The organism is Emcibacter nanhaiensis, from assembly GCF_006385175.1.
Taxonomy (GTDB): domain Bacteria; phylum Pseudomonadota; class Alphaproteobacteria; order Sphingomonadales; family Emcibacteraceae; genus Emcibacter; species Emcibacter nanhaiensis.
Genome location: NZ_VFIY01000008.1, coordinates 1 through 57671 on the forward strand (window position 1 = coordinate 1; position 57671 = coordinate 57671).

The window sequence follows — 57671 nt, forward strand, 5'->3', positions numbered from 1 at the left end:
CCTTTATCGGCACATATCGCGCGGTTTCGGGGGTGACATAGCTGACATCCCATTCCGGCTCATGCTCCTTGAGCCAGTCCGGCATGTCGTGAATGAAGGTAAAGGCGGCAAAGGCGGCGCCCCATACCCGCGGACGCCAGTTGCCATCAACCTGGTCGCAGTCGGCGCCATACTCCACTTCGCCTCCGGCCGGCGACGGCATATAGAGGAACAGTTCGGAACTGACCCGGTGGCGGCCAAAGCCCCAGCCGTTGTCGCCGTAACCCTTGCGGGTCATATAGTTCTTGCCGGCCATGATCTCGTCCAGGTCCTCGACCCCGAAGTTGACATGGTGGAACCGGAACTTGCCGTCAAAGCCGAACAGCACCTGGTCCGCATCGGCCAGCATGATGTTATGGTGGTTGGTGGAGCGGCCGGCGCGGATATAGATGCCGACCCCCTTCTGGATGTCGCTCATCCTGAAGCCGAGCCGCTGGCTGTAAAAGTCAAAGGCCTCATTCACATCGAGGAAAGTCCACACACAGTGGCTGATGGTTTTCGGGATCGCCCGGCTCAGCCATTTGCGCGGCACATTCATGCGGTTGATGATCCCCGGCGCATTGGTCGGCGCCGGACAGCAGGTATAGGGCAGCGGCTGGAACACCCTGAGGCCGATCGCCTGGCCGAACGAGGTGACAAAATGGGCCGTGCCGGTCTCGTCGATGGTCACCTCGTGGTCCCGGGACAGGTCGGCCACCAGGCCGTCCAGGTCCTGCTGGCGCGGCACCGCCCAGATACATTCCTGGACCCCCGGCCCCATCAGCTCGCTTTTCGGCACCCGGTCATCGCCCAGCGGGTAGACCCGGATCTGCTGGCCGCTGATCACGCTGAACAGCGCATGATCGCTGCCGCTCTCCAGCCTGCTGAGCCCGTAGTCCTCGAAAAACTCAACGCAGGTGTCAAAATCCTCAACGCCGTAAATAATTTCTGCTATCCCGGTAATCGGCACGGTAGATCTCCCTTGTTTCAAAGTTGCTCTGAACCCTGATCACACAACAAACGCCGCCAATCCCATGCCTGGCAGCCTCCTTCTATATTTTGAATAGACTAGGGGAAGATAAAAAGACTTGTAAAATCGTTCTTACTTATCGGACGTATCGGGGAAGCTTATGTCCGTTGTAGCAAAAAGATGGGAACAGGCCGCCACAAGGGCAACCTGCTCCCAGTCACTGCTAGAGACCGCCGAGGGCGATATATTTAATTTCCAGATAATCATCGGCACCATATTTGGAGCCTTCGCGCCCAAGGCCTGACGCCTTGACGCCGCCGAACGGCACCACTTCAGAGGAAATGAAGCCCTCATTCACACCGATAATGCCAAAGTCGAGACCGGAATAGACCTTGACGATGCGACCGATATCCCGGGCATAGAAATAAGCGGCAAGACCATACGGCGTATCATTCGCCATTTCCAGGGCTTCTTCCTCGGTTTCAAACTTGAACAAAGGCGCCACAGGCCCAAAAGTCTCGTCGCGGAAGATCAAAGCATCCCGCGGCACATCGGTCAGAACCGTCGGCTCAAAGAAAGTACCGCCCAGTGCGTGCTGCTTGCCGCCGACCGCAACCTTGGCGCCTTTGGCAACAGCATCGGATATATGCTCTTCCACCTTGTCCACAGCCGCCTGGTCGATCAGCGGACCCTGGACCACATCCGGATCGGTGCCGTTGCCGACCTTGAGCTTGGCAGTTTCCTCGGCCAGCTTTTTGGCGAACTCATCGTAGATGCCGGCCTGCACCAGCACACGGTTGGCAGCGACACAGGCCTGGCCGCAGTTGCGGTATTTGGCCGCCATGGCGCCGGCCACTGCCGCATCAAGGTCCGCATCGTCAAACACGATAAACGGTGCGTTGCCGCCCAGCTCCATGCTGGTTTTCTTGATGGTCGGGGCGCACTGTTCCAGCAGCTTGGCACCAATCTCGGTGGAGCCGGTGAAGGACAGCTTGCGCACGCCCGGGTTCTGGGTCAGCTCGCCGCCGATATGGCGGGCGGAACCGGTCACGATGTTGCACACGCCTTTGGGCAGCCCTGCCCGCTCGGCAAGAACGCCAAGGGCAAAGGCAGAGAAAGGGGTCTGTGATGCCGGCTTAATCACGCCGGTACAGCCCACGGCCCAGCCAGGACCGGCCTTGCGGGTGATCATGGCAGACGGGAAGTTCCACGGCGTAATGGCAGCAAACACACCAATCGGCGCCTTTTCCACCAGAATACGGCGACCGGCCATGTTCGGCGGAATGATGTCGCCGTAAATACGTTTCGCTTCCTCGGAAAACCATTCGATAAAACCGGCGGAATAAATGATTTCGCCTTTGGCTTCCGCCAGGGTCTTGCCCTGCTCGGCGGTCAGGATCATGGCGAGGTCGTCAATATGCTCATGCATCAGGTCATAGAGCTTGCGCAGGATGGCGGAACGTTCCTTGGGCAGGGCTTCCTTCCATTCCTTCAGGGCCACCTCCGCGGCGGCGATGGCGCGGGCGGTTTCCGCCTGCCCGGCTTTCGGCGCATAACCGACCAGTTCGCCGGTCGCCGGGTTACGGATTTCAATGCACTCGCCGCTGTCGGCCTGGACCCATTCGCCATCAATCAGCATAGCCTCGCGGAACAGGTCGGGATCGGACAGGTTGAGGTTCATCTTGGTTTCGTTGGTCATCTCTCACTCCCTTATTCAGGATTGCGGCCGATGAAGAAATCTTCATCGGGATCGGAGGTCGGGTTCAGGCCGGCCAGTTCGAGGCCGCGGCGCAGGGTCACCATGTCTTTCTTGTAGACGCGGGCGGTCGGACCGCGCAGCGGGCCACCGTTGTAGCCCTGCAGCCAGCCGTGATATTTCCACAGCATGCGGTTCAGCAGTCCCTGGCCGCCGAAACCGACGCTGAGCACGGCCTTGCGGGCCGGATCAATGCGGTACCATTCCTCGGTCGCTTCGTCATATTTTCCAGCCTGCAGCATGGCATGCACTTTCGGCAGCCAGTCGCCGAAATAAGCGGAATAGTTGGTGCCGGAAAACGGCAGCGGCATCAGCTGGCCCAATGGCACCAGATCGAATTCCAGCGGCGAGGAAATCACCACTTCCTCATGAAATTCGCGGTGCACTTCCACCTGGGACATGAAGTTCGGGTAGCCGCCTTCGGCCTTGATGGCGACGATATTGGGGCAATCGTCAACCAGACGACGCAGCATCGGCACCGGAATATCGGCCGGATGCAGGCGGGAAAAGCCCCAGGTCGGCACCGGGAACAGCATCACGGCCAGGTTGGTGGCGTCACAGAAGGCCTTGGTATAGTCGTAAACTTCCTCCAGATCCTTGGGGTAGAAGTAGGGCGGGTAGCACAGCAGGACGAATTCAGAACCGGCGTCTTCGGCCACTTTCACCGCTTCGATATTGTCTTCGATGGTGTTGAAGGCCGCATGGTGAATGGTCAGCATCCGGCCCTGGGCCTGGTCGACCATGGTGCGGCAGAACTGACCGTATTCATCCAGGCTGATCGCCACTTCGGAACAGGCCAGGCTGCCGATAAAACCGTGACCAATGGCGGTTTCCACGTCGTGGCGGATCGCTTTTTCATTGAGCGACTTGAAGTCGGACTTCATGGTCGGGATCGTGACGTTGGCCACGCCAACCAGCTTTTCCCTTGCCCAGGTGCGGGCTTCGCTTTTGGTATATTCAGGCATTTTTGTAATCCTACTTGTGAATAGATCAGACGTATTTTGTATCGAAAACGATCGGCAGTTCGGTCGCGCAGCCGGCTTCACGGGCCCGGTCCAGGATCATCCCGGCGACCACCACATCCTGCAGGCCGCCGCCCACCGACTTGAACATCGGGTACTTGGCCGCCGCCATCTTGTCGGCAATCGCCCCGGACAGCAGGTCATTCATGGAGAAGCATTTGCCTTCCACATCCATGCCGGCTTCGGCCGCAGCAATCATGTCGCCGGTTTCCTTGACCACCTCGTGCACCATGTCGCAGACAATGACATCACTCTGCTCCACCACGGAGATATCGATCTCGCGCTGATTGGGCACGGTGGAGCCGATGGAGACAGTGACCGCGCCCTGCTTGATCCAGTCGGCAAACAGGATCGGCTGTTCGCCGTAGGACCGGGCGGCAGACAGCACCACATCCGCATCGGCGACCGCCTCTTCAGGGGTTTCGGCCGGGGTCGTCTTGACACCCAGTTCGCCGCCGATAGTAGCCGCAAACCGTTCCCGGCTCGCCGGGGTCGGGCTGAACACCATGATCTCGTCGAAATCACGGATGGAGGCAAAGGCTCGGGTATGCATCTGGGCTTCCAATCCGCTGCCCAGCACGGCCAGTTTTGAAACCTTTGCCGGGGCCATTTTATCCAGTGCGGCAGCAGAGGTTGCCGCGGTGCGATATCCTGTAACCTTTTCCGCATCGACGAAAGCGGCAATCTTGCTGGTGGTGCGATCATACAGCACGATCACATACTGGACGCCGGGCTTTTCCACTTCCGAGGCCATACCCATCAGTTTGGCGCCGAAATAACGGCCACCCGGCGGTACCGCCGGCAGGGTGCGGAGCCAGGATTTTCCACTGGCCGCGATGGAGCGGGCCGGTGTCGCGGCTTCCTCATGGGGATTGGCATAAACATCCTGCAAAGCGGAAATTGCTGATTTCCAGTCGAAAACCTTTGCCGCAGATTCGGAAGATATAAAGACGGGGGACACGTTGTCGGAACCCATTACACACCTCTCTAAACACTAAAATCATCAATATCCGCCCACTCCGGGTCAAACATTGATTTATCTTATTTCTTTCTTTAATTTGCATCAATTCGTAAATTGATTTATTTATTGCGTCAATGATTAAATTGATTTTTAATATCTTTCAATGCATTAATTGATTTATCAGTGATGCGATAACATCGTGAACACGGGCAGAACCCTATAGTGCGAGTCGAATATGAAACAGACATCCCGAGCCGAGCAGCAGAAAGAGCGCGACCTGGCGAAATTGCGCGCCTATGTGGACCAGGCGCGCCGGGAAGACAAACGGCGCCTGCCGCCGGAGGTCCAGCTGGTCGAAGAACTGGGGATCTCCCGCGCCAAGCTCAGGGGCCTGTTGAAAATTCTGGAAAACGAGGGACTGATCTGGCGCCATGTCGGCAAGGGCACCTTCATCGGGGAACGCTCGCTAACCACAGAACTGACCTCAATGCCGGAAACACTCACCCCGCCCGAGGCCTTTGAAGCGCGACTGGTGATTGAACCGCAGATTGCCGCCCTCGCCGCGCGCCGGGCCACCCCGGTGCAGATCGAGGAAATGCGGCATTGTCTGTCCCAGATGCAAAACCTGGACGATTTCGATCAATGGGCGGTGTGGGACGAACGGCTGCACCGGCTGGTGGCGAAAGCCGCCGGCAACAAGCTGCTGCTGGCGGTCTATGATACTATCCGGGAATGTGCCCCCTCCGGCATGCATAAAATCATCAACCGGGTGTTCTCCTCCAGCACACGCCAGGAAAGCAACCACGAGCACGCGCGCTTCATCGACGCCATTGCCAATCACGATCCGGAAAATGCGGAAAAATATATCAGAGAACACCTGCAGGCGGTGCGCCAGGCCATGTTCGGCGACCTGTAGGACTTTTCCTAATCCTTCTTGGGAACCGGCATAATGCTCCAGACGCCGGTGGCTTCCATGATATCCTTGTCGTTGGATTTGAGGATGCCCCGCAGGAAGGCCGTTCTCCTGCCCTGCCGCAGGATTTCCGTCTCCACCTCGATGAAACAGGGCGCGCGCAGGGGCGCCAGGAAATGACAATCGAGATGGACCGTGGAACAGATGGAGCGATCGGAGGCTTCCCAGATTTTCAGCGACAGGACATGATCCATGATGGACATCATCAGGCCACCATGGACAAATCCCTGGGCATTGCAATGCCGCTCGTCGAGCTCGACGCCATAACGGAAACCACCGTCCTCACGCTTGGTCCAGAAGGCCTCGAACGAGGCCGGGATGCCCTTCATCTCGCGGCGGGTCCAGCCTTCCGGTGCCAGACCCTTTTCCTGTTCTGTGGTCATAGAATGTTCCCCTCCCCGATATCAGCTCACGACCTTGTCGGCGCGCAGCTTTTCGATCTGTTCAGGGGTCAGCCCCAGCACCTCCGCCAGCACATCGTCGGTATCCTGGCCCAGCACCGGCGGCGCCGTCGGCACCGGCTGCTGCTCGCCGGGGAATTTGAACGGGCGATTGACGATCGGGATTTTGCCCAGTGTCTTGTGCTCGGTCTCGACGACCATTTCCCGGGCCACCGCCTGCGGCTGCGACAGCGCATCCGTGATCCCGAGGATCGGCGCGTTGGGCACCTGATGTTCAGTCATCAAATCAACCAGGTCCTGGACATTCCGTTCACTGGTAAATTCGGAAATAATGGCATTGACCTCTTCGCGACTATCGCGGCGTTTTTCCAGCGTGTCATAGCGCGGATCTTCAGCCAGTTCCGGTCGGTCAATTGCCGTGCACACCCTGCCCCAGAAGGCGTTGGTCAGGCAGGCGATAATGATCGAGCCGTCCTTAGCCGGGAACAGCCCGTAAGGCACCAGGTTGGGATGCTGCGAGCCGACCGGCTTGGGATCCTCGCCATTGAAAAAGGCCAGTTGCGCCAGATAACCCAGCATACCCATCAGGCCGTCCAGCAGACTGATGTCGATCAGACGCCCCTTTCCGGTGATGGTGCGTTCATACAGAGCGCCAAGGATCGCAATGGGCCCGTTGATGCCGCCGACCAGGTCGCCGAGCGGAATACCCAGCTTGGTCGGCAAGCCGTCGGGCTCGCCGTTGACGCTAAGCGCCCCGGACAGGGCCTGCAGCACGATATCAAAGGACGGCCGGTCGCAGAGCGGGCCGTTCATGCCGAAACCGGAAATGGAACAATAGATCAGCCGCGGGTTGATGGCGGACAGGGTCTCATAATCCAGGCCAAGCCGTTTCATCACGCCCGGGCGATAATTTTCCACCACAATATCGCATTTGGCGGCCAGGTCCTTGACCAGGGCGACACCGGCTTCGCTTTTCAGGTCGACAACGATGCTTTTTTTACCGCGATTGATGGCAATGTAATAATGACTTTCCCCGTCACGAAACGGCGGGAAGGTCCGGGTTTCGTCACCTGACCCCGGCGGCTCGAGCTTGATGACTTCGGCACCAAGATCAGCAAGCGCCAGCGCCGCCGCCGGTCCCGCCAGAACCCGGGTAAAATCAAGAACGCGTACGCCCTGTAGCGGGCCGGCCCATGATGTTTTCTCATTCTGCTGCATGTTGCACACTCTACCGGGGTTTATATTGGCGGACAACTGATATCAAAGGGAGCGATATCGCCGTCTTCTTCTCTTAATTGGCAAAAAGGGTGGCTCCGCCAGGAACCAACCCAATTCGCACTTTACTGTTTGCTCCAATCCCCCTGTCTGGAAAGCAGTAAAAAGACAGGGGGTACGCGGAGCAACTCACTAAAATTAGCCGCGGCTCGGCAGTTCCACGATGGAGGTACCGGAAGCAGACAGCTCGTCACGGTGCGTAACCGCTTTCTGCTCGATTTCCACCAGATGCTTGCCGTCTTCAACATATTTGCGCTTTACAGTGCCGTCGATGAAGATCACGTCCCCGTCCGGGTTGTGACGACGGATCTGGCAGGACGTCTTGCGCAGGAAGCCTTCATCACTCATCCAGTTGGTGATGTGGTGCGTCAGCCAGGAGGTGCGCTCCGGTCCGTAGTCATAGGCACCGGGGGCGCCAACTTCGAGAGCGAAGGCTTCATCCCAGTGCACACGCTCCGGACAATCGGGCACATTAAAGCGGTTTTTGATGGCCAGACCCGGGTGAGCCTGCTGCATTTTCCAGGCCAGTTTGTTGGCGCGGATATAAAGACCACCCCAACCCTGGGCGTAACAGATAAAGCCGGTTACAGTCATCGGGCCTTTCATCATGCGCGGCAGAGCTTCGCCTTCAGTGACATCTTCCCAGTACCGGGTATTGACGCCACGGATCTCTTCATTGGCATAGAGTTCACCCCATTCGGCGAGCTGTTCGTCGGTGAAGGGCTCGACCTTGCCGCGAACTTCGGTGTATTTGGTGCCACGCTCGCGGGCTTCGTCACGGTCGGTACGGAATACCCAGCTGTCGGCATCAGCAACAAGCTCATCATTCTGGTTATAGAAGTCTACATGATAGATCTGCTGGAAGGCACGACCGGCAAATTTGGTCTGGTGCTCGATCAGGTCTTTCAGGTGCGCTTCAGTGCGGATGACGTCGTTGCGCATAACCGGCTTGTGCCAGTTCCAGTCGGCGCCGGCCCACATGGCGTGCACGCCGGACAGGCCGCCGCAGTAACCGGAAATGATACGGCTGGTGGTGAACAGGAAGCTCGGCAGCGCGATCACATCGCCGTATTTGGTGTTCTGGGCATATTCCGGGTCATTCCACAGCGGGTTGTCATCGCCGATACCATGGGCATAGTGACGGATGGCGTCACGGGAAGCTTCATAGTTCCACGGCTCGATAGTGTTTTCGATCTTCACACCGATGCGCGAACGCAGGTCGGCCAGACCTTCTTCAGTAATTTTGGGGAAACGGTTCTCAGACATGATTATCTACTCCTAAGATATTAATTGCCGGCCGCCGCAGCTTTTGCTGCTTCGCGGTCACGCAGGACCTTGCGGTGAACCTTGCCTGCCGGCGTCTTCGGAAGCTCACTCACAAATTCAACGATACGGGGAAACTCGTGCTGTGCGAGACGGCTCCTCGTAAAATTCTGTAATTCTTCGACAAATTCCGGACTTTCCGGGCGCTTGCTCACCACGAAAGCCTTCACCACCTGGCCGCGGGTTTCATCGGGCACGCCGATCACCGCGACTTCTTCCACATCATCGTGCTTCAGCATGGTGTTTTCGATTTCCACGGCGGACATGGTCCAGCCGGCGGAAATGATCACATCGTCGGCCCGGCCGCAGTGGTAGAGGTATCCCTCATTGTCGACACGGGCCAGGTCCTTGGTGGTCTCCCAATGGTCGCGTTTCCACAACATGAGCTCACCGACCTCTTCCGGATCTGTGGGCGTGCCGTCGGCGCGCTGCACTTCCAGCTTCAGGCCGGGGATCGGCTTGCCGAGGGAGCCCGGCTTGACTTCATAGTCTTCGGCGCCGGGGAAGTTCACCAGCACCACGCCGATTTCGGTGGTGCCGTACATGCTGCAGGCCGGGACATGGAAGGTCTCGTCGATAAATTCCAGAGTCGCCGGATCACAGGGCTCGCCGGTAAAGGACAGTTTCTTGATCGAGAACGTGAAGTCCTTGCCCTTGCCGGAATTCTTCATCATCCGGTAATGGGTCGCGGCCGCGGACATGTTGGTGATCTTGTAATCCTGCAGCGCCTGCATCAGGCGAACGGCATCGAACTTACCGGCAAAGGTACCGGTGGTCACCCCCAGGGCCAGCGGCGCCAGGGTGCCGTGCCACAGCCCATGTCCCCATGCCGGGGAAGACGGGCAGAAGAATTCATCTCCGGGACGAATACCAGTGCCATACAGGGCGGCAAACATCAGAGTCACCAGCGCCTTGTGGGTATGCTTCACCGCCGCCGGCAGTTCACGGGTAGTTCCAGAGGTATACTGGAACACCGCCATGTCGCTGGCTTTGGATTTGGTTTCAAAGGTTGTCGGATATTTGCTGATTTCTTGCAGCAGAGCGTCGTTGGCGACGACCACGCGCAGGCCTTCCACCTGGTGGGCGATCTCCGCCTTCTCTTCATTGGTCACCAGAATGCTCGGCTTGCAGTCATCCACGCGCAGACGCAGGCCGTCGAGGCCGAACAGGGTGAACAGCGGCACACTGATGGCGCCGGACATGATGGCGCCGAACAGGCTGGTATAAAACGGCAGAGACGGTTCCAGCATGAAGGCGATACGATCCCCCGGCTGGATACCATTTTCCACCAGCCAATGGGCAAACTGGGCGGAACGGGCGGCAATTTCATCAAAGCTGATGATTTCGTCGCTGCCGTCGGCGTGGGCGATTCTCACAGCGGTGCGTCCTGAACCGTCCGCATGACGGGTAATACATTCATGCGCGATATTCAGAAAGTCGCGATCGCCATCGAACAGGTCCCAGAGCGCCGCGGAACTGGCATGTTCCTGCGCATCCGCGAAAGAAGTGTAATCGGTGAGTTTGGTCATCAATCCAACCTTGCTGTTGTCTCCGGCAGCGCATGACTCGTGCCGCCCTTTCATGGTCCGGATATATGACACAAAAGATTTTTGTTGTAAATACTGAATTTTATTCTATATATTGAATATCTATCCTGTCAAAATAGAGCAAGACAAAAGTTGACTGTTTTTAAGCACTTGATACTCTTCAGCCGATACTGAACATCAGGCAGGACAGTCGACACAGGAATGTAAAATGACGAAAAAACCGACTTCTTCCGCGTCACAGGAGCGGGAACTGGCCAAGACGGTGAAGGAAAGCAAGGCTCCCGCCATTTCCCGTGCCGCCGCCATTCTGCGCCTGCTCGGCAAGAGCCCGACCCCCCTTGGCCTCCAGGCCATTGCCCGGGAGCTGGGTCTGGTGCCCAGCACCTGCCTTTATGTGTTGCGGGCGCTGGTGGCGGAGGAACTGGTTTCCTTCGATCCCGACACCAAACGCTATTCACTGGAGGCCGGCGTCCTGACCCTTGCCCGCCACTGGCTGCGCCGCAACCAGTTCACTGACCTGGCCCAGCCGGTGCTGGACAGAATCAGCCAGCAATTCGACGTCACCATGCTGGGGGTAAATATCGTCGGCCTGGACCATATGATCGTGGTGGCCACGTCCCAGGCAGGGAATAATTTTCAGCTCAGCGCCCAGATCGGCAGCCGCTTCCCCGCCCTGATCAGCGCCACCGGCCGCTGCATCGCCGCCTTCGGCGATTACCCGGAGGAGGAACTGGCGGAACGGTTCGAAACCCTGCGCTGGGATGATCCGCCAACCTTTGAAGAGTGGAAACAGCAGGTGGAGCAGACCCGCACCCAGGGCTTTGCCGTCGATGCCGGCCACTATATTTCCGGTGTCACTGTTGTCGCGGCCCCGGTCTGGAAGTCCAGCGGCGGACCGAGCCACGCCCTGGTCGCCATCGGTATCGGTAGCGCCCTGCAAAGATCCGGCCTTCCGGAACTGCAGGACGCCATGCTGAACTCCGCCAAAGCCCTGTCCAGTCAGTTAAGCGGTGAAATCTGACCGGCCAGCAGCTACTCCCGTATGGCGGAGAGGCTTTTATTCGTTCTCGTAATTGACGACGAAGTCTTCCGGCACGCCGGGACCCCAGAGATAAAGGGTGTCCTCCGGCGCCGGACCGTCCATATTAGGCTCCCAATACATGCCTTCAGGGATATAGTCGATATCGAAGTTGAACTCGACATAACTGTTCCACGGATCGCGCACATACTGGAAATAGTTGGAGCCAAGCACGTGCCGCCCAAGCCCCCAGCCTTTTCCGGTATATCCACCTTCTTCCATCTGCATGGCGCCGAGACCGATTTCCTCGATCGACCCCACATCCCAGGAGCTATGGTGATAGCCCACGCCGCCGGACGGCGATTCCGCAAAGGCCACCAGGTGATGGTCGCTGCCGTAGATGCCGTGCAGGAAGGCAATCGGCCCGGCTTCGTCGGAAATCCTCAGCCCCAGAACCTCACAGTAAAAATCCAGGGTTTTCTTGATATCCGGGGTAAAGAACAGGGCATGGGCAAAGCGCGAGGGGTGAACCTGTGTGATTTCGCGGCGGAACGGCGCCGCCCGGCCACCGACAGTACAGGGCATCGGTTGCGGGATGCGTTTGGAACTAGGCGATGATTTCGCGGCGACCTGGAGCTCGACCTTCATGCCGTTGGGATCGTGGAACCAGATACTCTCCCCGTTATCTTCATCGGGGGTGATGCCGTATTTCTCAAGACGCCCGCGAAAGACGTCCACATCTTCCTTGAAAATGCCGAAACTTACATAATCAAGCTTCTTGCGCTCTGCGCCACCTTTGATGACGGCCCAGATGTGATCCTGGCCAAAGCAGCCGAGCTTCAGTTCATTGCCGCTGCGTTGAACGTCGAGTCCGAAGGTGGTGTAGAATTTTTCCGCCACGTCCAGATCCGGCACCTGCACCGCAAAATGGTCAAGTGAATGAACACCCGGTCCCGTGGAAGCTTTGCTCATGTCTGTCATATCGTCTCTCCCGTGCTTTGGCCGTGTGGCCAGTCTGTGCCTGCTCCCCACAGGCAACAAGATTGTTCAATCAGAGTGCCGCGGACTCCAGCGCCGTCGACGCCCAGGCCCGCATGCGCCACTTGCCGTGAGGCCGCTCCCAGACCGCCAGATAGCGGTTATGCAGCTTGCGGTTCTCGCCGGCCACATCCACATCAATCTTCACCGTGCCCTGGGCAATGGCCACATTGCCGTAGCAGGAAACGTCAATGCTTTCCCGGTCGATGCTGTTGTAGCTGATCTCGCCGGAGGTCTGGCTGGCGAGGAACTCGTCCTTGCTCTGGGTATAACCGTTGGTATGGGTATAGGTCAGTTCCGGGGAGTAGAAAGTCTCAATCTTGGCTCGCTCACCTTCCATCATCACCGCGTATCTTTCATCGTCGGCGGCAATAACTTCCGCGGCGCATTCATCGCCACCGAAAGACGGGATCACACTCGGGCTTTTGTCTGCCAGCGGATATTCGGCCAGCGCGCTGACCTCCTGGTCGCCGCGGCCATCGTCCACCAGCTCCTGCATGTTGCGGCCGACAAAGCTGTGGATCGGCAGCTCGTAACCGTTTGCTTCGGCATTGGCCAGGACCATCTTCAGGTCCTTGTAGCCCATCACCACCGGACCGGCGTTGGTGTATTCCTTGGATTTCAGGCCCGCCGCCCGGGACTGATAGTGGCGCGAGCCGACAATGCTGTTGTTGACCGCATCAACCAGCACCTCGCGGGACATGCCCCACTGCTCGCCGAAGCGAATGGCTTCGCCCAGGGTATTGGTCGCACTCATCACCAGCATATTGATGACCAGCTTGATCACCCGGGCGGCCTCCCCCTCGCCGACATAGTCGCGGCTCATGGACATATGCTCCAGGACCGGCAGGGCCCTGCCGTAATCTTCCTTGTTGCCGGAGGCAAAAACCGACAGGGTTCCGGCTTCGGCCAGATAGACGGTGCCGGACACCGGGGCCCGCAGGTAGCTGCATCCCTTGTCCTCAATCATTTTGGCAAAGCGCTCAGAGTCCTCGGGCGAGATGGTGCTGGTATCGACCACCAGTGCGCCGGGTTTGATGTTGGCCAGAATACCGTCTTCGCCGGTCAAGGCTGACTCGATCACTTCCCCATTGTACAGCATGGTAATAATGATGTCGGCGTCCCTGACAGCATCGGCAATGGTAGATACCGCTTTTACACCCTGCTCTGCAGCAAGCTGGCGACGCTCCGGAGAAATATCATAGCCGGCAACCTCGTAGCCGCCCTTGGCAATATGGGCGGCAATTGGCAACCCCATTGATCCCAGGCCAATACTTGCAACACGATATTGTGCGTCTCCCATTTTCGCTTACCTCTTCTTTTCAAGCATCTAGAAATGAACGTAATGCAGGGGAAAGGCTCCCCTGCATGATTAGTTTTCAACCTTATTTCTTCGGCGTGGTATAGGCGTCGATATATCCGGCGAAATGTTCATAGAAATTCTTGCGCGGATATTTCCGTTCCTCGCCCTCTGCCGCCAGGCCCGGCAGCGGGTCATTAAAGGCCTCGTCGCCCGGATCAAAGAACAGCGGCATGGAGACGCGCTCGGTCGGCGGCTCGGTCACCCGGTGCGGGGTTGCCATGAAGCGGCCGTTGGACAGCTGGTTCAGCCATTCACCGCCATTGACGATGATGGCGCCCGGCACACATTCCACATCGATCCAGTCCATCCGGGGCGTACGCACCTGAAGACCGGGGATCGGGGACATGGGCAGCAGGGTGATAAAGCTGTGGTCGCTGTGGGCGGTATTAGCCAGTTCGCCTTCGGCATTGGGGCTGCCGGCATAATAGTTCAGGCGGCCGTACCACTCGCTGTCGGCGAAATCTTCATCCAGGAAATCCGGACTCTGGCCCAGCGCGACGGAATAAACCTTCAACAGTTTGAAGGCCAGATCGACCATGGCGTTGTGATAGCGGTTGATTTTAGCCTTGAAGTCCGGCAGCAGCTTCGGATCCGGCCATTTGTTCATGGCGCGATGTTTGATTCCCTTGACCACCTTGGGATCATCCGGTTCCCGGTCACGCAGCACGGCCCAGCCGGCCAAGGTGGATTTCCACTCCTTTTCGGCCTCATATCCGGGACGAACGTTGGTCACCGAGTTTGCCGGCCAATAGCCCTGGATATGCTCGCCATGGAAATATTTCTGCAGCTCGTCCTGGGGCAGATGGAACGCTTCTTTGACCTGCTGTTCCGCCTCATCGATAAAGGACTGATCAACACCATGATTGACAATGGCGGAAAAGCCCAGTGATGACTGGATAGCCCTAACGTTGGCTGCCAGCTGTTCCAGGGCGCCGTCCTTGCCGGCCAAATAATCCCCGACATCCAGCAGCGGAAGTTCGGTGCAAACCTCGATAGCATGCGCCACTTCCGGAGTGGGGTCGGGCAATTTAATTCCGTTGAAATTTGACATGGATACCTCTCCTAAATTCACTCTCATACACCTCAGCTTTTGCGGGCGCGCCTGTATCAGGCGTTCAGCGTGCGAGGCAATTGATCTCCTGCTTCATTCAACCAATTGAACGCCAAAAAATCGAGGAGATCAAATCATCAATACTGATCAAAAACATAACCCCTATTAATGACTATTTACCCTTTAAAAACAGAAACTTATGCCCTGACAGCGCAAGCCGTCAAACATGCCTGTATCAGGAGGTATTGACCTCCGTTATATGCTCCGGGCGGCCGAAACCGCCCAGGCAGGTTATTTCATTGCAACCTTGTGAACCTGGTCGCCAAGACCGGTGATGCCACAGGTTATCTCGTCACCATCCGCCAGGTAGGTTTCCGGCTTCATGCCCAGACCGACCCCGGCCGGAGTTCCAGTGATAATCAGATCGCCGGGCAGCAGGGTCTGATAGGTGCTCAGATGCGCAATAAGCTCGGCAATGGTGAAGACCATTTCGGCCGTGGTGCCGCGCTGGCGGGACTCACCATTCACATCCAGCCACAGATCGAGGGCCTGCGGATCGGCCACTTCATCGCTGGTCACGAACGTGGGACCAACCGGCGTAAAATTGTCATAGCTCTTGCCTTTGCCCAAGGTGCCGCCCTTGTCAAACTGCCAGTGGCGTTCGGACACATCGACAACCGTGCAATAGCCGGCGACATAGTCCAGCGCTTCTTCCACGGCGACATGTTTGGCTTCTTTGCTGATCAGGAAGCCGAGCTCGATTTCCCAGTCCAGTTTTTCGGCACTGGCCGGAACCTCGATCAGGTCGGTACAGCCGGACAGGGAACTGACAGACTTGTAAAAGACCAGCGGATCCACCGGCACGGGATAATTCGCTTCTTCTGCATGGTCTTTATAGTTAAGGCCGATGGCAATCACCTGGCGAATACCGGACACCGGCACGCCGAGCCGCGGGTTACCGCTGACAAGGGGAAGTTTTTCCGGATCGATTGCCGCCAGAGCAGACAGCCACTCTTCGGTGAACATGTCGCAGCCAATGTCAGACAGCAGCGGCGAAAGCGCCCTGATATTGCCATCAGCGTCGATCAGGCCCGGCAGTTCCTCATTTCTTGATCCGTAACGAACAAACTTCATCTCTTAACCCTCAATAACGTTTCAACCCCCACATCGTTAACTTTCCCCCACCGCTTCGTCAACAAAAATATCGATATTTTTATCCTTCTTTTTCAGCGAGGAAAACCGGCCAACTCTTTTGCACTGCAAAACAATACGCATCCTTAAATTATTTTTATATGCTTTATTTCAATTACTTAATAGATATTCTATTCCAAAAATAAGTCAGCTTGAGCAAAAACACCAAGGGCCATTCTGAAGCAAGGGCAAAATATTATTTGAAAGAACTGAAAAAATATCGATATATTGAGGTGAGTAGAAAAAACCACTTTAGCCCCTGAATCGGCATTTACCCGAACAGGATAAAAGGCTAAACCTTTGGTGGGAGCAGTCATACAGCGGAGAGAGCATGAGCGCGTTGATGGAAAAAACTGAACTGGGGGAAAGCAAAAGCCTGACCGGGCGGACCTATGAAGAACTGCGGTCCGATATTCTGCGCGGCCGCATTGCACCTGACAAGAAGCTTCGCCTCAAGGACCTGCAGGAAAGATTCAGCACCAGCCTGAGCGTTGTGCGCGAAGCCCTGGCGCGCCTGAGTTCCGAGGGCCTGGTCCGCGCCCTGGACCAGCGCGGCTTTGTCACCGCCAGCCTTACCCTCGCCGACCTGAAGGACCTGTTGCAAACCCGGCGCCAGATTGAAAGCATTGCCATCAAGCAGGCCATCGAACTGGGCACCCCGCAATGGGAAGCCGACGTCAGTGCGGCCTATGCCGCGCTTGCCACCCTCGACCAGAAGCATGGGGAAAAAAATTATCTCAGCGAAGACTGGATCAGGGCCCATGAAGCCTTTCACCAGCGCCTGATCGAAGGATGCCAGTCCAAGACCCTGACCGCTATTTGCACGGGGCTCTCGGAACGCATTCAGCGCTATCGATATCTGTCCGTCTCGCTTGCCCCGCATCGCGACGCCCCCGGCGAACATAAAGAAATTCTTCAGGCCGTGCTGGCCCGCGACGTTGCACTGGCGCAGGCCGTTCTCGACAAACATTACGCCAGAACCGAGCAAATTCTGACCGATGCCTGGTCGAGTGTCGAAAGCCAGAACAACAGCCGGGACGATTAGGAAATCCGGCCAGGAACGACAGGTTTATCTACCTCCTTTTGAATTGGGAGCTTTCTGCTAATGAATATTTTCAGTTTACTCACCCTGGGAACAAGCCGTTACAAAAACGAGGGCGCCATTTTCCACGGCACCAGACAGGTCTGCAGCTGGGCCGAACTCAGCGACCGCAGCCTGAGACTCGCCGCCCACATGCATGACAACACCCCCCCCGGCGGCCGGGTGGCCGTGGTGGCAAAAAACTGTCCGCAATATATCGAAATCATGTTTGCCAGCTGGGCCGCGGGCCGGGTGGTCGTCCCCATCAATGCAAAACTGCACAGCCGCGAGATTAACGACATTATCTCCGACGCGGAAGCCGCCCTGGTCTTTGCAACCCCGGCGGAGGCGGCAAAGCTGGAAGGCGTGGACTGCCCGGTGACCATTATTGGCTCGCCAGAGTATGAAGAGATGTTCGCAGGTGATCCAACCCCTCCGGCAGAGGTTGCCCCGGACGACCTGGCCTGGCTGTTCTTCACCAGCGGCACCACCGGCCGCTCAAAGGGCGCCATGCTGTCGCATCGTAACCTCATGGCCATGACAATTTCCCATCTGGCCGATTTCGAAGCCCTGACGGAGAATGACGGCATTATTCATTCCGCCCCCATGTCGCACGGCTCCGGGCTCTATATCCTCCCCTATGTGGCGCGGGCGGCACGGCAGATTGTGCCGGAGTCCGGCGGCTTCGAACCGGAAGAAGTGCTGGACCTGTGCGAACATCATCGCAATATCGGCATGTTCCTGGCCCCGACCATGGTGCAGCGCCTGCGCCTGACGCTGGAAAAAACCGGACGCCATCCGGAAGGCCTGCGCAATATCGTCTATGGCGGCGGCCCCATGTATCTGGAGGAAATCCGCCAGTCACTCGACGTTTTCGGACCGGTATTCTGCCAGTTATACGGCCAGGGCGAAGCGCCCATGACCATCACCGGGCTGCGCCCCGGCGATTTTGCCGATGGCGACGATGCGGTGCTTTCTTCCGTCGGTTGGCCGCGCTCCGGCATGGAAGTGGCCATTTTTGACAACAATGACCAGCCCCTGCCCCCGGGCGAGACCGGCGAGATCGTCTGCCGCGGCGACGTGGTCATGTCCGGCTACTGGAACAATCCGACCGCCACCGAATCCACCCTGGCCGGCGGCTGGCTGCATACCGGCGACCTGGGCTCCCTGGATGAAGACGGCAAGCTGACCCTGCGCGGCCGCTCCAAGGAAGTGATTATTTCCGGCGGCACCAATATCTATCCCCGCGAGGTGGAGGAGGTGCTGCTCACCTGCCCCGGGGTCAGTGAAGCCTGTGTGGTCGGGGAAAAGGATCCGGACTGGGGTGAAAATGTGGTCGCCTTTATCACCTGGCAGGAAAATGCCACACCGGATGAAAAGCTGCTTGAAACTCATTGCCTGGAAAATATGGCCCGGTTCAAACGGCCGAAACGCTATATCTTCCTTGATGACTTCCCCAAGAGCGCCAACGGCAAGGTCCTGAAGCGGGAGCTGGAAAACCTTCTGTAAAACCCCCGAACCGGCTCCCCTGAATCACAGGGCATGCTGATTTTGGGTGATCGCCTGGCTGACCATGCCAAAATGTTTGCGGCTGATGGGGAGTTTCCTGCCCACATGGGTGGAGAAGATAATCGATCCGGCTTCACCCTGGCGTTTATAGCCCACCACCTTGGCCAGATTGACCAGATGGCTGCGGTGGACCTTGATGAAGCCATGTTCCCGAAGGACCTCTTCCAGGGCAGAGAGGCGCCGGTCACAGAAGTTCTCCTCAATCTCCCCCTGTTCGTTCAGATGACCAATCTGGGTATAATGCCCGGCGGCAGAAATATAGAAAATGCTGGAAGATTTGATAAAGCGGATCTCACCGTTTTTAGAGATCTGGATACTGCTTTCCTCTTCCTGCAGCGAAGACTCCGGTCCCGCCCCTTCGGATCCGTTTGCCGCCGTCGGTGAAGCACTGACGGCACCAAACAGGGGATAGAGATTCGAGCCCCCCTGTCCCGCCTGCAAATCAACCGCGAAGTTCAGGCCGTTGACCTTGGGTCCCTTGGCGATATCCTTATCATCGAAGCGGACTTTGACCACATCGGGCGTCAGCCCGCCCCGCCAGGCATCCGACAGGGAGTAGGCCAGTTCAAGACCTAGACGTTTTTTGCGGCGGTATTTGTTGTCCTTGGCGCTGGGCAGGGAAAGCAGCAGGAAAGCATCAAGCAACAGGAAGGTGACCAGAGCGATGATGCCCGCCAGGAAAGTATTGTCAATGGCCGACACCTCAAGCACGTCACCACTGTCCAGATAATCAAACGTGGTGCCGAACATGGCCACATAATGCATCGCTGAAATGGCGATCCCCAGGATAATCGAAGCGACGATATGGTTCCGGCCCTTCATGGTCACCGACGTTAAAACCCACAAGGCGATCCAGGAGGCAACGACGCTGATGGCAAAGGCGCCGGCGATGCCGACGGTACTATAGGACACCCGGCAGACAATGCGCAGCGCGTCCATCCCGATATAATGCATGGTGGAAATGCCCAGCCCCATCAGCAATGCCCCCGCCGGCCGGCCATATTTGGTCAGCACCCCGGAGGTCGCGGCATAGAGAGCCAGTCCGGTAAGCACCACCGCCACCAGAGACGACAAAAGCGTGGGCAGAAAGGCGTAACTGACCGGGATCGGCAACTGGATCGCCAGCAAGCCGATAAAATGCATGGACCAGATCCCCACGCCCAGAGCAAGTGACCCGAGGGCGATCCGGGTTTTATAGGCAATATGCCGGGTGGCCCGGGCCTTGGCCAGGATAATAATGGCCGTGTAGGTGCCGAGCATGGCGGCGCCTATGGAGAGAAGTACCAAAATAGGATCATAATGAACGATCATTATGAAATGTCATCCCTCTTTTACAGCATCCATGCCCTGATGGAATGCATTGAGAATTTCTGTTGCTACCCCCTGAAAGAAAATACCTTCCGGCCTCTTTTCCCTATTTATGTTTTCCTGTCCATGGTTCCCGGGACAGATTTTTTGTATATCTGAAAAATAATCCTAATCCGGAACCTTTTCAATCACTTTTGTATATTCAGATAAGCCGGCTTCAGGAAAACTAACGTGAGACTCGCCTTTGTACCCTGCCGACACTCCTGCAGTCTCGTAACGTTTTTCGTGGAAATAATTCGCCACTGGTGAAAATAAACCGTCCTTCACGCACAGTCGGGAGGAAACGTTTGCAAGGCCCTGAATTCTGTTGTTAGCCTTCTTGAATAGAGGGAGTGCGCGCATTTACGGGATTGGAGAATGCGCACATTTTTTCATGTTTTCCACAAGAATAATCTATCGACCAGCTTCGAACGAAAGGCGGAAAAATATGATTCCTGGGAGCTTTGAATATCTATGTCCAACATCCAAGGGCGATGCCCTGAAGATGCTGGCCGACGGCGGTGAGAACACCCGTCCCCTGGCAGGGGGCCACAGCCTCATCCCGATGATGAAACTGCGCATGGCCAGTCCGGAAAAGCTTGTTGACCTGAGCAAGATCAGCGAGCTGAAGGGTATCTCCGTGGGGAAAAAGGAAATCACCATCGGGGCCATGACCACCCAGCATGAACTCATCGGCGATGAGGATCTGCATCGCGCCTGCCCGATCATGCGGGAAGCAGCCCTGCTGATCGCCGACCCCCAGGTGCGTTACTGCGGCACCTTGGGCGGCAACATCGGCAACGGCGACCCGGGCAACGACATGCCCGGCCTGATGCAGTGCCTCGACGCCACCTATGTGGTCGAAAGCAGCGGCGGCTCCAGAAATATCAAGGCCCGGGACTTTTACCAGGGCGCCTATTTCACGGCCCTTGACACCGGTGAAATCATCACCGGCGTGAAAATTCCCATGCCGGCTGAAAATCACGGCTATGCCTACACCAAGCTGAAACGGAAAGTCGGCGATTACGCCACCGCCGCAGCAGCGGTCATTGTGGAAATAGCCAAGGGCCAGGTCCGGGCGGCATCCATTGCCCTGACCAACGTGGCCGATACGCCGCTGTATGCAGAGGACGCGGTAAAGGCGATTGTCGGCACGTCCCTGGACGCCACTGATATCGACAAGGCCGTGGCGGCGGCCGAGGCCATTACCAGTCCGGTTTCCGACGGACGGGGTTCGGCGGAATATCGGACGAAAATGGCCGGTGTAATGGTGCGACGGGCGCTGGAGAGCGCCAAGGATCGTGCAGGTGAAGCTAAAAGCGGAGGTATATTGGGATGGCTAAAAGGGTAGTCAATTTAACCATCAACGGCGAGCCACAGGAACTGCTTGTCGAGGATCGGGAACTTTTAATTCATACATTGCGCGAGCAGCTGTTGCTGACCGGGGCGCACATCGGCTGTGACACCACCCACTGCGGGGCCTGTACCGTCGATCTTGACGGCCGTTCCGTCAAAAGCTGCACCATGTTCACGGTCCAGGCGGACGGCGCCGACATCACCACGGTTGAAGGCATGGCCCAGCCGGACGGTACCCTGCATGCCCTGCAGGAAGCCTTCCGCCAGAACCATGGTCTGCAATGCGGCTTCTGCACCCCGGGCATGATCATGCGGGCCCATCGCCTGCTGCAGGAAAACCCGGATCCCACCGAGGAAGAAATCCGCTGGGGCATTTCCGGCAACATCTGCCGCTGCACCGGATACCAGAATATTGTCAAGGCGATCCAGAGCGCGGCAAACACACTGAACCAGAGGGAGGCGGCAGAATGAATGATCAAACTCCAGTTTCCGCACAGGAAAGAGAAGAAAAACTTGAAGGCATCGGCTGTAAAAGAAAACGCGTCGAAGACGTCCGTTTCACCCAGGGCAAAGGCAACTACGTGGACGATGTCAAGCTGCCCGGCATGCTGTTCGGGGATTTCTATCGTAGTCCCTACGCCCATGCCCGCATCAAAAACATCAACAAAGACTCCGCCCTCGCCGTCCCCGGCGTGGTGGCGGTGGTTACTGCAGAAGACCTTATTCCGCTGAACCTCCATTATATGCCGACCCTGGCGGGCGACGTGCAGGCGGTGCTGGCCCACGAAAAAGTGCTGTTCCAGAATCAGGAAGTGGCCTTCATCATCGCCAAGGACCGCTATGCGGCCGCCGACGGGGTCGAGGCCCTTGAAGTGGAATATGAAGAGCTGGAGCCGCTGGTCGACCCCTTCAAGTCCATGGAGCCCGACGCGCCGCTGCTACGTGAGGACATCAAGGACAAGAAGGAAGGCGCCCACGGTCCCCGGGTTCATCACAATCATATCTTCACCTGGACCGCCGGCGACAAGGACGCCACCGAAGACGCCTTCTCCAAGGCCGATGTGGTGGTCAAGGAATATCTGGCCCATCCCCGGGTCCATCCCTGTCCGCTGGAAACCTGCTGTTCTGTGGCCAATATGGACAAGATCACCGGCCAGCTGACCCTGTGGGGCACCTTCCAGGCGCCCCATGTGGTCCGTACTGTGGCCTCGCTGATTGCCAATATCCCGGAACATAAAATCCGGGTCATTGCCCCGGATATCGGCGGCGGCTTCGGCAATAAAGTCGGGGTCTATCCCGGCTACGTCATGTCCGTGGTCGGCACCATCGTTGCCGGCGCGCCGGTCAAATGGGTGGAGGACCGGATCGAAAACCTGACCACCACCGCCTTCGCCCGTGACTATCACATCACTGCCGAACTGGCGGCGACCAAGGACGGCAAGATCCTCGGCATGCGCTCGCACGTGCTGGCTGACCACGGGGCCTTTGACGCCTGCGCCGACCCGACCAAATTCCCGGCCGGCCTGTATCATGTCTGTACCGGCTCCTATGACATTCCCTCCGCCTTTATCCAGGTGGACGGGGTCTATACCAACAAGGCACCGGGCGGGGTGGCCTATCGCTGTTCGTTCCGGGTGACCGAGGCGGTCTATACCATCGAGCGGATCATCGACGTGCTGGCCCAGAAACTGGACATGGACCCGGCCGATATCCGCAAGAAAAACTTCGTCCAGCCGGAACAGTTCCCCTATACCTCGGCCACAGGCTGGGAGTATGACAGCGGCGACTATCCCACCGCTATGGCCAAGGCCATGGACGCCGTGGGCTATGACCAGCTGCGCCAGGAACAGGCCCAGAAGCTTGCGGACTTCAAAGCCGGCAAGTCCCGGCAACTGATGGGCATCGGCATTTCCTTCTTTACGGAAATTGTCGGCGCCGGACCGTCCAAGAACTGCGACATTCTCGGCATCGGTATGTTCGACAGCTGTGAAATCCGTGTTCATCCGACCGGCGCGGCCATCGCCCGGCTCGGCACCAAGTCCCAGGGACAGGGCCATGAAACCACTTATGCCCAGATCCTGGCGACCGAGACCGGCATCCCGTCTGACATGATCACCATCGAGGAGGGCGACACCGACACCGCGCCTTACGGGCTCGGCACCTACGGCTCCCGCTCCACCCCGGTAGCGGGGGCCGCTTGTGCCCGGGCCGGCCGCAAGATCAAGCAGAAAGCGCAGCTGATCGCCTCACACCTTCTGGAAGTCCATCATGACGATCTGGAATGGAATGTGGACGGCTTCCAGGTCAAGGGCAATCCGGAAAAACGCAAGTCCATGAAGGAGCTTGCCTGGGCCGCCTACAATAATGTGCCGGAAGGCATGGAGATGGGGCTGGAGGCCGTGGATTACTATGATCCGCCGAACTTCACCTATCCTTACGGCGCCTATTTCTGCGTGGTCGACATTGATGTGGACACCGGCGAAAGTAAAATCCGGCGCTTCTACGCCCTGGATGACTGCGGCACCCGGATCAACCCGATGATTATCGAGGGCCAGATCCACGGCGGCCTCACTGAAGCCTTCGCCGTCGCCATGGGCCAGCTGATCCATTATGACGAGTATGGTAACGTCCAGGGCGGCAGTCTGATGGACTTCTTCCTGCCGACAGCAGTGGAGACTCCCCATTGGGAAACCGACTATACCGAAGTGCCGAGCCCGCATCATCCGATCGGCGCCAAGGGCGTTGGTGAAAGCCCCCATGTGGGCGGCGTGCCGGCCTTCTCCAATGCGGTCAACGACGCCTTCAAGAAACTGGGCGGGGTGCATACCCATATGCCGCATACATCGGCCAATATCTGGGCCTATGCCCAGAGCCTCGGGCTCTGAGCCATCCCGGGCCGCACGTCCGGTAAAACAATCCGAGAAAGGGCAAAATGGAAATTTTGTCCTTTCTCCTTGCCATGACCAAACATTGGAAAGCTTTTGATGAGTAGCGTTCAGGAATACCGACAATATCTGGAACAGGGCTCCTATGTGGCCGAGGATGTCCTGGCCACTGCCCTGTATATGGCGGAGAAGCTGTCCCGTCCGCTGCTGCTGGAAGGCGAAGCCGGGGTCGGCAAGACCTTTGTCGCCAGCGCCCTGGCCGAGGCCATGGGCCGCAAGCTGATCCGCCTGCAATGCTATGAAGGGCTGGACGCCACCCAGGCCATCTATGAGTGGAACTACCAGCGCCAGATCCTGACCATCGCCAAGAAGGCCAACGAGCATACCCCTATTGCCGACAAGGACCTGTTTTCTGAAGATTTCCTGTTGAAACGTCCGCTGCTGCAGGCCATCACCCAGGACATCTCCCCGATCCTGTTGATCGACGAGATCGACCGGGCCGATGAGGAGTTCGAGGCCTTCCTGCTGGAACTGCTGGCCGAATACCAGATTTCCATTCCCGAATATGGCGTCGTCAAGGCCAAGACCATTCCCCTGGTGATCCTGACCTCCAACGGCACCCGGGAACTGTCCGACGCGCTGCGGCGGCGTTGCCTCTATCATTACATCGACTATCCCGATGCCGGCACCGAACTCCGGATCGTGCGCAAAAGAATGCCCGACTGTCCGGAGAGCCTTGCGAGCCAGATCGTGAACTTCATTCAGACCCTGCGCAAGGAAGACCTCAAGAAAACCCCGGGCATCGCCGAAACCCTGGACTGGACCGCCGCCCTTGTCGGCCTGAATGTCCGCGACCTGGGCGATGACGTGGAACTGATCCATAATACCCTGTTGTGTGTCCTGAAAACCCGGGAGGATATTGACGCCCTGCCGGTTGAAATCGTCTCCAAACTGATTGCCAAATCCGCATGACAGAAACGGCCACCCCAAACATAACAAGTGATATCCCCGGCTTCGAAGCCCGCCTGGTGCAGTTTTCCCGGCTGCTGCGGGACAACGGTTATACCATCGGCCGCCGGGATGTGGCGGATCTCTGCTCGGTACTGTCCCTGGAAGATACCCTTCGGCAGCGGCGCTTCCGCCAGGCCCTGCAGGTGGTCTTTTGCTCCACCCCTTCGGAAATCGGCCGCTTCGACGAATTGTTCGACGCCTACTGGAACGAACGGGTGGGCCGGAAACGCACCGTCTATCGCCAGAAGTCGGCCGCCCGGGAAGCCGTCGTTTCCAAGGAACAGGAACAAGGCCCCGGCGCCTCCGGCGGCGGACTGGCCCATTATTTCGAATGGAAGCAGCAACAGGACGAAACATCCGGCGAAGAAGAACAGCAAAGCACCGGCAACGTCCAGGGCGGTGCCTCAGAAAAAGGCTCAGGCGCCCGGGCCGATTTCGGCAAAATCAGCGATCCCGAGGAGTTCGAGCGGCTGATGGCCCTGGCGGAACGGCTGGCCCGGCAGATGCGCTACCGGATCGCCCGGCGCTACCGCAAGTTCAACAAAGGCGTGGTGATCGACCTGCGCCGCACCCTGCGCCACATGATCGAAACCGGCGGTTTCCCGGTCAAGATCAGAAAGAAGCTGAAAAAACGGCCACCTGTTTCGCTGCTGACTTTTGTCGATGTGTCGGGCTCCATGGACGCTTATTCACTGTTTTTTGCCCGTTTCGTCCATGCCCTGACCGGCGGGTTCCTCAGGGCCGAGGCCTTCCTGTTCCACACCCGGCTGGTGCATATCACCCAGACCCTGAAAGAAGCCGATCCGGTCAAGATGATGGAAAAGCTGGCCCTGATCAGCCAGGGCTGGTCCGGCGGCACCCGGATTGGTGACGCGCTGGCCACCTTCAACCGCAACTACGCGCAGAAATATACTGGCAAGCGAACCGTCGCCATCATCATGAGCGACGGTTATGACACCGGTGCGCCGGAAAAGCTGGAAGCTGAGCTGAAACGGCTCCGCACTCGCTGCTACAAAATCATCTGGCTCAATCCCATGCTGGGTCGCGAGAGTTATGAGCCTTCCACCAACGCCATGCAGAAAGCGCTGGGCCAAATCGATGTCTTTGCCCCCGCGCATAACCTCAGATCTCTTCTGCTGCTGGAGAAATACCTTGCCGCCGCTTAGTGAACTGGAAACCTCCCTGCTGGGGGCAAGAAATGCGGTTGCCGCTTTCCAGGAGCGCTGGGACGGCAAAACTCCCTATGTGGTCGCCACCATTATCCGGGTCCATGGTGCGGCCGCTGCCAAGCCCGGCGACAAGGCGATCATCACCGGTGACGGCGAGATTATCGGCACCATCGGCGGCGGCTGCCTGAGGGGCGCGGTCAAGAAGGCGGCACAACACGCCATCGAGAGCGGCGAGCCCCAGTTCATCCGCACCATGCCCAAGGAACGCATGGATGAGGTCGAGGAAGAAGAAGGCCTCGAGACCTTTCCCAGCAGCTGCCCGAGCAAAGGCGAAGTGGAGGTATTCCTCGAACCGGTCAAACCCAAACCGACCCTGGTGGTATTCGGCGAAACGGAACTTGCCCATTCCCTCGTGGTCTTTGGCCGGGCGCTGGGCTTCCGCTCCCTGCACGGGGAAAGTGGCGGCAACTCGGCGGCCACGGAAAACTTCACCCTTGACGATCTCGCCGCCGGCAACAAACCTGCCCCGGACTATATTGTCGTCGCCACCCAGGGCGTCAAAGACAAGGCTGCGCTGGAGGCCGCCGTGAAAAGCTGTTGCCCCCATGTGTTTTTTGTGGCCAGTATGAAAAAAGCCGCTTTCTGGAAAGAACGGCTTGTGGAAAGCGGGATCTCGGATCAGGATCTGGACCGGCTGATCTCACCGGCCGGGTTGCATATCGGCGCCCGGGGGCCGGCGGAGATTGCCGTCTCCATCCTGGCCCAGGTCATCCAGATCAAGAATGAGAAGAAACCGAGTGACGACAGCTAGTCCTGACATAGAAATCGTCGTGCTTGCCGCAGGACTGTCCCGGCGCATGGGCGAAGCCAACAAGCTGCTGCTCGAAATTGACGGCGAGCCGCTGGTCCGCCGGGCCGTGCGCCGCTACCGGGCCTGCGCCGAGCGGGTCATCGTCGTCCTCGGCCATGAAGCGGACCGGGTGCGTGAAGCCCTCAGCGGCCTCGACGTGCGCTGTGTGGTCAACCCGGACTATCAGGAAGGACGGCAGTCCACCGCCCGGGCCGGTTTCCAGGCGGCGGCTATGGACGGGGAAGCGGTCATGCTTGCCCTCGCCGACCAGCCGCTGCTGGAGGAAGCAGACATTGCCCTGCTGATCGACGGATTTATGCATAGCGGTAGAGATAAAATCTTCATCCCCTATTTCCAAGGCGCCAGAGGCAACCCGGTGATATTTCCGGCGTCCCTGGCACGGGATATCAAGGCTGACAGGCAGGTGCCGGGATGCCGGAAATTCATCGATGCCCACCCCGAACTGGTGCACCGGTTCGAGGTTCCCAACAACCATTTCATGACCGACATCGACACGCCGGAAGAGGCGCAACTTTTCGGGGCAATGCCCCAATGAACATTTAAAGAAACAGGAAGACATCAATGAAAATTACAGGTGAAAACGAAATTCCCGCCACCAAGGCAGAAGTCTGGGAGGCCATCAACGATCCGGAGATCCTGGCCAAATGCATTCCCGGCTGCGAAAGCATGGAACGGATCGGCGAGAACAGTTTTAAAGCCAAGGTGACCAACCGCATCGGCCCGGTGACCGCCAGCTTTGAGGGCCAGGTGGAACTCAGCGACCTCAACCCGCCACACAGCTATACCCTGAGCGGCGCCGGCAGCGCCGGCTCCATGGGCAATGCCAAGGGGGCGGCCAAGGTCACCCTGACCGAGACGGAGGTTGGCACCAAGCTCAGCTATGATGTGGATGCGGAAGTGACCGGCAAGATCGCCCAACTGGGCGGACGCCTGATCCAGAGCACCGCAAATATGCTGGCCGGGCAGTTCTTCAAGAAGCTGGCCCAGGTCATCAGCGTGGAAACCGGTGCCGAGCTGCCGCCTGAAGAAGGTCCGGGTGTGGTGAAGTGGGTTGTGATCGGCGGCGTGGTGATTGCCGTTGCGGTCGTCGCCTATGTGCTGCTGTCCTGACTGGGCGAACTTCTCTACCAAGGAAATGGCGGGCCGGGCCCGCCATTTTTATTTGCCGGTCCTGTCCAGGATAACCTTGCTGTAGCCCTCGATGATTTCCGCCAGGGTCGAGATCGCCACCATGGACGCATCCCGGAGCGAGGACACCAGCCCGATGGGACCGTGGATGCGGGCGATATCGCTGTCGTCGACTCCTGCTTCCTCCAGCTGGTCACAGCGGATGGCGTGGGCCTTGCGGCTGCCGAGGGCGCCGATGTAAAAGGCTTTGCCGCCGAGGGCGGATTTCAGCAGCTCGGTTTCCCAGCTGTGGTCATGGAACATCAGCACAAAGGCGGTATAGATATCGTCGTGGTTTTCCGGCGGCCGGGAGGGACTGTTCAGCAACTCGGTGGTCCCAGCCCCGAGCGCCCGCGCCTGACGCAGACAGTTTTCGTCCGGCGACTGGACAATGACCTCAAAGCCGGAGGCACAGGCCAGCCGGGTCAGGGCCAGCACCTCTGCGCCGATGCCGGCAATGCGCAGCTGCAGTTTGGGCAGGCAGCTGACCACGAACGTCTCCCCGTCCCGCCAGCGGGACATATCAGAGCGAGTATCGCTGAGCTTCAGGCCTCCATCCACGCCCACCTCCAGCGCACATTCCCGGCGATCCGACAGGCGCTCGATGGCCTGGCGGAGGACCTCCAGGTCCGGGTTGGGAGTGATCAGCAGGTCGATGGCGCCGCCACACGGCAGCTTGATATCCACATAGGGAGAGCCCTGACCGTACCTGACCTGGGCCGGGGTGTTCGTGTCCATGGCCTGCTGCGCCTGAAACACCAGATTGCCGTCGACACAGCCGTTGGAGACATAGCCGGCGACGGTGCCGTCTTCCAGCACCCCCATCAGGGCACCGGGAGCACGCACCGACCCGCCGACGGTCTCGGTCACCGTCACCAGGGCGGTCTTTTCCCCTCTCCCTGCCGCCTCCAGAAGAAAAGACAGCACATCAAGGGGGTGATCATAGTTGTGAAAAAGACTGGTCATGGGCAAGCTGGGATTAATTTACTGACTTCCTGTTCGATACTGCATGGATGCAGTTTAGGGCATCCAGCTGCATTTGAACATTCCCGGCCTGCCCAAATGGTAAGTTTATATCGTCATTCGGGAGAAAATTCCGCCTTTGAAGAAGGTGACCCCGGGCAACCGCTGAAGAACAGGGCCCCGGCGGTCCGCGGACTGGTGGAGGACTGTCGGATAATTTTACAACTTTTGATCTGCGATTCCGGCACCGTTTCGAAGGTTCCGCCCCAGTTATTTCAATGACTTATAACCTATTGAAATATAATTGAAAAATCACTGAAACACCCTTGTAACATTGAGCTGTCGGCAGACTTTACAGTTTTTGTGACAAGCCCTCCAAAATACATCATAACCTTTTGTTTTATATAAGAAATATCATTCTGGCGCAGATATTGCTTTGCCGTTGCAGGATTCCCGCGGTGCGCAACCTGCGGGAATAAAGAACCAATCGGGCTTAAAGAGCCGGGCAGGCATCCAGACTTGTCCGGCAGGGATTTAGTAAAAGAACAGGACTACCAATGAAAAATATTTTAGCGTTCAGCTTTCTTGCGGCAGTGTTTTTGACAACCGCGACCGCACAGGCCGATGTGATTATCGGCAATTCCTCAGATGAAATCCTCATCGGCACAAACGGCAACGACATTATTGATGGGCGCGGCGGCGCAGACCTGATCAAGGGCCGCGGCGGCGATGATGATATCTTCGGCGGCAACGGCCAGGATGAAATCCGCGCCGGCGCAGGCGAGGATCGTGTCGCCGGCGGCGGCGGCGCCGACTACCTCTATGGCAATAACGGCAATGACATCCTCTTTGGCGAAAACGGCGCAGACCGCCTGTTTGGCGGCAATGACAATGATTATCTTGTCGGCGGCGCCGGCAACGACCGCCTGTACGGCCAGAACGGCGACGACCTGATGGTACTCGGTGACGGCAGGGACCGGGCCAGCGGCGGTACCGGATCTGACGTTTTCTTCATGGACATCCTCGACTCAAAAACCGACATCCTGATCGACTTTGAAACCGGAGATTACCTGGACCTCACCACCCTGCTGCTGGGGTATGACACCGACGTTTCCGAGATGGAAGACTATGTATCCTTTATCCAGGACGGCAACGACACCCTGGTGCAGGTTGACCGGGACGGTCTCTCTGACGGCTATAGCTTTGTTGACGCCCTGATCCTCCGGGATGTTATCGCCTGGCGTATCGATCTTATCAACCTGGAAGACATGGAGTGGGCCGGGGAAGAATATGTGGATTTCGGCCCCGTCCTGTTTGTGGATGTACCGGCCCCGGGCGCCCTGTCGCTGGGCCTGCTCGGCCTGGCCAGCATGGGCCTTGTTCGTTCCCGCCGCAAGTAACGGTTCACAGCGGACTTGACCAATACCGGGAAGGGTGTCCCCACCACCCTTCCCTTCGCATTTCTGTCATACCGATGTCACATAGCCGCTCTAGTTTGAAACCTTAAGATCTCAACGGGTCCGGGCAGGACCTGCAGCGGTTCAGTGGAAATGTCCCAGTCATTGTCAGAACAGTCAATACAGCATGGTGTAGCGGACCAGCCGGAGGATTTTGTCAGCTTTCTGGTGCGGCAGGACGTGCTTGATGAGACCGGCGCAACACGCATCCGCCGTGCGGCTGAGGAAAGCGGCGGTCGTCCGGCGCATATCCTGGTCAGCCTCGGCCTGATGAACGACGAACAATGCTGCCGCACCCTGGCCGACTTCACCGGCTGTTCCCTGCTGAGCGGCGCGGACCTGGAACAACGGGACCCGGAGTTGCTGACCGGGGGCCCCCTGCCCGTCAAATTCCTGCGGGAAAACCTGGTCCTGCCCCTGCGGGATCAGGAAGACGGTTTTGCGCTGGCGCTCACCGACCCGACCGACAAGTTCCTGATCCACGCCATTGACCTGGCCGTGGGCAAGCCCCTCGCCCTCCTTATCGCCACCCGGGCGCAGCTGGAGCGCAGCCTGGCGGACCACGATACGGCTGAGACTTCCGCGCCGGACAGCACGACCGAAGGCGTCGAGCAGGAGGACCTTGGCCGCCTCAGGGAACTGGCCAGCGAGGCGCCGGTCATCAGGCTGGTCAGCAGGTTGCTGGACCGGGCGGTAGAGCTTAAAGCCACCGACATCCACCTGGAATCCTCTGAACGGGACCTGACTGTCCGGTTCCGGCTCGACGGCCAGCTGAAAGTGATCGAGAAAATCGACCGTGGCCCGCGCGCCGCGGTGCTGTCCCGCATCAAGCTGCTGGCCCATATGAATATTGCCGAAAACCGCCTGCCCCAGGACGGTCGCATCCGCACCACCATCCGCGGCCGCAATATCGACCTGCGCGTCGCCACCCTGCCGGCCATTCACGGGGAAACCATCGTCATCCGGATCCTCGACCAGCAGGCTGTTGAACTGGATTTTGCGGCACTCGGTTTTTCCGACCGGGATAGCGCCGCCCTGATGGAGATCCTGCACCGGCCCAACGGCATTTTCCTGGTCACCGGCCCGACCAGTTCCGGGAAAACCACGACACTCTACGCCGCGCTGAAATCCATCAATCAGCCGGAGCGCAAAATCATTACCGTGGAAGACCCGGTGGAATATGAACTGCCGGGCATCGTCCAGACCCAGGTCAAGCCGGAGATCGGCCTCAGCTTCGCCCGGGTGCTGCGCGCCACATTGCGCCATAATCCCAATGTGCTGCTGATCGGCGAAATCCGCGACCTGGAAACGGCAAGTATCGCCGTCGAAGCGGCCCTGACCGGCCATCTGGTGCTGGCCACCCTGCATACCAACAGCGCCGCCGCCAGCATCTCCCGGCTGCTGGATATGGGCGTCGACGATTACCTGCTGGCCTCCACCCTGGCCGGGGCCTCGGCCCAGCGCCTGGTGCGCTGCCTGTGTCCGGACTGCCGCACGGAAGTGCAGGTGGACGGGGACGTCCTGCGCCGCCATCTGGCCGGACAGGAACAGATCCTCGACGGCCATGTCACCGACGGCAAGGTGACCCTGTGGCAGCCCGCGGGCTGCCCGGTCTGCGATCACACGGGCTACAGGGGTCGCACCATCATCCACGAACTGATGCCGGTTGATGAACAATTGCGTCAGCAGGTATATGGGCACCGGGACAGTGCCGACATCGAGAAAAGCCTGCTGTCCGACGGCTGGGTCAACATGCGGGGCAGCGGCATCAAAAAAGCGCTCGGCGGCCGGACCTCGCTCGAAGAGGTGCTGCGCATGACCTCCGGCTCGTATTAGGGTACTGGCCAATGGTTCAGTTCAGCTATCATGCCCTGTCCGCAGATGGAAAAAGTCATAAAGGCGAACTTGACGCCCGCGACCGCATGGACGCCCTGCGCCAGTTGCGCCGGGAAGGCCTGTCCCCGGTCAGCCTGAGCGGCGACGAGGGTGCGATCCGACGGTTGCTGGCCATGGAAGTGGGCGGCAGCAAGGCCGTCACCGCTGAGGACCGGGCGGAAATGATGGAACAGCTCGCCCTGCTGCTGGGTGCCGGCATGACCATGGAACAAAGCCTCGCCCTGCTGATCGACACCCTGCGCACCGACCGGCAAAGACAACTGATGCAGGCGGCGCTGGACAAGCTCCGGGCCGGGGAAAAGCTCACCGACTGCCTGGCTGAACCCGAATTCGGTTTTTCCCGCATCGACCTCAACCTGATCCGGGCCGGGGAACTGAGCGCGACCCTGCCCGCCGTCCTTAACCGGCTGGCGGAACACCACCGCAAGACGCTGGAGCTGAAAAGCCAGCTGATCTCCGCCCTCACCTATCCGACGGTCCTGGTGATTGCCGCTATCGGTGTTGTGCTGCTGATGGTCACTGTGGTGCTGCCGCGGTTTGAACCGATCTTCGCCAATGCCGGGGAAAAACTGCCGCTGCTGACCCGCATCCTGTGGGATGTCAGTCAGGCCGCGCTCGACTATGGCCCGCTGATCCTGCTGTTGCTGGCACTGCCGGTCCTTTATCTGCTGCTGATGCTGCGCAGCGCGGACGGACGCGCCAGAATTGACGCCCTGATGCTGAAAGTCGGGCCGCTGCGCCGTCTTGTGGTCGACCTGGGCACCGTTCGGTTCGCCCGCGCGCTTTCCATCCTGACCGAGGGTGGCGTCTCCCTGCAGCAGGCACTGGCGCTGGCGACCCGGGGCAGCGGCAACCGGGCGATGGATGACAAACTCAGGGAAGCCGGTCAGGAAGTGGAACAGGGACGCCCGCTGTGGCAGGCGCTGGAGGGGACCGGGCTGCTGCCCCGCCTCAGCCTGCAGTTCATGCGCATCGGCGAGGAAACAAACCAGCTTCCCCATATGCTGACCCGGCTTGCCGACATCATCGAACGCCGGATGGAAAAGAAACTCAACCGGCTGACTAGCCTGCTCACCCCCGTTGTCACCCTCATCATGGGGATCGTGGTCGGGCTCGTGATCTGGTCCATCATGTCCGCCGTTCTTGGTATCAACGAACTTGTATGAAGTAAGAAACATGGGCAACAAACGGAAATATCAACAAAGAGCCGGTGACGAAGGCTATACCCTGCTGGAACTTCTGGTGGTGCTGGCGATCCTGGCGCTGCTGGCCACTTTCGCCGCACCGGCGGTATTGAAATACCTCGGCTCCGCCAAGGAAGATGTGGCCGGTGTACAGCTGGAAAACCTGGCCGCTGCGCTTAATCTCTACCGCCTGGAAGTCGGCGATTACCCCAGCACCGATGACGGGCTCCAGGCCCTGCTCACCGCGCCGAAAGACGCCGCCAGCTGGAATGGCCCCTATCTGGAAAAGGAAAGCGGCATCATCGATCCCTGGGGCACGCCCTATGTCTATAAAAAACCCGGAACGGACCGTGCCTACGACCTGATGAGCTATGGCGCCGACAAGGTGGCAGGCGGAGAAAACGAGAATGCGGACATCGTGGCCCGCAAATAACCCTCACGCAGGCGATCAGGGCTATACGCTGCTGGAGATTCTGGTGGTGATCGCCATCCTGGCGCTGCTGGCGGGCCTTGCCGGGCCGCGCCTGTTCAGCGGCAACGCGCGCACCGAGCTCACGCGCCTGGTACAGGAAAGCCGCCAGCTGGTGCTGGATACCGGCCTCAGGGCCCGGCAGACGGCCCGACCCCAGGCTCTGGTCCTGGACCTGACCGACAAGCGCCTCGCCAATGAGCGGGACAGCCTGTCCCTCGCCGGCCTGGATCGGCTGGACATGGTCACTGCCCGTGAACTCGGGGAACAAAAGGACCAGGGACAGATCCTGTTTTATCCCGACGGCAGTTCCACCGGCGGTGAAATCCGCTTAGGGAAAGGGCCCTTTTCCGAGGTCCTGAAAATCGACTGGCTGACCGGACAGGTGACCCGTGCCCCGGCGTCCTGATCCTGAACGGGGCTTTACCCTGCTCGAGACCCTGGTGGCACTCGCCATCCTGTCGCTGGTGATGGTGGCGGCCTTCGGCGGCATATCCGACAGCCTGAACCGGACCGTCAGGCAACAGCAGGAACTGGACCGGCTGGCACAGGCGGAAAACCTCATGACCCGGATCATGGCGGGAGAAAAGGTTTCTGAGACCGGCGACCTGCGCCTCAGCGTCCGGGATATCAGTCCCGAGGGCTTGACGGAAAAAGGATTTATCCTTGAACACATCCGGATCCTGGATAAGACCGGGGACCGGGTACTTCTGTCCAGCCAGTGGCTGCACCGGCGGGAGGAGGAACAATGAGCCCCCGTCCCGACGACAAGTCAGCCGGCTTCACCCTGCTGGAAATCCTGATCAGCATCGCGCTGTTGTCCCTGATCATGCTGATGATCACCGGCATTATCGGCTTCAGCCAGAAATCCCTGCAGGCGACAGAGCAAAGCAGCCTGGAGCTCCACGCTGACATTGCCGTGAAACGCTTGCTGAAAAGGCTTGTGGAACAGGCGGCCCCGGCTTTTGAAACGACTGCCGACGAGGGCCAGCGGCTCGCCTTTTCCGGCACCTCAAAACGCCTGGATTTCCTGGTGCGCTCCCCGATTGACGCCCTGCCGCCGGGGCTGTACCGGGCGCGTCTGGCCCTTGAGGAAGGAACACTGCACCTGTCCCTTGCCACCATGAACGGGAAAAACCTGGTCGAGCATAAACAGCTCGAACTCGGGCCGCGTATCCTCGGCATTTCCTATTATCAGCAGAACGGCGACCGGGGGCGCTGGAGCAACCAGTGGTCTTTCCCGTCGCACGGTCCCGACCTGATCCGAATCGCCTGCGAAAATCCCGACGATGGTGATCAAACTGAAACAATTGGCTTGTATATAAGGCCGTTATTGCTGCCGAAAGCCCAAGAAAACGAGAATGAAACCGACACCTATTGAACCACAGGTCACAAGACTTTTTGACGGCCCGCTCACGGCGCCTGTGCTGGGCTGTTTCTGGCGGGGCGGACTTTTGCGTCAGGCAGGCTGGAATGTGGAAAAGGCCCTGGACTGGTGGTTCGAGGCCCTGGAAAATTTGATCCCGGGGAGCTGGTTGTCTGGTCCCGGCAACAATGCGGCCAACCTCCTCAGGCTGGAGGACAGCCAGACACTGGATTTTACTTTTTCCCTGCCGGCCAGCAGCTATCGTCATCTCGAAGACCTGGTAAAGCTGGAAATCGAGGAACGCACCCCTTTCCGGCCAGAGCAGGTGCTCGGCGGCTACAAAGTCAGCCCGGCGGCTCAGGCCGGACAACTGTCCTGCCGGGTCGTGATCCTGCCGGTGCGGCAACTTGACGGCGCCGCCCTGGAAGGCGTTGACGGCCTGTGCCTGTCGACGGAAATGGTCCTTCCACTAACCGCAAACGACACTCCCTGGTCCCGCCAGCACAAGAGCAGGTCACGGCGGCGGCTTGTCCTTGCCGGTCTCACATCTTCGTTCCTGCTGCTTGCGTCCTATGTGCCTCTGCTGCTTTCCGGCCGGCAGCTTGAACAGGCCCGGGCGGAGTTGGGCCAAATCCAGGAATCCGCCACCCAGGCCGCCAACCTGCAGCAGGACCTGAACCGGCTGGCGCAAAAACAGACCGCCGCCCTCAACCTGCGGGACGGAAGCCCGTCAAGGCTTCGGGCGCTGGCGGAAATCGGCCGGGCGCTGGACGGCAGCATGGAAATCGAAACCATCGAAGTGCGGGACAATCTGCTGCTACTTGGTGGCAACAGCATTCGCGCGGCCGAGACGATTGAGAAACTGAAACAGCTGGACCTGATCCGCGGAATAGAGTTTGACAGCCAGGTCACCCTGGAAGTGGACGGTCGCGAAGCCTTTACCCTTAGGGCCATCATCAACGGGGAGACAGACAATGACAACTGATCCCCGCTCACTTGCCGGCCGGCTGCTGGCCGTCCTGATCCTTGCCGTTCTGGTGTGGCTGGCCTATACCCTCCTGTTTGCCCCCGGGGTGTCCGGCACAGCGCAGAATATCAGCGCCCTGACACAGACCCGCGGACTGGTAGAGAAGTATACTCGCCTTGCCGGACGGAAAGACGAGATTGTCGCCCGACTGGCGGAACTGGAGCAAAATACTGACTGGCAGAACACCTACCTGCAGGGGGAAAGCCATGCCCTCGCCGGGGCGGAACTGCAGCGTTACATCCAGTCGCTGTTGGAAGATCACGGCGCCGACCTGAAAATGATGCGCCTGCAAAGCCAGAACCCGGACAAATCGGAACGGGTCGACCTGCAGGTCAGCGTCGAGCTGAACTATGAGATGCTGACAGCTATTCTGCTTGATATTGAAACAGCGGAAATCGCCCTTGTTGTGGATCAACTGACAGTGCGGGAAAAGGCGCCGAGTGCCCGGCCGGGGGCAGACAACAGCCGTAATCTGGCCACTAAATTTGTCGTTTCCGGCCTGGCGGATATCGGGGAGGACGCGCCATGACCAAATGGACAGAGTCCTGGAATATTTTTGACACTGTTCTGGCCTTTTGCGCGGGCGCCAGCCTTGTTGTCTTTGTTCTCTCCCTTGTCACTCTCTACCATACCGACCGGGAGAGCCCCGCCAACATGTCATCCCGGTCCATTTCCCAACCTATCCAGGAAACGGACAAACAGGCCCTTTATGTTTTCGCCCGCCAGGCAAACGCCTTCCCGCTTTATGACAGCGAGGACGAACCCCGGCAAACGCAGGACAAAAACGTCATAGCAGAACCCGCTGAAGGGCAACCCCGCCTGATGGGTATCATCCGGTCCGGTAAAACAGTCTGGGTTATCCTGGAGAGCGAAGACGGGGAAAGCCGGGAAGTGGCGGTTGGCGATAGTTTCGCGGGCTGGACCGTCAGAAGTGCTGCCGCCAACTCGGTCGAACTGGAAAAAAATGGGCGGACCCTGACCCTGTCCCTGCAGACCGAATCAGTGTCGCAAGAGACGGAAAAAGCCACATTCTCATCAGTACGAAAACCGGCAAAAAACACCTCAAATCCGGGAAAAATGGCCAATGAGGAACCGGAACCGCTCAAGATCGGAAAATATACGATCCCGCAGGTAGATGACTGAGCGCTTGTAAAACCGCTGTCACAATAGGCGGCCAATTATTCTTGGTTTGGAATCTCATCAGAATAAGGTGCGCAGGGTTATGTTTCAGGTCGCAAAAAATATCATTGTTCAACCCCTCCTCGGGCTTACCGTCATATTGATTTTGCAAGGCTGTTCCCTGTACGGCAACAGTGAAAGCCCGACGTCCGCGACATTGAACCGACTGGATACCCTGCCGATGGAAACAGAAGTTTCCGACAACGGTCCCGCTGACATTTCCCCGGAAGGTGAAGCGGGTCCCAATGGAGGCTTCGAAAAGAGAGGCACGGGCCAGGTTGTGGCAAGCGCCCTGCCCTCCGTAAAACAGTGGCAGGCCTCCGGCGACGGAGTTGACCTGAACTTCCAGAATGCGGATATCCGCGCCGTCGCCGATGTGATTTTCGGCAAAATTCTGAAAGCCGCCTACAGCGTTGATCCCGCCATTGACGGCCGCATTTCCCTGCAGACCGGCGAGAGCCTGCCACGGCCGGCCCTGCTGATGGCCTTTGAAAGCGCTCTGGATACGGTGGGCGGCCGCCTGGTATTCGACGGTGTAACCTATCATATCAAATCTGCCGCCGCGGACGACTTCCCGGGCGGGCATCTGGTGGGACTGTCATCCAAGGACATCAAAGCCGGCTACGGCCTCCATATCCTGCCGCTGAAGCATGTCTCTGCCGACCGGATTATGGACATCATCGAACCCTTTGTGCCCGTTCGCGCCAAGGTCACCGTCGAGCCGGAACGCAACCTGCTGGTCATCGCCGGCACCGGTCCGGAGCGGATGAGCCTGATCGACATGATTTCGGTCTTTGACGTCGACTGGATGCAGGGCATGTCCTACGGCCTGTATCCGCTGGAAGCCGCCAATGCCACCGACGTGATCAGGGAACTGGAAACCCTGTTTGCCACCGCCAGCGGCGATACGGCCCCCAACGCAGTGCAGTTCCTGCCGGTCGAGCGCATGAATGCCATCATGGTCATCGCCGTTAATCCGGACCTGCTGGAACGCAGCCGCGAGTGGATCACCGAACTGGACCACGGCGGCCAGAGCAGCGGCAACCGGCTCTATGTCTACAAGGTCCAGAACGGCCGGGCCCGCGACCTGGCGACTGTCCTGGGCGGCATTTTCGGCGCCGAGCAACACACCCTTGGCAACAATAGCACCGTCGCCCCCGGCCTCACCCCCAAACGCCTGTCCTCCGGCACAGACAATCGGAACCAGGACACCAGCGAGCACGCCGGCAGAACCAGCTCTGCCATGAGCACCCTTGGCGAGGCCCGAAACTCGCAGCAGGAAGCCCAGGTCAGTTTTGTCGCCGACAACCTGCGCATCATTGCCGACGACCGCAACAACGCGCTGCTGATCATGGCCTCGCAACAGGACTACCGGCTGATCAAATCATCCCTCAAGCAACTGGATATCGAACCGCTGCAAGTGATGATCGAGGCGACCGTCGCCGAGGTGAAGCTCAACAATGACCTGCGTTACGGCCTGCAGTGGTTTTTCCAGGAAGGGGATTTCGACCTGACCCTGTCCGATGCTGATACCGGCACGGTTGCCAGTTCCTTTCCCGGGTTTTCTGCCGTGTTTGATGACCCGGATGCGAGGGCGGTACTCAATGCACTGGACAGCGTCACAGACGTGGAAATCGTCTCCTCGCCGCAGCTAATGGTGCTCAACAACCAGACCGCGATCCTGCAGGTCGGCGACGAGGTGCCGGTGCCGGTCCAGTCCGCCACCAGCACGGAGAACTCCAATCCCCTGATTGTCAACAGCATCGACTATCGGGACACCGGTGTGATCCTGCGCGTCACCCCGCGGGTCAACAGCTCCGGCATGGTGCTGATCGATGTGGAGCAGGAAGTCTCCAATGTGGTCGAAACCCTGACCTCCGGCATCGATGCCCCGACCATCCAGCAACGTTATCTGGCCAGCACCATCGCCGTTAAAAGCGGCGCCACCATCGCCCTTGGTGGCCTGATCCAGCATCAGATCAGCGAGGAGGAAAGCGGTGTGCCGGTGATCAGCAAAATCCCGCTGATGGGAAATCTGTTCAAGACCACCGGTTACGCCAACAAGCGCACCGAACTTCTGGTGCTGATTACACCCCGGGTCATCGGCTCCACCAGGGAAGCCCAGGAAGTCACCAAGGAACTCCGGGAACGGCTGAGCCGTATCGCCCCGGCTGCCAAATCCGATGACTGACCGCCGGGATGCCGAGGCCGGCTTCGCGCTCATCACCGTCCTCTGGGCGGTGATCCTGATTTCCGTCTTCGTTATCCTGATCCTGCGCAGCGGCACCGGCGACAGCCTGGCCCTGACCCATGACCAGGAGGACCGACAGGCACGCGCCCTCGCCCTTGGCGAAGCAAACCATATCATGGCGCAGATGATCGCCGGGGAAGAGATACCGATCGCGCAGGAAGTTGCACTCCCCCGGAAATCTGGAAAGCCAATTCACCTGACCGCGCTATTTCCGGAAGTTTCAAAGCTGGACGTCAACCGGGCGGATGCAACATTGATCCGGGCCGTACTGGAAGAAAGCGGCATGGGCCAGATTGACGCGCGGGAGACAGCAGAGCGCATTGTAAATTACCGCGCCACGGTCGCCCCGTTCCAGGATATCCGGGAACTGGAAAGCCTGGGATTTGTTTCTGCCGCCACATTCCGGATCCTCGCCCCGGCCCTGACCCGCTACGGCGGAACGGTGATTGATGCTCGTTATTTGCCGGACCTGCTTCAGCGCAGCCTCCGGCGCCTGAAGCCTTCTGACCGCCAGGCCTTTTTCCACGCAGCGGAGGCGAAAGACAAGGGGCTGACGGCGGGGAATTACCGGCTTGACCAGACCATCACAATGTCCGCAGGACGGGAATTTGATTACCACACCATCATCCGTTTCCGGCCCGGCTTTGCCACCCCAGCCGAGATCATCGAACACCGGCCCGGCAACCGCTCTCCCGACGGCATCAGCTGAAAAAGCTGATCAGCACGTAACGCTGCCCCCTGGTTACGGGCAGAACCCGGTGGGCGAGACCGCAGGAAAAAACCACGGCACCCCCGCGGGGCGGCACCACCGGCGTCGATGAATATTCCGGAAACACCAGGCCACCGCCTTCATAGTCACCGGTGTTCAGGTTTACGGTCAGGGCAAATTTGCGCTGCCGTGCATCCGGTGTCGAATTGTCCCGGTGAACTGCAAAATGGCCCTCATCTTCGTTGCTGTAACAGGCCAGCTTGAACTTTTCCACCTGGGAGGGGGTGAAATGATACACCTGCCTGAGTTCGGGTCCCAACCGCCGGGAAATCAGCATCATGAGACGTTCCGTCAGTGTGCTGTCATGCACATGAACATCCCGGCGCCGTTTAAGATCCGGCCGGTACTCAAGTGCCACGCCATCCCCGGCAGCGCCGTGGGAGCCGGACAGTTCCGCGCTGCCCTGCTGAAAATAGCTGATCAGGCTCCGGCATTCATCCGGCGAAAAAAGGCCTGGCACCTGCAACACCGGCGGTACAACATTGCTGCGATCCGCAAGTGCGGGTAAGGGTCCGGTGCCGCGCCAGGCAACCCGGAGGGTACTGTCCGTCAGAATCATCTCCGGCTTTTCCAGTCCCGCGGCAGTATCCAGGCCGGTAAAATGCCGGATCAGGGCGCCGTCCGTATCCACCAGCACAATCCAGCCGTCCTGCCCCTGGGTCCCGGGCGAAACCGACAACAGGATCGGCACCAGGCCCTGTTGTTCAGCACGGGCCCGGCACTCCGCCATGACCTCACCGTCCTGCCAACCTGCCGGCGCCAGCAGGATCAGCGCCCCCTGCCCACAACAGAGATCGTAAAACAGCCGCGCGCTCCCGGACGTATCCAGGCGGGCAAAATTGGGGATGCGTTCCCCGGTGATCATGCCCGGCCCAACTTGGTCTGATAGCAGGTTACTCACTACACGTCTCCCATAACGAAAGAAGGGGCCAGAATGGCCCCTTCCCTTTGCAATTTAATGACGGTCGGTCTTAGCGGCCAACCGGCTTGTTGTCCTTGCGACGAACACCGATCAGGGTCGGACGGGGCTCGGAAGAACCACCGTTCGGGAAGTTGGAGTTCGGCGTACCCAGAACACCGCGGTCACCCGGGTGCTGGATGTTCAGGAGCAGGGTGCGGTTGTCCGGAGTAAATTCACAGCCGCAAACTTCTGAGTCGTTCGGGCCGCTCATGAACTGACGCAGGTAACCACGGTTCGGACCTTCGGTCGGAACAGCGAATGTACCGTTGTGAACGCCGGTCGGCTGGGAACCGTCAGTCACGATCCACAGATTGCCCTGTTTGTCGAAGCTGATGTTGTCCGGAGCGCCGATCGGGCTAACCAGGTCACCGTGAGCAAAACCGGCATAGTAGGTGTCGTCACGGTCCAGGGCTTCTTCGCTGCCCAGATCCACATCGTTCAGGTCTTCGTCCTGGGTCAGGAAGCGACCAGCGGAAGACTGGGGATCACCGGCCAGCAGGAAAATTTCCCAGGTGAAGCTGGTGGCTGTGTTGTCGTCACCATCTTCGGAGATTTCGATGATATGGCCCCAGCTGTTGGCCGGACGCGGGTTGGCGATGTCCGGGAACTGCTGTACGTCACGGCCGTCACGCTCAGCAATAGAGTCACCGGAGGTACGTTTAGTGTTGTTGGTACAAGCGACATAGACCTTGCGGGTCACCGGGTTGGCTTCCACATCTTCCGGACGGTCCATCGGGGTAGCGCCCAGCAGGTCACCGGCGCGACGGGCGTTGATCAGAACTTCAGCCTGGTTGTCGAACTGCGGAATGTCAGTGCCTTCAACCTTGGCGGTCTGCAGCACTTCCTGGCTGTCATAGTCCACTGCCATCCACTCACCGGTGCCGTCTTCGTTGAACTTGGCCACATAGAGTGTACCTTTGTTCAGCAGGTTTTTGTTGCGGCGACGGTTTTTGTTGATTTTGCGCTCGGAAACGAATTTATAAACATATTCGAAGCGGGCGTCGTCACCCATGTAAACCACACAATGTTTGTTGGCGGCTTCGATGGTTGTGGCACATTCGTGCTTGAAGCGACCCAGGGCGGTCAGTTTGCGCGGCGCAGCGCCCGGATCATAGGGGTCAACTTCACAAACCCAACCGAAACGGAACGGCTCGTGCGGCTCTTTAGCAACGTCGAAGCGATCATCGAAAGCTTCGAAGCCGAGGTAGCTGCTGCCGGATGCCGGCTGCAGGCGACGGTGCATGTCAAGCAGCTTGATGTCTTTCGGATCGGTTGAACCGGACAGAGCGGCTTCCAGACCGGCGAAGTTGGAGAAGACACCGTCGGTGTTTTCTTCAGCAGACAGGTAAGTGCCCCAGGGCGTGCCGCCGGCAGCACAGTTGTTGTAGGTCCCTTTGACACGGGTACCAGCCGGGTTGGCGGAAGTCTGCAGATACTCATTCTTGCGGGCCGGACCGGTCAGCGCAAACGGTGTGTTCATGGTGATACGGCGGTTAAAGCCGGAGGATTTAACAACCTGCCATTTGCCGTGCTTGCGCTCGATTTCGGCAACGGTCATGCCGATGGCATTGCGGGCCCATTTGTCGGCTGTCGGATAAGCCATGAAATAGTCGGCAGTGCTGCCGTAGGAACCGCGGTCCGGATACACCAGGTTGTCGTTGATATATTCGTGGTTCACACAGATCACGGCATTGTTTTTACCATTGGAGTCCGGTGTCGGCAAGGCAAAGAACTCAACCGCGTCGTTGTTGTAGCCAAACTGCTCGGCCTGGTCCTTGGCGCCTTTGTTGGTCAGGTGCTTGCCAGCCACCAGGTCAGCGTCGGACAGGTCGGAAACAAACGGGCTCAGGGACTGGCCGAACTGCAGGATGGAGTACCACTCGTAACCTTCCGGAACAACGGCAGTGTCTTCGGTGGAACCTTCGATCGGGGTGAAGGTCAGGCTGTCGGCCGGAGCAGCAGCAGCTTTGGTCGCCATCATGGGGGAAGCAACCATAGCGGAAACGGAAGCAGCAGCGGCAGAACCTTTCATAAAGCTGCGGCGCTTGATCCGCTTGGCCATCAGCACGCCGATCGGCTCGGAAGCGTTACCACGGTTTTCCAGCGGCATATCCACTGAAGCATCCATATCGTGTGCTTTGCTTTCCAGCTCAGCGGCAATTTCATTGACTTCATGTTCAACGGTCTCCGTACCGTTAACATCTTTGACAATCTTGTCCATGTCCAACATCTCTCTGTTAAAGTTGAAGTTAAGAAAATAATCAAACCCACCCATCCCCTTTGAAAGACGAGGATCAATGCTTGACTGCCGAAGAAACTAGAGATGAATTGTGAAACTAGGATCGAAACAAAATTAACGTTTTTTTAACTATTTGTTATCGAGCAAACGGGATTGCCGGAGCAGGCCGCCCCGGTCCCGAAAGAAGCTGATTTCCAGCCGTGAAATTGTATAAAATTGTATCAGTTTGGAGACAGTTCTGTTACAGGCGGGTCACATAGAACATCGGTAAGGCCCTAATATAACTAGACCTTATTATTTGTCTTAGACTGATTCTGATCTGCAATATCAATTTTGCCCTGGGCCAGGTTTTTTGCCGCCATGGCCTGCTCGCGCACCTTCCTGATTTCGGCCATTTCATCCTGGCTGATCAGTTCTTCAACCTGGTCGGTTACAGTTTCCTTGAGGTCCCGGACATGGCCCCAGAACCGCCCCATCGCGCGGAGCGCCTTGGGCAAATCGCGGGGACCGATGACAACAATGGCAATCACCGCCACCACCATCATTTCCATGGCACCGATATCAAACATCCGGGAAACCCTCTATGCCAGTTCTGATCAGGCGCCGGTCTTGCTGCCGGAAGAGGAGGTTTCCCCTTCCGCCAGTCGGGAAGAGTTGTCTTCGACCGAATTCATTTCTTTTTTGAAGGAGGTAATACCCCGCGCGACGTCACCCATCAGGTCGGAAATCCGACCGCGGCCGAACAACAGGACACCAAGGGCGACAACAATGGCAATCTGCCAGATACCAATCGACATTTTCTGATCCACTCCAGAAGAATAATATGATCAGCTTTCCTAGCAGGCCTATATGACAGTTCAACGACGGCGGTCGGAAAACGGGAATTTATTGCTGGAAAAAGATTTAGGAATGGGGCCTCTGGTCCACACCACAGACGTTATATTTTACAGATAGTTAAAGGCAGTAGTGCGCAATTTTTGCGCACAACCTTCATGCATGTGACCTGAGAACAGGGATGAAAAGAAAGAGTTCTGTATCGATATTGGTTAAAATAAAGAACAAACACTTAAAAGACAGCGGGCCGGAATATCCTCCGGCCCGCTCTCCAGTTTTATACTGGCTTTTATTCTAGAAATCACGACGAACGGAGACGCCCCACCAGCGGGGTTTGCCGTACAGCATTTCATTACAGCCGCACAGATTTGCCAGGTCAAATCCGATGGTCGCATAGCTTTCATCAAAGACGTTGCTGACAAAGGCGGATACCGTCCAGTCCATGTCGACACTGGTCCAGTCTGCCCGCACATTGGTGATGACATAGCTGTCCAGTTTCTGGGAGTCGAAGTTCCGGATATTGTGATAGATTTCATCCACAAAGGTGGCATCTGCCTGAACTGAAACATGGCCACCGAAGACTTCCGGTTCAAACTCATAGCGGATCAGGCCGGTGGCCTGGAAATCCGGGGTAAACGCCGGCTTCACGTCCCTGAACACACCCGGCGCAATTTCCAGGTTCTCCACCTCGGCATCCACATAACTGGCGCTCAGCATGATATCGAGACCGGAAGCCGGGTTGATAAACAGTTCCAGCTCCATCCCTTTGATCATCGCATCCGCATTTTCGGTCACACTGGACACGTTGGAAAATACAGAAGCCTGATAATCTTCATAGTCATAATAGTAGGCCGCACCGTTCAGTCGTGCCTTGCCATCCATAAAGGTTGCCTTGAAACCGATCTCATAGGACGTCAGGATTTCCTCGCCGTAGCCGATCGCATCATCGGACAGCGGCGTGGAACCGTCAGGCAGCTTGGCATTGAAGCTTCCCGCCTTTACCCCGCGGTTGATGCCGGCATAAACCAGCAGATCATCAGTCGGGCGCCAGTCCAGCTGAACCTTCCCGGCCCAGAAAGTATCGCCTGCACTTTCTGCATAATCAGACCGCAACGGCACGATCAGCGTATTCGTATCAATGGCCAGGTTATCCGCATTGGCGTAGAGCCCCTGGGAGAAGGCATAATCCTTTTCCTCGCGGATCACGCGGGCCCCCGCGGTGAAGGTCAGCGTGTCGGTCAGGTCATATTCGATCTGGCCGAAGGCAGAATAGGAATTGGTGGTCAGGTCGATCAGGTTGACCAGATCCGCCCCGACACCCGCCCCCAGGAAGGCCGGGCTCATGACAGAGGACGGCATAACCAGGAAGCCATTCTGTGTTGAGTTGTCGATATAGAGATAGTACAGACCGGTGATCCAGCGGAACCGGTCGCTATCCCCTTCCAGCCTGATTTCCTGGGTAAAGGTATCTTCGTCGGCGCCGGAGGCATAAACAAACTGATCCGCCGGTCCGGCATCAACGTCGTTGGTAGCAAACTTGTCGAAATGCTTGTAATCGGAAATGGCAATCAGGGTCATGTTTCCGATATCCCAGGTCAGTTTCGCCGTTGTTCCGTAGGTAGTAAACTGGTTGATATCGCTGAAAGCGAAGTCCTTGGAAGTCCGCCAGCCGCTGCCGTCCGGATCGATATAGCCAAAGAAATCACCGCCCGGCACCGGACGAAGCGTGGCCACACCGCTGCCGTCAACTTCCGCATTGACGCCGCCGGGACCGATGGCCTCGCGCACTTCGTCTGCATCGGAATAATAACTGTTGATCACCCGGCCCTGGGCATCGACTTCGGCTATGGTGGCAACATTCTGATAAGGCGCCTCGGAAAGATTGGAATCCGCCGCAAAACCACTGATCAGAAGTTCCGCTTCATCATTGATCTTGAACAGCAACTGGGCCCGACCGGCCAGGGTATCGTCGTTATACAGGTCCTGGCCGCCACCCGGCACGGGACCACCGATATTGACTGCGCCGTCCGGGAACTCGTTCTTGAGGAAGGCGTCGTTATAGCTGTAGAAAACAGAAACCCGGCCCAGCACTTTATCAGACAGGGCGCCACCGATGGCAGCCTCCGCCTTGACCTGGTTGAAACGGCCATAGGTCAGGTCGACAAAACCTTCGGTTTCCTCGGTCGGCTTGCGGGTAATATAATGCACCACACCGCCGGTGGCGTTACGGCCGAACAGTGTACTCTGCGGCCCCTTGATCACCTCCACCCGATCAACATCAAAGGTGGAAAAGGTCTGCCCCTGCATCATGGCGATGTAACCCTCGTCCACATAGACGGCAACCGGAGATTCCACGGAGTCGGTAAAATCATTCTGGGTCACGCCGCGAATGGTAAACTGGGACATCTGACCGCCGATGCTGCCGGAAACATAAACCCCGGGCGTGATACGGGCCACATCCACGCTCTGGGTCATGCCCAGCGCCCTCATCTGGTCCCCGGACAGGGCCGTCACGGCAAGCCCTACGTCCTGGATCATCTGTTCCCTTTTCTGAGACGTCACAACGATCTCTTCAAAGACCGAAACATTGCCGTTCTCGGCTGCCGCCTCTTCCTCCGCCTGGACAATCGTGCCCGCAAGCAACGGTGTACTTACCGCGGTGGCAAGCAAAAGACTTTTTAACCCTGTGTATTTTGTCCTGATTATATACATACTTAAAATCCTCCATTTTGGCATGTTTGCCGGTTTGGTTTGACTGTTGCTGAATATTTTTGTCTTTCCAGGTATCTCCTTCAGCCTAGAGACCTGTTTCTGAACGCTTGCGGGTGCAGGTATCGATCACCGCATAGAGTATTTTTTGAGCGCAGGGCATAAGGTCCGGCACATAGGTGGCCCCCATGCCGCCAAGCCCTTCGGCTATTTCTTCCGGGGAGCCCTCTGCCGGCCAGGGCCAGCCCATACGTGCTGTGGGAATGCCCATGCGCCGCAGGGCAGCGCCGTCTGTCTGACCGCCGAGCAAATCCGGGTCACGATAATTTTCACCCTCAATATGTTCCCAGCCGCGACGGGCAGACTGGATAATCCAGTTGTCGGGATCAGTGGTGCCACCCGGTGTAGAGCCATACATTTCCCACTCCACTTCGAGATCGGGATGTTTCGCCTGAATATCCCGCATGAAGCTGGCTACCTGCGCCTTGACTTCGCCCGGGCTGGTACGTGGATTGATGCGAACGTCGAAATAGATTTCCGTAGCGGCAGAGGGAAAGGCCGGACGCTCGGGCCAGCCGGCACGCACTGCCGAAATCCAGCCGTCGGGCCGGATTACGCCGGAAGTGTTGCGTTCGGTATATTCCTGGAGCCAGTCCTCGAGTTCGAGAATGAAACCGGCGGCCGGAACAATGGAACTCCTGAAGTCCGGCAGGCCGCGCGGCACACCGGCATACCCCAGAGTGCCCCAGACCGTGACCTTGAACCAGCCCATGCCCGGCTCCTCATGATATACCCAGTTCCAGGGTTTCATGATAATGGCGTAATCCGGCGCCATGCCGCGGTTAATCAGATGCTCCACGCCGTTTGACATCCCGGCATTATCGCGCCAGGGAATGGTGACCGGCATGCCGCCGTCGGCAAAGCCCAGATTGATATCGCCGACCAAAGGAACGTCCGCATCGATCAGGGCATTGACCACCTCGGTCAGGGTCGCCACCATGGCCTTGGGGTTGGAAGAACCGAGCCCGTAAACCCAGTCATCAACCATTTTCGCCTGCGGTTTCAGGTCCACATACTGTTTCGGACCGGCCCAGGGATAATCGCTTTCATCTCCTTCGAGATGGGTATCGATCGGTGCGTAAAGCAGCAGGGTCGCGCCGTCGCCGGTGCCCCGCAATTCGCCCAGCGTGTTGCCTGAGATGTCATTCATGGGATGGTAGGCGGCCTTCATGCCCATATTGCTCATATAGGACGTCATAAACTGGCTGGCGTCGGCTGTAGCCCCGGTCGGACTGTGAATATCGGTCAGGTCAAACAGAAGCTTCTTCAGGCGATCCTGGTCCAGCTTTTCACATGCCTGGTCGTACCAGCGCTTCTGTTCTTGCGTGAAAGGTATCTGTGTTGTCGGTTCCATAGCGTTCTCCCTGATGATCGCTTTACAGTTTGCTTTGCCAGCGGCCGGCCACATTGACCATCCAGTGACCGAAGCCGAGAATTTCCCTGTCCTGCCCCTGCCGGCCGATAATCTGCAGGCCGATCGGAAGCCCCTTCTCCCCTTCCTTCACAGGGAATCCGAGACAGGGCGTACCAAGCGCAGTCCACATCCGGTTAAAGACGGGATCTCCGGTGCTATCGATGCCATAGGGGGCAATCCCCGGTGCGGAAGGGGTCAGCAGAAAATCACATTCGCCGAACAGACTATCCTGTTCGTTCACGCAGACTTTCTGGATATCCAGTGCCTCGAGATATTTTTCGGCCGGCAGATCGCGCCCCGCGGCAATGAATTGCTTGAGGACATCGCTGATCCTGTCAGCATGCTTTTCCACAACGGGACCGAGGCAAATCCAGGCTTCCCGCATGTGAATCAGGCGCTGGGCTTCCCCGAGACGATCGAACAGCTCACTGCCCTCTACCCCCATCAGCTCGGCGCCGGCGTCCCGCAGAACATCCGCGGTTTCAAAAAATAGTTTCTGGGTTTCCGGGCTGGCCTGGTTCCAGGCCCCTGACCGGTAGAGCCCGATCCTCGGCGGTTCAGACGTCGGCTCGATATCCTTTGTCTCGCTCCCGAGAACACTGTCGAGCAGTTCCAGGTCTTCCACCGCCCGACCAAAACCGCCAAGCGTGTCCAGATGATGGGCGGTATCGACCATACCACCGGTGTCATAGCGCTTGCGGGTCGGCTTGAAACCGATCACCCCGCAGAAAGACGCCGGCCGGATAACCGACCCCGCCGTCTGGGTGCCAAGTGTCAGGGGGACATGAAAGTCCGCCACCGCCGCGGCAGATCCGCTGGAGGATCCCCCCGGCGTATGATCCGGATTATGGGGATTGCGGGTCGGCCCCGGACGATAGGTGGCGAATTCGGCAGTGACAGTCTTGCCGAGAATTATGGCCCCGGCTTCCTTCAGCAGCCGGACACATTCGGCGTCTTCCCTTGGCTGGAAACCGTCGAAAGCATCACTGCCGTAGTCGGTCGGCATATCCGCCGTATCAATCACATCCTTGATCCCGACCGGGACGCCGTGCAACGGACCGCTGGCAGCAGAACGGTCTCTTTCCCGCGCTTCGGCCAGAGCCTGTTCCGCGGCCACATAGGCCCAGGCCCGCACTGTCCCTTCCCGCGCTTCAATACGTTCAAGACAAGAGGTAACCAGGGCTTCCGAGGTGAGTTCCCCCCGGGCGATGGCCCGGGCGGCTTTTGTCGCAGAAAGTCTGAAGAGGTCACTCATCCGCAAACTCACTCCTCTTCCGGTGAATGATGCCCCCAGAGACGCGGCGAGTCATAGCTGCGCACGCTCCAGTTTTCATCAATGAGCAGACCGCCATAACCATATTCGATCCCGAAACCGGACGGTGTCACGATGTAGAAGGACTGGACATGGTCATTGGTGTGACGGCCCATTTCCATGATCAGCGGCAGTTGCATTTCGCGCGCCACATCATAGGCATAACCGATATCATTGACGGATTTTGCCTCGATCATGACATGGTTGAATTCGCCGCCCTTGAAGTCACCGAACGGCTTCATGATGGCCAGGGAATGATGGCGGGCATTGCAATGATAGAAGGTGGCGTCCTTGTCGTCCCAGATGATGTAGTCCGAGAGTTTAAAGCCCAGCACCCGCTCGTAGAACTTCTTGCTTTCCTCATAGTCCCTGACCACATAGACCACATGGCCAAGACCGAGGTCGCCGGTCTTGTAGCCGTCAATCCCGCGGGTCGGTTTGAAGGGATACATTTCCCGTTGCGGGGCATAGAAAAGTTCCGATGGCGTGCCGCTGGCCGGATCGATAAACTGGTAAAGCTCGATGACCTTGCGCTCTTCCTTCAGAGCGTCCGTTCCTTTGGTGACTTCCACGCCGTAATCGCGTAGCCGGCCGACCAGGTCTTCCAGGTCCGCCAGGGATTTAGTTTCCCAGCCCACGGCTGCAATGGAGTCCTCAGCCGCAGGATAGAGAGTAAAGCGATGATGATAGTCGTCAATCCTGAGATCCACCGCCTCGCTGTCGGCTCTCTGCAGGACTTCCATGCTGAAAATTCCCGTGGCGATCTCCAGCCATTCCTTCATATTGGTTACATTCAGGGCCAGATAGCCCAGTCCACTGACGCTCATTGTCTTGTCTCCTTTAGCATTTCCACCACTTGTTATTTTTGCCGTGCCGGCGACTACTCGCTGGGCACAAATTTTTCCGCATGTATATTTTCCGGTTTCAGTCCCGCGTCGAGCAGGAAGGACTGGGCGGCTTCGATCATGCCCGGCGGCCCGCAAAGGTAGGCGACCGCATTCTCATCGATTGCATCACTGGCAAGACTTGAAACAGGATTTCCAACAAGGATTCCCTCTTCCGCCTCCCCTTTATCGACGGAGATCCGGTTTTGCAGGGTCGGCATCCACTGTTGCCTGAGATCAAGTTCTTCGACATAGAAAAGGCCGTCCCGGTCCACGCAGCCAAAGCTGAGCAGGATATTCGGCTTTTTGCCGCTACGGACCCGGATCACATCCAGCATGGACATCATCGGGGCAAGCCCGGTCCCGCCGGCGATCATGATGTGTGGCGCCTTGACGCCGTCCCGCAGGAAGAAGGACCCGAAGGCGCCTTCGATTTCCAGCACATCATCCACCCGGGCCCGGTCCCGCAGGTAGGACGACATGACGCCGTCTTCCAGCACACGGATCAGCAGTTCAATTTTCGGCAGGTCCGCCGGCGTACTGGCAAAGGAATAGCTGCGAAACTGTTCGGTTCCCGGAACCTTGACCTGAATGAACTGCCCCGGGATAAAATCAATCCAGTCCCCGTCGGCCAGTTCCATGCTCAGTTTCACCACATCACGGGACACCCATTCGATAGCATCGATAAAAGCGTTGGCCCGGACCGGCTGGTTGCTTCCGGCCGTACTGTCATAATCCAGTTCAAGCGTACAGTCGCTTTGCGGTGTGGTAATACAGATCAGACGCTGGCCTTCCTGCTGTTCGCTCTTCAGCAGGGAAGCCGCGACATCCCTGCGCATTTCAGCACTGCCCTCAACAAGTTTTGCCTGGCAGGCCGCGCAGCTTCCGCTCCTGCACTGATAGAGAAGCGGAACCTCCTGATCGAGCGCCACATCGAGAATATTCTCATCCTCGGCCACCTCGATCCGGCGGCTTTCCCCGTCGGAAAAATTCAGCGTTACGGAATGTTTTACGCCTGACATACCCTTTGTACCTTTTGGTTTTTCTTCAATTACCCTGAGAAGAAAAAAGGCCCTGCCTTGCGGCAGGACCTCTCCTCTTTATTCTTCGATTTTTTCCACGAAATAGCCCAGCTTCTTGCCTTCCGCCAGACGACGCATGCGGATGCTGGACGCCTTGACAGACCCGTCCACGCCCCTGCCCGGTTTGGCAATGCCGCGATTATGGCGCGACGCCACCTTGCGCCAGGTGATCGGCGATACATCGGTGTCGACAAGCTGTTCGTCGTCCCAGCCGGTGCCGTCCGCGTAGAAATCCTGCATGGCTTCACGGGCATATAGATCGCAGTCGTTGAATCCTTCCAGGCAAAGCGGTTTATAGAAAACGTCAAAGCGATACTGGAACGCTTTGCGCTCTTCCTCGGTGTTGCAGACCTTGACCAGGACTTCCCAATACTCATAGGTGTCGTCGGTGATCGGCACATACCATTCCAGCTGAACCACATGTTCTTCCGGCCAGTTTTCCACCATCAACACACCGGGAAGCACCACGGAAGTGCGGTAGAAGCGGCTGTTCAGGCCTTCAACTTTGAGATCGACCTTCTTGTTCTCGAGAATGGGTTCCCAGCGGTCGGTAAACAGCCACTGCATCAAGCCCTTGGGCTTGTCTTCCTCTTCCATGGTGGTGATACAGTCGTCACTGGCGGGGCGGATCCCCAACGGCAGTACCCAGTCCTTGGCATGGATAATGGAATTATCCTTGTGCACCAAGATATGGGCGTTATCAAAACCGTTTTCGCAGGCGATGCGCCAGTTGGCTTCACCGGTCCGGTGCATGCCGAGACAAACGGCATTGTCATCCAGCAGGCTGGGTGAAGCCGGCCACAGCGGATGGGGAAACTCTTCGCTGCTCTCCGGGAACCGGATCGGCAGGTCTTCCGAAAGCGGCGGCACATCTTCCAGCGGATAGTCATCTTCACGAACAAAGACAAAAATCATCCCGCCGACTTCTTCCACCGGATAGGAGGTGATACCGGTGGTGCCGATCAGCTTGTCATCAGGGTTGCCGACGATAGTGCTGAGATCGCCGTCGTCAAGATTGAAAGTAAAACCGTGGTACCAGCAGGAGATGGTGTTTTTGGTCAGGCACATGGGTTTGGAAGAAAGCCGCACGCCCCGGTGAATACACTGGTCTTTCAGGGCGTAAACCTTGCCGTCCACGCGACGCAGCACAATCGGAATACCGCAGATGGTGATCCCTTCAACCTCTTCTTCTTTCAGCTCCTCGCTGAACAGGGCCGGATACCAGTGGTTGACAAAACCCCACTCCGCATCCTTGTAAGGCTGATACTGGCTCTGCGTGCGGGCGTCATTCTTCCTCGCCTCGCTGATGCCGTGCTTGCCACCTTCTCCCGAACGGCGCCGCACCGGTTTTACTTCATTCATTTACAGTCTCCTCGTCTATACAAAATATTCTGGTTCAGGAGGCCAGAAAGGCGTTCACCACCTCGTCATGTTCCTCCGGTCGTTCCCACTGCGGCCAGTGGGCACACCCTTCCATGATGTGTTTCTGTGAATTGGGGATCAGTTCCGCAAGACGGTCCGCGGCATCAACGCCATGAATGGGATTCTTGTCGCTCCACAGGACCAGGGCCGGACATTCGATTTTCGGAAAATCTTCTTCCGTGAAATAGAATTCGGCAATGTTCGGCGCGAACAGATAGTCATAATATTTCAGCAGTGCGTCGCGGGTTTCCGGAATCGACCAGAGTGCATAGCGCAACTGCACCAGTTCATCGGTCACGCCGCCCAGAGGCATCAGCCATTCCAGCCGCTTGCGCAACAGTTCAGGGGTGGGGTTCATCAGAGCGTTGACTGACGTTTCCCGCAGAGCGTCCAGGTCATGGTCGCCTTCGTGAACCTTGCTGGGGTCGAAGCTCATTCCCCAGGCCGTATTCAGAATAACCTTTTCGGTGCGATCAGGATGGTTGATGGCCATATCCATGGCGATCCAGCCACCCAGGGATTCTCCTTCGACAGACGCTTTTTCAATGCCGAGATGATCCATCAGGTTGAGAAGCTGATCGGTGAACTGGCTGAGCCAGTGATCCTTATCATTCGGCCCGGCCTTGGAAAAATCCGGCCGGGAGGACATGCCATGCCAGATGAAATCAATGGCATAGGGATGACTTGATTTGGACAGGGCCACCATGTTGCGGGAATAGGTTTCCGCATGGCCGCCACCGCCGTGCAGCAGGAACAGCGGCTGTTTGTCGTTAACCACCTCAATGGTCCGTGTGCGGTATTTACCCGTGTCGTAGAAACGCGTTTCGGTGCCCAGAAGGTCTACGTGAATTGAGTTCATCTTAATCCTCTAAATTTTGCTTTTTCTGATCAGTCAATGTCGACTGCCATACCCGTAACTAATCGGTAATAGATTTAAAATAGAATTTCAATTGATTTTTTATTGAAAATCTATAAATCTATTCTACACAATCGATGAGGCGTTGATTTCTTTAGGTTTTCAGCGCCTTTCACCAAAGAAACAATGCCCGCACGGAGCGGGCAAATATCAGGGACAGGTCCAGAATGACTCAAAAATTAATCAGAATCGGGCAGATCGTGCCCAGCTCGAACACCACCATGGAAACGGAAATACCGGCGATTTTTCGGGCCCGGGAATCGATCGAACCGGAACGGTTCAGCTTTCATTCCAGCCGCATGCGTATGCTGAAAGTCACCAAGGAAGAACTGGAGGAAATGGACAACCAGTCGCTGCGTTGCGCGGCAGAACTGGCAGACGCGCGTATGGACGTGATGGGATACGCTTGCCTGGTCGCGATCATGAGCCGCGGCAACGGCTATCACAATACGGCAGAAAAGAACCTGATTGCCGCCAGCAGGGAAAATAACTGTGACGCGTCTATTGTCACCAGCGCCGGCGCACTGTGTGAAGCCCTCCATGATCTTGGCGCCCGCAAGGTGGCCCTGATTGCCCCCTATATGCGCCCCCTCACCAATCTGGTGATTGAGTATCTGGCCGCCGAAGGGATCGAGACCCTGGACAGCATCAGTCTGGAAATTGACGACAATCTTGAAGTTGGCGCCCGGGATCCGCTTGCCCTTGTGGATATTTTCCAGGACCTGAAAACCGATGGCGCCGACGCTGTCGTGTTGTCCGCCTGCGTTCAGATGCCGTCGCTGGCCGCCGTAGACAGGGTCCAGGCCATGACCGACCTGCCGGTCGTTACCTCCAGTATCTCCACGGCCTACGTGATGATGAAACGGCTTGGCCTCAAGACCGTCGCCCCCGGCGCCGGCAAACTGCTTTCTGCTTGACTTAAACTGGCCCCCGCACGTCTTACCTTCCCTGGTGCGGGGGTCCCTTTTTTCAAAGCGTGTGATCAATCGCCAGTTTGCCAAAGACATGATTCCTGCCGGCCAGCAGGGCATGGGCATCGGATATTTCCCCGAGGGCAAAAACCCGGTGAATATGGGGGCGAAATTTTCCTGCTTCTACAAGATCTGCAAGCCCCTTCAGCTTACGCCGTTCGCGCAGTGAGAACTGGAATTTTACAGTGAGGTTCTTGCGATAGGCCCTGTCCAGGTTGCCGGTCGGCGGCGCGATGGAGATCATGGTGCCGAAATCCCCCACAGCGGGAATGGATTTTTCAAGAAGCCCCCGCCCGACCGTGTCATAGACAACATCCACACCTTCCGGGCATAACTCCTCTACGGCCCGGACAAATTCCTCGCTGTCATAGGCGATCACCCTGCGCACGCCGATTTCCCGCAGGTGGCCGGTCATGCTGCTGTGGCAGGTGGCGAAGACTTTGGCACCGCGTGCCAGGGCGATCTGGACGGCAAGCGCCCCCACACCTCCGGTCCCGCCGTGAATGAGAACCGCATCACCGTCCCTCACCGGGTACAGACAGCTGAGCGCATCCCACGCCGTCCCGCCCGCCAGCGGCAGCGCGGCAGCCTCGACAAAGGACAGTCCCTCAGGCATGTGCCAGATGACCCTCTCGTCCACCAGATGCTCGTCGGCGTGGGTTCCTGAGGGAGAATTGAAATCAGCCGCATAGAAAACCCTGTCGCCGACAGCAAAATCGGCGACGTCCGGACCGGTTTCGATGACTTCTCCGGCCGCGTCAAACCCGGGCACGGCCGGCGGCCGGATACCCACATCCAGGGATCCGGCGCGGATCTTCATATCGATAGGATTGACCGACGACGCCCGGACCGCCACCTTGACCTGCCGCCCCGTCGGGGCAGGTAAAGGCTCTATCTCCACAGGTTTCAGGACCTCCGGACCGCCAAAAGCGTCATATCTGACAGCGCGCACCCCGCTATCCCGCGAACAGGTCCCGATGGATCTGACGCAGCTCGTTTTTCTGCACCTTGCCCATGGTGTTGCGGGGAAGTTCCTCCATAAAGAAGGTCTTTTTGGGTTGCTTGAAGCGGGCCAGCTTGCCCTTCAGGGCGTCAATGATATCCTCTTCCGAAATCTTTCCGTCCGGTCCACGCACCACAATGGCCACGACCGCTTCACCGAAATCATTGTGCGGCACGCCAATGACAGCTGATTCCTTCACGCCGGCCAGGTCATCAATAACCGCCTCGATCTCCTTGGGGTAGACGTTATAGCCGCCGGAAATGATCAGGTCCTTGCTGCGCCCGACAATGGTCACCCTGCCGTCTTCAGACCTGGTGGCCAGATCACCGGTGCGGAAATAGCCGTCATCCGTGAATTCCTCGGCTGTCTTTTCCGGCATTTTCCAGTAGCCTTTGAACACATTGGGACCGGTAATTTCCAGATTTCCCACTTCACCGGCCGGCAACATTTGACCTTCATCATCCACCACCCGGACGCTGACACCCGGCAGGGCCATCCCCACAGTCCCGGCGACACGGGCATCATTTTCATAGGGATTGGAGGTAATCATGATAGCCTCAGTCATGCCATAACGTTCCAGGATTCTTTTCCCGGTACGTTGCTCAAATTCCGTGAAGGTCTCCGCCTGCAGCGGCGCCGACCCGGAAATAAACAGGCGCATGCCCTGGGCAAGCTCCGGCGTGAAACGCGGGTCTCCCAGCAGCCGTGTGTAGAAGGTGGGAACGCCCATGAATACCGTCGCCTTCGGTAAATTCTCCAGCACCAGATCCAGGTCGAATTTTGCCAGGAAGATCATCGGCGACCCGTTCAGCAGTGCCAGATGGCAGCCGACAAACAGACCGTGGGCGTGAAAAATCGGCAACGCATGCAGCAACACATCCCCCGGCTCCCACTGCCAGACCTGATGCAAAGCCTGCACATTGCTGGACAGGTTCTTGTG

General features: G+C 58.0%; 52 protein-coding genes (1 of these 52 running past the window's edge). 25 read left to right on the plus strand and 27 right to left on the minus strand.

Annotated features, from left to right (window positions below; translation table 11 throughout):
- The 4 genes from FIV46_RS08720 to FIV46_RS08735 all read right to left on the minus strand — a co-directional run.
- On the minus strand, positions 1-1009 hold a 1009-nt coding region (locus tag FIV46_RS08720; RefSeq protein WP_219846035.1), incomplete at its 3' end, for a VOC family protein.
- Between the two features lie 202 nt (positions 1010-1211).
- Complete coding sequence (locus FIV46_RS08725; RefSeq protein WP_139940539.1) at positions 1212-2687, minus strand: NAD-dependent succinate-semialdehyde dehydrogenase; 1476 nt, start codon at positions 2685-2687, stop codon at positions 1212-1214.
- A gap of 11 nt (positions 2688-2698) precedes the next feature.
- On the minus strand, positions 2699-3709 hold the full coding sequence (locus tag FIV46_RS08730) for a dihydrodipicolinate synthase family protein (RefSeq protein ID WP_139940540.1): 1011 nt from the start codon (positions 3707-3709) through the stop codon (positions 2699-2701).
- A 25-nt stretch (positions 3710-3734) separates the two neighbouring features.
- Complete coding sequence (locus tag FIV46_RS08735) at positions 3735-4742, minus strand: ornithine cyclodeaminase family protein (RefSeq protein ID WP_139940541.1); 1008 nt, start codon at positions 4740-4742, stop codon at positions 3735-3737.
- Positions 4743-4962: 220 nt separating this feature from the next.
- Between FIV46_RS08735 and FIV46_RS08740 the strand changes: the two genes are divergently transcribed.
- Entirely contained in the window at positions 4963-5643 is a 681-nt protein-coding gene (locus FIV46_RS08740) for a FadR/GntR family transcriptional regulator (RefSeq protein WP_139940542.1), read from the plus strand.
- Between the two features lie 8 nt (positions 5644-5651).
- On the opposite strand, the gene FIV46_RS08745 is transcribed toward FIV46_RS08740, so the two are convergent.
- The 4 genes from FIV46_RS08745 to FIV46_RS08760 all read right to left on the minus strand — a co-directional run bounded on the left by FIV46_RS08745 (position 5652) and on the right by FIV46_RS08760 (position 10228).
- Complete coding sequence (locus FIV46_RS08745) at positions 5652-6083, minus strand: PaaI family thioesterase (RefSeq protein ID WP_139940543.1); 432 nt, start codon at positions 6081-6083, stop codon at positions 5652-5654.
- 21 nt (positions 6084-6104) lie between these two features.
- Positions 6105-7319 (minus strand): CaiB/BaiF CoA transferase family protein, encoded by a 1215-nt coding sequence (locus FIV46_RS08750; RefSeq protein ID WP_139940544.1) that lies wholly within the window; start codon positions 7317-7319, stop codon positions 6105-6107.
- Positions 7320-7514: 195 nt separating this feature from the next.
- Complete coding sequence (locus FIV46_RS08755; RefSeq protein ID WP_139940545.1) at positions 7515-8642, minus strand: FAS1-like dehydratase domain-containing protein; 1128 nt, start codon at positions 8640-8642, stop codon at positions 7515-7517.
- 20 nt (positions 8643-8662) lie between these two features.
- A complete protein-coding gene (locus FIV46_RS08760) occupies positions 8663-10228 on the minus strand; it encodes an acetate--CoA ligase (RefSeq protein WP_139940546.1) in 1566 nt (521 codons plus the stop codon).
- A 226-nt stretch (positions 10229-10454) separates the two neighbouring features.
- On the opposite strand from FIV46_RS08760, the gene FIV46_RS08765 reads away from it, so the two are divergent.
- Positions 10455-11267, plus strand: coding sequence for an IclR family transcriptional regulator (locus FIV46_RS08765; protein WP_139940547.1), 813 nt, complete (start codon positions 10455-10457; stop codon positions 11265-11267).
- 36 nt (positions 11268-11303) lie between these two features.
- Here the strand turns inward: FIV46_RS08765 and FIV46_RS08770 are convergent, their stop codons facing one another.
- The 4 genes from FIV46_RS08770 to FIV46_RS08785 all read right to left on the minus strand — a co-directional run bounded on the left by FIV46_RS08770 (position 11304) and on the right by FIV46_RS08785 (position 15850).
- Positions 11304-12245, minus strand: a complete 942-nt coding sequence (locus tag FIV46_RS08770) for a VOC family protein (protein ID WP_139940548.1) — start codon at positions 12243-12245, stop codon at positions 11304-11306.
- Between the two features lie 70 nt (positions 12246-12315).
- Positions 12316-13605 (minus strand): NAD(P)-binding domain-containing protein, encoded by a 1290-nt coding sequence (locus tag FIV46_RS08775; RefSeq protein ID WP_139940549.1) that lies wholly within the window; start codon positions 13603-13605, stop codon positions 12316-12318.
- Positions 13606-13687: 82 nt separating this feature from the next.
- Complete coding sequence (locus FIV46_RS08780) at positions 13688-14716, minus strand: isopenicillin N synthase family dioxygenase (RefSeq protein WP_181163138.1); 1029 nt, start codon at positions 14714-14716, stop codon at positions 13688-13690.
- Between the two features lie 291 nt (positions 14717-15007).
- The gene (locus FIV46_RS08785) at positions 15008-15850 is read right to left on the minus strand and encodes a fumarylacetoacetate hydrolase family protein (RefSeq protein WP_139940551.1); all 843 of its coding nucleotides are present in this window, start codon (positions 15848-15850) and stop codon (positions 15008-15010) included.
- A 388-nt stretch (positions 15851-16238) separates the two neighbouring features.
- On the opposite strand from FIV46_RS08785, the gene FIV46_RS08790 reads away from it, so the two are divergent.
- Both FIV46_RS08790 and FIV46_RS08795 read left to right on the plus strand, forming a co-directional pair.
- Positions 16239-16952 (plus strand): GntR family transcriptional regulator, encoded by a 714-nt coding sequence (locus FIV46_RS08790; protein ID WP_139940552.1) that lies wholly within the window; start codon positions 16239-16241, stop codon positions 16950-16952.
- Between the two features lie 60 nt (positions 16953-17012).
- Positions 17013-18497 carry an AMP-binding protein gene (locus tag FIV46_RS08795; protein ID WP_139940553.1) on the plus strand — a complete coding sequence of 495 codons (1485 nt, stop codon included), beginning with the start codon at positions 17013-17015 and terminating at the stop codon, positions 18495-18497.
- A gap of 24 nt (positions 18498-18521) precedes the next feature.
- Here FIV46_RS08795 and FIV46_RS08800 read toward each other — a convergent pair whose 3' ends face one another.
- Positions 18522-19868, minus strand: coding sequence for an MHYT domain-containing protein (locus FIV46_RS08800; RefSeq protein WP_139940554.1), 1347 nt, complete (start codon positions 19866-19868; stop codon positions 18522-18524).
- Between the two features lie 484 nt (positions 19869-20352).
- On the opposite strand from FIV46_RS08800, the gene FIV46_RS08805 reads away from it, so the two are divergent.
- From FIV46_RS08805 to FIV46_RS08840, 8 genes are all read left to right on the plus strand, one after another.
- Positions 20353-21255, plus strand: coding sequence for an FAD binding domain-containing protein (locus FIV46_RS08805; RefSeq protein ID WP_139940555.1), 903 nt, complete (start codon positions 20353-20355; stop codon positions 21253-21255).
- Entirely contained in the window at positions 21240-21731 is a 492-nt protein-coding gene (locus tag FIV46_RS08810; RefSeq protein ID WP_139940556.1) for a (2Fe-2S)-binding protein, read from the plus strand. Before FIV46_RS08805 ends, FIV46_RS08810 begins: the two co-directional genes overlap by 16 nt.
- A complete protein-coding gene (locus FIV46_RS08815; protein WP_139940557.1) occupies positions 21728-24145 on the plus strand; it encodes an aerobic carbon-monoxide dehydrogenase large subunit in 2418 nt (805 codons plus the stop codon). The genes FIV46_RS08810 and FIV46_RS08815 overlap by 4 nt, the downstream gene beginning before the upstream one ends.
- Before the next feature lie 99 nt (positions 24146-24244).
- Complete coding sequence (locus tag FIV46_RS08820) at positions 24245-25117, plus strand: AAA family ATPase (protein WP_139940558.1); 873 nt, start codon at positions 24245-24247, stop codon at positions 25115-25117.
- Positions 25114-26322, plus strand: coding sequence for a vWA domain-containing protein (locus FIV46_RS08825; protein WP_139940559.1), 1209 nt, complete (start codon positions 25114-25116; stop codon positions 26320-26322). Before FIV46_RS08820 ends, FIV46_RS08825 begins: the two co-directional genes overlap by 4 nt.
- The gene (locus FIV46_RS08830; RefSeq protein WP_181163139.1) at positions 26309-27136 is read left to right on the plus strand and encodes an XdhC family protein; all 828 of its coding nucleotides are present in this window, start codon (positions 26309-26311) and stop codon (positions 27134-27136) included. The genes FIV46_RS08825 and FIV46_RS08830 overlap by 14 nt, the downstream gene beginning before the upstream one ends.
- Positions 27123-27731: a nucleotidyltransferase family protein gene (locus tag FIV46_RS08835; RefSeq protein ID WP_181163140.1), complete on the plus strand. Its 609-nt coding sequence runs from the start codon at positions 27123-27125 to the stop codon at positions 27729-27731. The genes FIV46_RS08830 and FIV46_RS08835 overlap by 14 nt, the downstream gene beginning before the upstream one ends.
- A 26-nt stretch (positions 27732-27757) precedes the next feature.
- A complete protein-coding gene (locus FIV46_RS08840) occupies positions 27758-28306 on the plus strand; it encodes an SRPBCC family protein (protein WP_139940562.1) in 549 nt (182 codons plus the stop codon).
- Positions 28307-28354: 48 nt separating this feature from the next.
- Here the strand turns inward: FIV46_RS08840 and FIV46_RS08845 are convergent, their stop codons facing one another.
- Entirely contained in the window at positions 28355-29329 is a 975-nt protein-coding gene (locus FIV46_RS08845) for an XdhC family protein (RefSeq protein WP_139940563.1), read from the minus strand.
- A gap of 554 nt (positions 29330-29883) precedes the next feature.
- Between FIV46_RS08845 and FIV46_RS08850 the strand changes: the two genes are divergently transcribed.
- From FIV46_RS08850 to FIV46_RS08905, 12 genes are all read left to right on the plus strand, one after another.
- The gene (locus FIV46_RS08850) at positions 29884-30726 is read left to right on the plus strand and encodes a calcium-binding protein (protein WP_139940564.1); all 843 of its coding nucleotides are present in this window, start codon (positions 29884-29886) and stop codon (positions 30724-30726) included.
- 150 nt (positions 30727-30876) lie between these two features.
- The gene (locus FIV46_RS08855; protein ID WP_139940565.1) at positions 30877-32619 is read left to right on the plus strand and encodes a GspE/PulE family protein; all 1743 of its coding nucleotides are present in this window, start codon (positions 30877-30879) and stop codon (positions 32617-32619) included.
- Between the two features lie 11 nt (positions 32620-32630).
- The gene (locus tag FIV46_RS08860) at positions 32631-33845 is read left to right on the plus strand and encodes a type II secretion system F family protein (RefSeq protein WP_139940566.1); all 1215 of its coding nucleotides are present in this window, start codon (positions 32631-32633) and stop codon (positions 33843-33845) included.
- 10 nt (positions 33846-33855) lie between these two features.
- Positions 33856-34296, plus strand: a complete 441-nt coding sequence (gspG, locus tag FIV46_RS08865) for a type II secretion system major pseudopilin GspG (RefSeq protein ID WP_139940567.1) — start codon at positions 33856-33858, stop codon at positions 34294-34296.
- Positions 34271-34741, plus strand: a complete 471-nt coding sequence (locus FIV46_RS08870; protein ID WP_181163142.1) for a prepilin-type N-terminal cleavage/methylation domain-containing protein — start codon at positions 34271-34273, stop codon at positions 34739-34741. The genes gspG and FIV46_RS08870 overlap by 26 nt, the downstream gene beginning before the upstream one ends.
- Positions 34725-35084 carry a PulJ/GspJ family protein gene (locus FIV46_RS08875; RefSeq protein WP_139940569.1) on the plus strand — a complete coding sequence of 120 codons (360 nt, stop codon included), beginning with the start codon at positions 34725-34727 and terminating at the stop codon, positions 35082-35084. The genes FIV46_RS08870 and FIV46_RS08875 overlap by 17 nt, the downstream gene beginning before the upstream one ends.
- A complete protein-coding gene (locus FIV46_RS08880; protein WP_139940570.1) occupies positions 35081-35713 on the plus strand; it encodes a PulJ/GspJ family protein in 633 nt (210 codons plus the stop codon). Before FIV46_RS08875 ends, FIV46_RS08880 begins: the two co-directional genes overlap by 4 nt.
- Positions 35694-36683, plus strand: coding sequence for a hypothetical protein (locus FIV46_RS08885; protein ID WP_139940571.1), 990 nt, complete (start codon positions 35694-35696; stop codon positions 36681-36683). Before FIV46_RS08880 ends, FIV46_RS08885 begins: the two co-directional genes overlap by 20 nt.
- Positions 36673-37254: a type II secretion system protein GspM gene (gene gspM, locus FIV46_RS08890; protein ID WP_139940572.1), complete on the plus strand. Its 582-nt coding sequence runs from the start codon at positions 36673-36675 to the stop codon at positions 37252-37254. The genes FIV46_RS08885 and gspM overlap by 11 nt, the downstream gene beginning before the upstream one ends.
- Positions 37251-37868, plus strand: a complete 618-nt coding sequence (locus FIV46_RS08895; protein WP_139940573.1) for a hypothetical protein — start codon at positions 37251-37253, stop codon at positions 37866-37868. The genes gspM and FIV46_RS08895 overlap by 4 nt, the downstream gene beginning before the upstream one ends.
- A gap of 79 nt (positions 37869-37947) precedes the next feature.
- Positions 37948-40095 (plus strand): type II secretion system secretin GspD, encoded by a 2148-nt coding sequence (gene gspD / locus FIV46_RS08900; protein ID WP_139940574.1) that lies wholly within the window; start codon positions 37948-37950, stop codon positions 40093-40095.
- Complete coding sequence (locus tag FIV46_RS08905; RefSeq protein WP_139940575.1) at positions 40088-40864, plus strand: helix-hairpin-helix domain-containing protein; 777 nt, start codon at positions 40088-40090, stop codon at positions 40862-40864. Before gspD ends, FIV46_RS08905 begins: the two co-directional genes overlap by 8 nt.
- Here the strand turns inward: FIV46_RS08905 and FIV46_RS08910 are convergent.
- The 11 genes from FIV46_RS08910 to FIV46_RS08960 all read right to left on the minus strand — a co-directional run bounded on the left by FIV46_RS08910 (position 40857) and on the right by FIV46_RS08960 (position 54700).
- A complete protein-coding gene (locus FIV46_RS08910; protein ID WP_139940576.1) occupies positions 40857-41825 on the minus strand; it encodes a 2OG-Fe(II) oxygenase in 969 nt (322 codons plus the stop codon). The two genes, FIV46_RS08905 and FIV46_RS08910, sit on opposite strands and share 8 nt — an antisense overlap.
- A 70-nt stretch (positions 41826-41895) precedes the next feature.
- The gene (locus tag FIV46_RS08915; RefSeq protein WP_181163143.1) at positions 41896-44106 is read right to left on the minus strand and encodes a PhoX family protein; all 2211 of its coding nucleotides are present in this window, start codon (positions 44104-44106) and stop codon (positions 41896-41898) included.
- Between the two features lie 302 nt (positions 44107-44408).
- The gene (tatB, locus tag FIV46_RS08920) at positions 44409-44693 is read right to left on the minus strand and encodes a Sec-independent protein translocase protein TatB (protein WP_139940578.1); all 285 of its coding nucleotides are present in this window, start codon (positions 44691-44693) and stop codon (positions 44409-44411) included.
- A 27-nt stretch (positions 44694-44720) separates the two neighbouring features.
- On the minus strand, positions 44721-44921 hold the full coding sequence (locus tag FIV46_RS08925; protein WP_139940579.1) for a twin-arginine translocase TatA/TatE family subunit: 201 nt from the start codon (positions 44919-44921) through the stop codon (positions 44721-44723).
- Positions 44922-45252: 331 nt separating this feature from the next.
- A complete protein-coding gene (locus FIV46_RS08930; protein ID WP_181163144.1) occupies positions 45253-47670 on the minus strand; it encodes a TonB-dependent receptor in 2418 nt (805 codons plus the stop codon).
- 85 nt (positions 47671-47755) lie between these two features.
- The gene (locus FIV46_RS08935; protein WP_139940581.1) at positions 47756-49081 is read right to left on the minus strand and encodes a M20 family metallopeptidase; all 1326 of its coding nucleotides are present in this window, start codon (positions 49079-49081) and stop codon (positions 47756-47758) included.
- 22 nt (positions 49082-49103) lie between these two features.
- Positions 49104-50396 (minus strand): amidase, encoded by a 1293-nt coding sequence (locus tag FIV46_RS08940; protein ID WP_139940582.1) that lies wholly within the window; start codon positions 50394-50396, stop codon positions 49104-49106.
- An 8-nt stretch (positions 50397-50404) separates the two neighbouring features.
- A complete protein-coding gene (locus FIV46_RS08945; RefSeq protein ID WP_139940583.1) occupies positions 50405-51280 on the minus strand; it encodes a VOC family protein in 876 nt (291 codons plus the stop codon).
- A 53-nt stretch (positions 51281-51333) separates the two neighbouring features.
- Positions 51334-52359, minus strand: a complete 1026-nt coding sequence (locus tag FIV46_RS08950) for an FAD-binding oxidoreductase (RefSeq protein ID WP_139940584.1) — start codon at positions 52357-52359, stop codon at positions 51334-51336.
- Positions 52360-52437: 78 nt separating this feature from the next.
- Positions 52438-53781 (minus strand): Rieske 2Fe-2S domain-containing protein, encoded by a 1344-nt coding sequence (locus FIV46_RS08955; RefSeq protein ID WP_139940585.1) that lies wholly within the window; start codon positions 53779-53781, stop codon positions 52438-52440.
- Between the two features lie 34 nt (positions 53782-53815).
- Positions 53816-54700 carry an alpha/beta fold hydrolase gene (locus tag FIV46_RS08960; protein WP_139940586.1) on the minus strand — a complete coding sequence of 295 codons (885 nt, stop codon included), beginning with the start codon at positions 54698-54700 and terminating at the stop codon, positions 53816-53818.
- Positions 54701-54924: 224 nt separating this feature from the next.
- On the opposite strand from FIV46_RS08960, the gene FIV46_RS08965 reads away from it, so the two are divergent.
- Positions 54925-55674 carry a maleate cis-trans isomerase family protein gene (locus FIV46_RS08965; protein ID WP_139940587.1) on the plus strand — a complete coding sequence of 250 codons (750 nt, stop codon included), beginning with the start codon at positions 54925-54927 and terminating at the stop codon, positions 55672-55674.
- Positions 55675-55726: 52 nt separating this feature from the next.
- Here FIV46_RS08965 and FIV46_RS08970 read toward each other — a convergent pair whose 3' ends face one another.
- Together FIV46_RS08970 and FIV46_RS08975 are read right to left on the minus strand one after the other, a co-directional pair.
- Positions 55727-56680 (minus strand): quinone oxidoreductase family protein, encoded by a 954-nt coding sequence (locus tag FIV46_RS08970; RefSeq protein ID WP_139940588.1) that lies wholly within the window; start codon positions 56678-56680, stop codon positions 55727-55729.
- Positions 56681-56684: 4 nt separating this feature from the next.
- On the minus strand, positions 56685-57671 hold the 3' portion of the coding sequence (locus FIV46_RS08975; protein WP_139940589.1) for a malonate--CoA ligase. It continues 540 nt past the right edge of the window; only the last 987 of its 1527 coding nucleotides appear in the window; its start codon lies beyond the right edge, outside the window; it ends in the stop codon at positions 56685-56687.

Coding starts and splice junctions, on each gene's coding strand:
- FIV46_RS08725 (WP_139940539.1), bottom strand. CDS start 2,687: ATGACCAACGAAACCAAGATGAACCTCAACCTGTCCGATCCCGACCTG.
- FIV46_RS08730 (WP_139940540.1), bottom strand. CDS start 3,709: ATGCCTGAATATACCAAAAGCGAAGCCCGCACCTGGGCAAGGGAAAAG.
- FIV46_RS08735 (WP_139940541.1), bottom strand. CDS start 4,742: ATGGGTTCCGACAACGTGTCCCCCGTCTTTATATCTTCCGAATCTGCG.
- FIV46_RS08740 (WP_139940542.1), top strand. CDS start 4,963: ATGAAACAGACATCCCGAGCCGAGCAGCAGAAAGAGCGCGACCTGGCG.
- FIV46_RS08745 (WP_139940543.1), bottom strand. CDS start 6,083: ATGACCACAGAACAGGAAAAGGGTCTGGCACCGGAAGGCTGGACCCGC.
- FIV46_RS08750 (WP_139940544.1), bottom strand. CDS start 7,319: ATGCAGCAGAATGAGAAAACATCATGGGCCGGCCCGCTACAGGGCGTA.
- FIV46_RS08755 (WP_139940545.1), bottom strand. CDS start 8,642: ATGTCTGAGAACCGTTTCCCCAAAATTACTGAAGAAGGTCTGGCCGAC.
- FIV46_RS08760 (WP_139940546.1), bottom strand. CDS start 10,228: ATGACCAAACTCACCGATTACACTTCTTTCGCGGATGCGCAGGAACAT.
- FIV46_RS08765 (WP_139940547.1), top strand. CDS start 10,455: ATGACGAAAAAACCGACTTCTTCCGCGTCACAGGAGCGGGAACTGGCC.
- FIV46_RS08770 (WP_139940548.1), bottom strand. CDS start 12,245: ATGACAGACATGAGCAAAGCTTCCACGGGACCGGGTGTTCATTCACTT.
- FIV46_RS08775 (WP_139940549.1), bottom strand. CDS start 13,605: ATGGGAGACGCACAATATCGTGTTGCAAGTATTGGCCTGGGATCAATG.
- FIV46_RS08780 (WP_181163138.1), bottom strand. CDS start 14,716: ATGTCAAATTTCAACGGAATTAAATTGCCCGACCCCACTCCGGAAGTG.
- FIV46_RS08785 (WP_139940551.1), bottom strand. CDS start 15,850: ATGAAGTTTGTTCGTTACGGATCAAGAAATGAGGAACTGCCGGGCCTG.
- FIV46_RS08790 (WP_139940552.1), top strand. CDS start 16,239: ATGAGCGCGTTGATGGAAAAAACTGAACTGGGGGAAAGCAAAAGCCTG.
- FIV46_RS08795 (WP_139940553.1), top strand. CDS start 17,013: ATGAATATTTTCAGTTTACTCACCCTGGGAACAAGCCGTTACAAAAAC.
- FIV46_RS08800 (WP_139940554.1), bottom strand. CDS start 19,868: ATGATCGTTCATTATGATCCTATTTTGGTACTTCTCTCCATAGGCGCC.
- FIV46_RS08805 (WP_139940555.1), top strand. CDS start 20,353: ATGATTCCTGGGAGCTTTGAATATCTATGTCCAACATCCAAGGGCGAT.
- FIV46_RS08810 (WP_139940556.1), top strand. CDS start 21,240: ATGGCTAAAAGGGTAGTCAATTTAACCATCAACGGCGAGCCACAGGAA.
- FIV46_RS08815 (WP_139940557.1), top strand. CDS start 21,728: ATGAATGATCAAACTCCAGTTTCCGCACAGGAAAGAGAAGAAAAACTT.
- FIV46_RS08820 (WP_139940558.1), top strand. CDS start 24,245: ATGAGTAGCGTTCAGGAATACCGACAATATCTGGAACAGGGCTCCTAT.
- FIV46_RS08825 (WP_139940559.1), top strand. CDS start 25,114: ATGACAGAAACGGCCACCCCAAACATAACAAGTGATATCCCCGGCTTC.
- FIV46_RS08840 (WP_139940562.1), top strand. CDS start 27,758: ATGAAAATTACAGGTGAAAACGAAATTCCCGCCACCAAGGCAGAAGTC.
- FIV46_RS08845 (WP_139940563.1), bottom strand. CDS start 29,329: ATGACCAGTCTTTTTCACAACTATGATCACCCCCTTGATGTGCTGTCT.
- FIV46_RS08850 (WP_139940564.1), top strand. CDS start 29,884: ATGAAAAATATTTTAGCGTTCAGCTTTCTTGCGGCAGTGTTTTTGACA.
- FIV46_RS08855 (WP_139940565.1), top strand. CDS start 30,877: ATGTCCCAGTCATTGTCAGAACAGTCAATACAGCATGGTGTAGCGGAC.
- FIV46_RS08860 (WP_139940566.1), top strand. CDS start 32,631: ATGGTTCAGTTCAGCTATCATGCCCTGTCCGCAGATGGAAAAAGTCAT.
- gspG (WP_139940567.1), top strand. CDS start 33,856: ATGGGCAACAAACGGAAATATCAACAAAGAGCCGGTGACGAAGGCTAT.
- FIV46_RS08870 (WP_181163142.1), top strand. CDS start 34,271: ATGCGGACATCGTGGCCCGCAAATAACCCTCACGCAGGCGATCAGGGC.
- FIV46_RS08880 (WP_139940570.1), top strand. CDS start 35,081: ATGAGCCCCCGTCCCGACGACAAGTCAGCCGGCTTCACCCTGCTGGAA.
- FIV46_RS08885 (WP_139940571.1), top strand. CDS start 35,694: ATGAAACCGACACCTATTGAACCACAGGTCACAAGACTTTTTGACGGC.
- gspM (WP_139940572.1), top strand. CDS start 36,673: ATGACAACTGATCCCCGCTCACTTGCCGGCCGGCTGCTGGCCGTCCTG.
- FIV46_RS08895 (WP_139940573.1), top strand. CDS start 37,251: ATGACCAAATGGACAGAGTCCTGGAATATTTTTGACACTGTTCTGGCC.
- gspD (WP_139940574.1), top strand. CDS start 37,948: ATGTTTCAGGTCGCAAAAAATATCATTGTTCAACCCCTCCTCGGGCTT.
- FIV46_RS08905 (WP_139940575.1), top strand. CDS start 40,088: ATGACTGACCGCCGGGATGCCGAGGCCGGCTTCGCGCTCATCACCGTC.
- FIV46_RS08915 (WP_181163143.1), bottom strand. CDS start 44,106: ATGGACAAGATTGTCAAAGATGTTAACGGTACGGAGACCGTTGAACAT.
- tatB (WP_139940578.1), bottom strand. CDS start 44,693: ATGTTTGATATCGGTGCCATGGAAATGATGGTGGTGGCGGTGATTGCC.
- FIV46_RS08925 (WP_139940579.1), bottom strand. CDS start 44,921: ATGTCGATTGGTATCTGGCAGATTGCCATTGTTGTCGCCCTTGGTGTC.
- FIV46_RS08930 (WP_181163144.1), bottom strand. CDS start 47,670: ATGTATATAATCAGGACAAAATACACAGGGTTAAAAAGTCTTTTGCTT.
- FIV46_RS08935 (WP_139940581.1), bottom strand. CDS start 49,081: ATGGAACCGACAACACAGATACCTTTCACGCAAGAACAGAAGCGCTGG.
- FIV46_RS08940 (WP_139940582.1), bottom strand. CDS start 50,396: ATGAGTGACCTCTTCAGACTTTCTGCGACAAAAGCCGCCCGGGCCATC.
- FIV46_RS08945 (WP_139940583.1), bottom strand. CDS start 51,280: ATGAGCGTCAGTGGACTGGGCTATCTGGCCCTGAATGTAACCAATATG.
- FIV46_RS08950 (WP_139940584.1), bottom strand. CDS start 52,359: ATGTCAGGCGTAAAACATTCCGTAACGCTGAATTTTTCCGACGGGGAA.
- FIV46_RS08955 (WP_139940585.1), bottom strand. CDS start 53,781: ATGAATGAAGTAAAACCGGTGCGGCGCCGTTCGGGAGAAGGTGGCAAG.
- FIV46_RS08960 (WP_139940586.1), bottom strand. CDS start 54,700: ATGAACTCAATTCACGTAGACCTTCTGGGCACCGAAACGCGTTTCTAC.
- FIV46_RS08965 (WP_139940587.1), top strand. CDS start 54,925: ATGACTCAAAAATTAATCAGAATCGGGCAGATCGTGCCCAGCTCGAAC.